48 protein-coding genes and 1 pseudogene (2 of these 49 running past the window's edge) are annotated in these 56,774 nt (G+C 71.6%); 26 read left to right on the top strand and 23 right to left on the bottom strand.

Going from position 1 to position 56,774, the window contains the following annotated elements:
* Positions 1-290, bottom strand: the start of a protein-coding gene (locus ACIBK5_RS06280; protein ID WP_399016768.1) for an oxidoreductase. It extends 733 nt beyond the left edge of the window; only the first 290 of its 1,023 coding nucleotides appear in the window; it begins with the start codon at positions 288-290; the stop codon falls past the left edge of the window.
* A gap of 66 nt (positions 291-356) precedes the next feature.
* On the opposite strand from ACIBK5_RS06280, the gene ACIBK5_RS06275 reads away from it, so the two are divergent.
* Positions 357-1,307 (top strand): FAD-dependent oxidoreductase, encoded by a 951-nt coding sequence (locus ACIBK5_RS06275; protein ID WP_399016766.1) that lies wholly within the window; start codon positions 357-359, stop codon positions 1,305-1,307.
* 89 nt (positions 1,308-1,396) lie between these two features.
* Here the strand turns inward: ACIBK5_RS06275 and ACIBK5_RS06270 are convergent, their stop codons facing one another.
* The 3 genes from ACIBK5_RS06270 to ACIBK5_RS06260 form a co-directional block, all read right to left on the bottom strand.
* Positions 1,397-3,121, bottom strand: a complete 1,725-nt coding sequence (locus tag ACIBK5_RS06270) for a BCCT family transporter (RefSeq protein ID WP_399016764.1) — start codon at positions 3,119-3,121, stop codon at positions 1,397-1,399.
* 82 nt (positions 3,122-3,203) lie between these two features.
* On the bottom strand, positions 3,204-4,481 hold the full coding sequence (locus ACIBK5_RS06265) for a M14 family metallocarboxypeptidase (protein WP_399016762.1): 1,278 nt from the start codon (positions 4,479-4,481) through the stop codon (positions 3,204-3,206).
* A complete protein-coding gene (locus ACIBK5_RS06260; protein WP_399016761.1) occupies positions 4,478-6,433 on the bottom strand; it encodes a Xaa-Pro dipeptidyl-peptidase in 1,956 nt (651 codons plus the stop codon). The genes ACIBK5_RS06265 and ACIBK5_RS06260 overlap by 4 nt, the downstream gene beginning before the upstream one ends.
* Positions 6,434-6,633: 200 nt before the next feature.
* Here ACIBK5_RS06260 and ACIBK5_RS06255 point away from each other — a divergent pair, with 200 nt between their 5' ends.
* Together ACIBK5_RS06255 and ACIBK5_RS06250 are read left to right on the top strand one after the other, a co-directional pair.
* Positions 6,634-8,157, top strand: a complete 1,524-nt coding sequence (locus ACIBK5_RS06255; protein WP_399016760.1) for a M1 family metallopeptidase — start codon at positions 6,634-6,636, stop codon at positions 8,155-8,157.
* 96 nt (positions 8,158-8,253) lie between these two features.
* Entirely contained in the window at positions 8,254-9,141 is an 888-nt protein-coding gene (locus ACIBK5_RS06250) for an arginase family protein (RefSeq protein WP_399016758.1), read from the top strand.
* A gap of 93 nt (positions 9,142-9,234) precedes the next feature.
* On the opposite strand, the gene ACIBK5_RS06245 is transcribed toward ACIBK5_RS06250, so the two are convergent.
* Positions 9,235-10,701, bottom strand: a complete 1,467-nt coding sequence (locus ACIBK5_RS06245; RefSeq protein WP_399016756.1) for an amino acid permease — start codon at positions 10,699-10,701, stop codon at positions 9,235-9,237.
* Positions 10,702-10,921: 220 nt separating this feature from the next.
* Between ACIBK5_RS06245 and ACIBK5_RS06240 the strand changes: the two genes are divergently transcribed.
* On the top strand, positions 10,922-11,656 hold the full coding sequence (locus ACIBK5_RS06240; RefSeq protein WP_399016754.1) for a MerR family transcriptional regulator: 735 nt from the start codon (positions 10,922-10,924) through the stop codon (positions 11,654-11,656).
* Here ACIBK5_RS06240 and ACIBK5_RS06235 read toward each other — a convergent pair.
* The 4 genes from ACIBK5_RS06235 to ACIBK5_RS06220 form a co-directional block, all read right to left on the bottom strand.
* On the bottom strand, positions 11,642-13,828 hold the full coding sequence (locus tag ACIBK5_RS06235; protein WP_399016752.1) for a 3-hydroxyacyl-CoA dehydrogenase NAD-binding domain-containing protein: 2,187 nt from the start codon (positions 13,826-13,828) through the stop codon (positions 11,642-11,644). The genes ACIBK5_RS06240 and ACIBK5_RS06235 overlap by 15 nt on opposite strands.
* Before the next feature lie 34 nt (positions 13,829-13,862).
* Entirely contained in the window at positions 13,863-15,077 is a 1,215-nt protein-coding gene (locus ACIBK5_RS06230; RefSeq protein WP_399016751.1) for an acetyl-CoA C-acetyltransferase, read from the bottom strand.
* A gap of 11 nt (positions 15,078-15,088) precedes the next feature.
* Entirely contained in the window at positions 15,089-16,234 is a 1,146-nt protein-coding gene (locus ACIBK5_RS06225) for a CaiB/BaiF CoA transferase family protein (protein WP_399016749.1), read from the bottom strand.
* 111 nt (positions 16,235-16,345) lie between these two features.
* A complete protein-coding gene (locus ACIBK5_RS06220) occupies positions 16,346-16,726 on the bottom strand; it encodes an MmcQ/YjbR family DNA-binding protein (RefSeq protein WP_399016747.1) in 381 nt (126 codons plus the stop codon).
* Between the two features lie 92 nt (positions 16,727-16,818).
* Between ACIBK5_RS06220 and ACIBK5_RS06215 the strand changes: the two genes are divergently transcribed.
* Positions 16,819-17,997 carry a saccharopine dehydrogenase family protein gene (locus ACIBK5_RS06215; RefSeq protein WP_399016745.1) on the top strand — a complete coding sequence of 393 codons (1,179 nt, stop codon included), beginning with the start codon at positions 16,819-16,821 and terminating at the stop codon, positions 17,995-17,997.
* Between the two features lie 13 nt (positions 17,998-18,010).
* Here the strand turns inward: ACIBK5_RS06215 and mmpA are convergent, their stop codons facing one another.
* Positions 18,011-18,157 (bottom strand): morphogenic membrane protein MmpA, encoded by a 147-nt coding sequence (gene mmpA, locus ACIBK5_RS06210; protein WP_399016743.1) that lies wholly within the window; start codon positions 18,155-18,157, stop codon positions 18,011-18,013.
* 191 nt (positions 18,158-18,348) lie between these two features.
* Between mmpA and ACIBK5_RS06205 the strand changes: the two genes are divergently transcribed.
* A complete protein-coding gene (locus ACIBK5_RS06205; RefSeq protein WP_399016741.1) occupies positions 18,349-18,543 on the top strand; it encodes a hypothetical protein in 195 nt (64 codons plus the stop codon).
* Here ACIBK5_RS06205 and ACIBK5_RS06200 read toward each other — a convergent pair.
* From ACIBK5_RS06200 to ACIBK5_RS06190, 3 genes are all read right to left on the bottom strand, one after another.
* Complete coding sequence (locus ACIBK5_RS06200; protein ID WP_399016739.1) at positions 18,531-19,223, bottom strand: endonuclease V; 693 nt, start codon at positions 19,221-19,223, stop codon at positions 18,531-18,533. The genes ACIBK5_RS06205 and ACIBK5_RS06200 overlap by 13 nt on opposite strands.
* A 75-nt stretch (positions 19,224-19,298) precedes the next feature.
* Positions 19,299-19,622, bottom strand: a complete 324-nt coding sequence (locus ACIBK5_RS06195) for a plasmid stabilization protein (protein WP_399016737.1) — start codon at positions 19,620-19,622, stop codon at positions 19,299-19,301.
* A gap of 70 nt (positions 19,623-19,692) precedes the next feature.
* A complete protein-coding gene (locus ACIBK5_RS06190; protein ID WP_399016735.1) occupies positions 19,693-20,796 on the bottom strand; it encodes a WD40/YVTN/BNR-like repeat-containing protein in 1,104 nt (367 codons plus the stop codon).
* A 246-nt stretch (positions 20,797-21,042) separates the two neighbouring features.
* Here ACIBK5_RS06190 and ACIBK5_RS06185 point away from each other — a divergent pair, with 246 nt between their 5' ends.
* Complete coding sequence (locus ACIBK5_RS06185; RefSeq protein WP_184588159.1) at positions 21,043-21,459, top strand: SsgA family sporulation/cell division regulator; 417 nt, start codon at positions 21,043-21,045, stop codon at positions 21,457-21,459.
* A 4-nt stretch (positions 21,460-21,463) separates the two neighbouring features.
* On the opposite strand, the pseudogene ACIBK5_RS06180 reads toward ACIBK5_RS06185, so the two are convergent.
* Both ACIBK5_RS06180 and ACIBK5_RS06175 read right to left on the bottom strand, forming a co-directional pair.
* Positions 21,464-22,011, bottom strand: a pseudogene (locus ACIBK5_RS06180) (isocitrate lyase/phosphoenolpyruvate mutase family protein); the annotation flags it as partial.
* 59 nt (positions 22,012-22,070) lie between these two features.
* Entirely contained in the window at positions 22,071-22,724 is a 654-nt protein-coding gene (locus tag ACIBK5_RS06175; RefSeq protein ID WP_399016733.1) for a GPP34 family phosphoprotein, read from the bottom strand.
* A 293-nt stretch (positions 22,725-23,017) separates the two neighbouring features.
* Between ACIBK5_RS06175 and ACIBK5_RS06170 the strand changes: the two genes are divergently transcribed.
* The 4 genes from ACIBK5_RS06170 to ACIBK5_RS06155 all read left to right on the top strand — a co-directional run bounded on the left by ACIBK5_RS06170 (position 23,018) and on the right by ACIBK5_RS06155 (position 29,036).
* Positions 23,018-24,643 carry an ABC-F family ATP-binding cassette domain-containing protein gene (locus ACIBK5_RS06170; protein WP_399016731.1) on the top strand — a complete coding sequence of 542 codons (1,626 nt, stop codon included), beginning with the start codon at positions 23,018-23,020 and terminating at the stop codon, positions 24,641-24,643.
* 10 nt (positions 24,644-24,653) lie between these two features.
* On the top strand, positions 24,654-26,930 hold the full coding sequence (locus ACIBK5_RS06165; RefSeq protein WP_399016729.1) for an ATP-binding cassette domain-containing protein: 2,277 nt from the start codon (positions 24,654-24,656) through the stop codon (positions 26,928-26,930).
* Positions 26,931-27,089: 159 nt separating this feature from the next.
* Positions 27,090-27,866, top strand: a complete 777-nt coding sequence (gene ddaH, locus ACIBK5_RS06160) for a dimethylargininase (protein ID WP_399016727.1) — start codon at positions 27,090-27,092, stop codon at positions 27,864-27,866.
* A gap of 189 nt (positions 27,867-28,055) precedes the next feature.
* Complete coding sequence (locus ACIBK5_RS06155; protein WP_382826248.1) at positions 28,056-29,036, top strand: acyl-ACP desaturase; 981 nt, start codon at positions 28,056-28,058, stop codon at positions 29,034-29,036.
* Between the two features lie 79 nt (positions 29,037-29,115).
* Here ACIBK5_RS06155 and ACIBK5_RS06150 read toward each other — a convergent pair whose 3' ends face one another.
* Positions 29,116-29,361 (bottom strand): WhiB family transcriptional regulator, encoded by a 246-nt coding sequence (locus tag ACIBK5_RS06150; protein WP_399016725.1) that lies wholly within the window; start codon positions 29,359-29,361, stop codon positions 29,116-29,118.
* A gap of 222 nt (positions 29,362-29,583) precedes the next feature.
* Here ACIBK5_RS06150 and ACIBK5_RS06145 point away from each other — a divergent pair, with 222 nt between their 5' ends.
* On the top strand, positions 29,584-30,369 hold the full coding sequence (locus ACIBK5_RS06145) for a VOC family protein (protein ID WP_399016723.1): 786 nt from the start codon (positions 29,584-29,586) through the stop codon (positions 30,367-30,369).
* 180 nt (positions 30,370-30,549) lie between these two features.
* Here the strand turns inward: ACIBK5_RS06145 and ACIBK5_RS06140 are convergent, their stop codons facing one another.
* Entirely contained in the window at positions 30,550-31,599 is a 1,050-nt protein-coding gene (locus ACIBK5_RS06140; protein ID WP_399016721.1) for a LacI family DNA-binding transcriptional regulator, read from the bottom strand.
* Positions 31,600-31,680: 81 nt separating this feature from the next.
* A complete protein-coding gene (locus tag ACIBK5_RS06135; protein ID WP_399016719.1) occupies positions 31,681-32,661 on the bottom strand; it encodes a multicopper oxidase domain-containing protein in 981 nt (326 codons plus the stop codon).
* 189 nt (positions 32,662-32,850) lie between these two features.
* On the opposite strand from ACIBK5_RS06135, the gene ACIBK5_RS06130 reads away from it, so the two are divergent.
* Complete coding sequence (locus ACIBK5_RS06130; RefSeq protein WP_399016717.1) at positions 32,851-35,328, top strand: ThuA domain-containing protein; 2,478 nt, start codon at positions 32,851-32,853, stop codon at positions 35,326-35,328.
* Entirely contained in the window at positions 35,325-37,517 is a 2,193-nt protein-coding gene (locus ACIBK5_RS06125; protein ID WP_399016715.1) for an OmpL47-type beta-barrel domain-containing protein, read from the top strand. Before ACIBK5_RS06130 ends, ACIBK5_RS06125 begins: the two co-directional genes overlap by 4 nt.
* Here the strand turns inward: ACIBK5_RS06125 and ligD are convergent.
* Together ligD and ACIBK5_RS06115 are read right to left on the bottom strand one after the other, a co-directional pair.
* Entirely contained in the window at positions 37,504-38,535 is a 1,032-nt protein-coding gene (ligD, locus tag ACIBK5_RS06120; protein WP_399016713.1) for a non-homologous end-joining DNA ligase, read from the bottom strand. The genes ACIBK5_RS06125 and ligD overlap by 14 nt on opposite strands.
* A 52-nt stretch (positions 38,536-38,587) precedes the next feature.
* The gene (locus tag ACIBK5_RS06115) at positions 38,588-40,348 is read right to left on the bottom strand and encodes a SpoIIE family protein phosphatase (protein ID WP_399016711.1); all 1,761 of its coding nucleotides are present in this window, start codon (positions 40,346-40,348) and stop codon (positions 38,588-38,590) included.
* A gap of 144 nt (positions 40,349-40,492) precedes the next feature.
* On the opposite strand from ACIBK5_RS06115, the gene ACIBK5_RS06110 reads away from it, so the two are divergent.
* On the top strand, positions 40,493-41,557 hold the full coding sequence (locus ACIBK5_RS06110) for an ATP-dependent DNA ligase (RefSeq protein WP_399016710.1): 1,065 nt from the start codon (positions 40,493-40,495) through the stop codon (positions 41,555-41,557).
* Between the two features lie 7 nt (positions 41,558-41,564).
* On the opposite strand, the gene ACIBK5_RS06105 is transcribed toward ACIBK5_RS06110, so the two are convergent.
* Entirely contained in the window at positions 41,565-42,755 is a 1,191-nt protein-coding gene (locus ACIBK5_RS06105) for a zinc-dependent alcohol dehydrogenase (protein WP_399016708.1), read from the bottom strand.
* Positions 42,756-42,961: 206 nt separating this feature from the next.
* Here ACIBK5_RS06105 and ACIBK5_RS06100 point away from each other — a divergent pair, with 206 nt between their 5' ends.
* A complete protein-coding gene (locus ACIBK5_RS06100; RefSeq protein WP_399016706.1) occupies positions 42,962-43,942 on the top strand; it encodes a DUF3048 domain-containing protein in 981 nt (326 codons plus the stop codon).
* A gap of 23 nt (positions 43,943-43,965) precedes the next feature.
* Here the strand turns inward: ACIBK5_RS06100 and ACIBK5_RS06095 are convergent, their stop codons facing one another.
* Positions 43,966-44,430, bottom strand: coding sequence for a MarR family winged helix-turn-helix transcriptional regulator (locus ACIBK5_RS06095; RefSeq protein ID WP_399016704.1), 465 nt, complete (start codon positions 44,428-44,430; stop codon positions 43,966-43,968).
* A gap of 207 nt (positions 44,431-44,637) precedes the next feature.
* On the opposite strand from ACIBK5_RS06095, the gene ACIBK5_RS06090 reads away from it, so the two are divergent.
* From ACIBK5_RS06090 to pcaD, 7 genes are all read left to right on the top strand, one after another.
* The gene (locus ACIBK5_RS06090; protein WP_382486434.1) at positions 44,638-45,393 is read left to right on the top strand and encodes a CoA transferase subunit A; all 756 of its coding nucleotides are present in this window, start codon (positions 44,638-44,640) and stop codon (positions 45,391-45,393) included.
* On the top strand, positions 45,393-46,037 hold the full coding sequence (locus tag ACIBK5_RS06085) for a CoA transferase subunit B (RefSeq protein ID WP_399016702.1): 645 nt from the start codon (positions 45,393-45,395) through the stop codon (positions 46,035-46,037). The genes ACIBK5_RS06090 and ACIBK5_RS06085 overlap by 1 nt, the downstream gene beginning before the upstream one ends.
* Positions 46,034-47,236: a thiolase family protein gene (locus tag ACIBK5_RS06080; protein ID WP_399016700.1), complete on the top strand. Its 1,203-nt coding sequence runs from the start codon at positions 46,034-46,036 to the stop codon at positions 47,234-47,236. Before ACIBK5_RS06085 ends, ACIBK5_RS06080 begins: the two co-directional genes overlap by 4 nt.
* 92 nt (positions 47,237-47,328) lie before the next feature.
* Positions 47,329-48,102 carry a protocatechuate 3,4-dioxygenase subunit beta gene (gene pcaH / locus ACIBK5_RS06075; RefSeq protein ID WP_399016698.1) on the top strand — a complete coding sequence of 258 codons (774 nt, stop codon included), beginning with the start codon at positions 47,329-47,331 and terminating at the stop codon, positions 48,100-48,102.
* Between the two features lie 6 nt (positions 48,103-48,108).
* The gene (gene pcaG, locus ACIBK5_RS06070; protein ID WP_399016696.1) at positions 48,109-48,714 is read left to right on the top strand and encodes a protocatechuate 3,4-dioxygenase subunit alpha; all 606 of its coding nucleotides are present in this window, start codon (positions 48,109-48,111) and stop codon (positions 48,712-48,714) included.
* The gene (pcaB, locus tag ACIBK5_RS06065; protein WP_399016694.1) at positions 48,711-50,003 is read left to right on the top strand and encodes a 3-carboxy-cis,cis-muconate cycloisomerase; all 1,293 of its coding nucleotides are present in this window, start codon (positions 48,711-48,713) and stop codon (positions 50,001-50,003) included. Before pcaG ends, pcaB begins: the two co-directional genes overlap by 4 nt.
* The gene (gene pcaD / locus ACIBK5_RS06060) at positions 50,000-51,121 is read left to right on the top strand and encodes a 3-oxoadipate enol-lactonase (protein ID WP_399016692.1); all 1,122 of its coding nucleotides are present in this window, start codon (positions 50,000-50,002) and stop codon (positions 51,119-51,121) included. The genes pcaB and pcaD overlap by 4 nt, the downstream gene beginning before the upstream one ends.
* A gap of 21 nt (positions 51,122-51,142) precedes the next feature.
* Here the strand turns inward: pcaD and ACIBK5_RS06055 are convergent, their stop codons facing one another.
* Positions 51,143-53,827 carry an ATP-binding protein gene (locus tag ACIBK5_RS06055; protein WP_399016690.1) on the bottom strand — a complete coding sequence of 895 codons (2,685 nt, stop codon included), beginning with the start codon at positions 53,825-53,827 and terminating at the stop codon, positions 51,143-51,145.
* Between the two features lie 180 nt (positions 53,828-54,007).
* Here ACIBK5_RS06055 and ACIBK5_RS06050 point away from each other — a divergent pair, with 180 nt between their 5' ends.
* The 3 genes in view from ACIBK5_RS06050 to ACIBK5_RS06040 are tightly spaced (at most 57 nt apart) and all read left to right on the top strand, a layout consistent with a single transcriptional unit that may run on beyond the window.
* The gene (locus ACIBK5_RS06050) at positions 54,008-55,309 is read left to right on the top strand and encodes an MFS transporter (RefSeq protein WP_399016689.1); all 1,302 of its coding nucleotides are present in this window, start codon (positions 54,008-54,010) and stop codon (positions 55,307-55,309) included.
* Positions 55,310-55,313: 4 nt separating this feature from the next.
* Positions 55,314-56,468, top strand: a complete 1,155-nt coding sequence (locus ACIBK5_RS06045; RefSeq protein WP_399016687.1) for an anhydro-N-acetylmuramic acid kinase — start codon at positions 55,314-55,316, stop codon at positions 56,466-56,468.
* A gap of 57 nt (positions 56,469-56,525) precedes the next feature.
* A protein-coding gene (locus ACIBK5_RS06040; RefSeq protein WP_399016685.1) for a DUF2510 domain-containing protein crosses the window boundary here: on the top strand, positions 56,526-56,774 show its 5' portion. 1,047 nt of this gene lie beyond the right edge of the window; only the first 249 of its 1,296 coding nucleotides appear in the window; its start codon is at positions 56,526-56,528; its stop codon lies beyond the right edge, outside the window.

Raw genomic sequence — 56,774 nt, 5'->3', positions numbered from 1 at the left:
CCGCAGGCCAGGTCCTCGCACTCGGGGCAGCCGTAGACGACGTAACGGCCGCCGGGCAGGGGTGGCGGGCTCTCCAGGAGCAGGCTGCGGACCTGTGCGGTGAAGATGGCGGGCGGGACGTCGGAGGCGAGCGGGGAGACGGCGTCGAGGTCGGAGAGCCGGAACAGCAGCGGCCGTCCGTCGACGATGAAGTCCACGAAGTCCCGGTGGACCTGGTAACCGCCGTCGTGGAGAACCCCGCCGGCCCGCATCGCGGGTGCCAGGCCGAAGGTCGCGTATTCGGCACACATGCTGTGAGTATCCCCATACTGCGCGTGATGTGAGCACGGCATGACATATTCCGCTACGGTCCCGGCATGGCGGGCGGGCGAAGTGACGAGATCGTGGTGGTCGGTGGCGGGGTCGTCGGGTTGACGACGGCGGTGCTGCTGGCCGAACGCGGGCGGCGGGTGCGGGTGTGGACGCGGGATGCCGTGGAGGCGACCACCTCAGCGGTCGCGGGGGCGCTGTGGTGGCCGTACCGGATCGAGCCGGTCGCGCTCGCGCGCGAGTGGGCGCTGCGGTCGCTGGAGCTGTACGAGGAGCTGGCGGCGCGGCCCGAACGGACCGGCGTACGCATGGTCGAAGGAGTACTGGGCGAGACCCGTCTCGACGAGGTCGACGGGTGGCTGGCGGGGCGGGTGCCGGGGCTGCGGCCGGCCACGGCCGTGGAGTACGCGGGGACGGGCGTCCGGGCACGGCTTCCCCTGATCGACATGCCTGCTCATCTGCCGTGGCTGCGGGAGCGGTTCGTGGCCGCGGGCGGAGTGGTCGAGGCCCGTACGGTGTCCTCGTTCGCGGAGGCCGACGCGCCGGTCGTGGTCAACTGCACGGGGCTGGGGGCGCGTGAGCTGGTGCCGGATCCGTCCGTGCGGCCCGTGCGCGGGCAGTTGGTGGTCGTGGAGAACCCCGGGATCGACACCTTCCTCGTCACCACCGACGCGGCCGGGGACTACGCGTACCTGTTTCCGCAGCCGGGCGGGCTCGTCCTCGGCGGTACGGCGGAGGAGGACGCGTGGTCGCCGGAGCCCGACCCGGCGACGGCCGAGGCGATCGTCCGCCGCTGCGCGGCGCTGCGGCCGGAGATCGCCGGGGCACGGGTCCTGGAACACCGGGTGGGACTGCGCCCCACCCGCCCCGCGGTCCGCCTGGACCGCGACACCCTGCCGGACGGCCGGCTCCTGGTGCACAACTACGGCCACGGGGGCGCGGGGGTCACGGTGGCGTGGGGGTGCGCGGAGGAGGCGGTGCGGCTGGTGTGCGACTGAGCCAAAGCCGGATGCCCCCGGCCCGGGGCATCGGAGCCGTCGGGCTCCGACGCCCCGGTCGGGGGCATCCGACAGGGCGGTCGATCGGGTCAGTGCTTGCCGATGGGGTCGCCCTCGACGTCCGGGCCGACGCCCGGGCCGACGCGGAACTCGAAGTCGCCGTCGTACTTCTCGTGGCCCGCCATGACGGCCATCTCGACGGCCTCGGAACCCATCTGCTCACGCACGATCACCGGGTCACGGCGCAGGTCGCGCATGAGGGCGACGCACATGAAGGTCATCACGACGACGAACGGCGCCGCCGCGAGGATCGTGAGGTTCTGCAGGCCTGTCAGCGCGTCGCCCGAGCCGCTGCCGACGAGCAGCATGATCGCGGCCACCGCACCGGTGACGACGCCCCAGAACACCACCACGAGGCGGCCGGGTTCGAGCGCGCCCTTCTGCGAGAGCGTTCCCATGACGATCGACGCCGCGTCGGCACCCGAGACGAAGAAGATCCCGACGAGGATCATCACCAGCAGGCTGGTGGCGGTGGCGATGGGGAACTGCTGCAGCACGTCGAAGAGCTGGCCCTCGGGGGTCGCCTCCTTGCCGAGCTTCCCCTCCTGCTGCATCTTCATCGCCGAGCCGCCGAAGATCGCGAACCAGATCAGGCTGACCGTGCTGGGCACGAGGATGACGCCGCCGATGAACTGCCGGATGGTCCGGCCCCGGCTGATCCGGGCGATGAACATGCCGACGAACGGCGTCCAGGAGATCCACCACGCCCAGTAGAAGACGGTCCAGCTGCCCAGCCAGTCAGCGACGCCCTCCCCGCCGCTCGCCTCCGTGCGGCCGGCCAGCTGGGGCAGGTCGCCGAGGTAGGCGAAGACCGACGTCGGCAGCAGGTCGAGGACGATGATGGTCGGGCCCGCCACGAACACGAACAGGGCGAGCACCAGCGCCAGCACCATGTTGGTGTTGGACAGCCACTGGATGCCCTTCTCCACACCGGAGATCGCGGACGCGACGAAGGCCAGGGTCAGCACCGCGATGATCGCGACGAGCAGCCCGGTGCTCACCTTGTCCATCCAGCCCAGCTCCTGTACACCGGAGCCGATCTGGAGCGCGCCGAGCCCCAGTGAGGCGGCGGAGCCGAAGATGGTCGCGACGATCGCGAGGATGTCGATGACCCGTCCGGCGGTGCCGTTGGCGTGCTTCTTGCCGATCAGCGGGGTGAAGACGGCGCTGATGGTCTGGCGGCGCCGCCTGCGGAAGGTGCTGTAGGCGATGGCGAGGCCCACCACGGCGTAGATCGCCCAGGGGTGGAGCGTCCAGTGGAACAGCGTGGTGGCCATGGCCGTCTCCATGCGTTCACCGGAGTCGGCCGGAGTCGTGCCCGGCGGGGCCGTCGAGTAGTGCGACAGCGGTTCGCTCACGCCGTAGAACATCAGGCCGATGCCCATGCCGGCGCTGAACATCATCGCGACCCAGGACACCGTGCGGAACTCGGGCTCCTCACCCTCCGCACCGAGGTGGATACGGCCGTAACGGCTGATCGCGAGCCACAGGGCGAACACGACGAAGCCGGAGGCGGCGAGCATGAACGCCCAGCCGCCGTTGTGCATCAGCCCGCTGAGCATGCTGCTGGAGACGGATTCGAGCGAGTCGGTCGCCGTGGCGCCCCAGATCACGAAGGCGAGGGTGAGCGCCGCCGTGACACCGAAGACGATCCGGTCGGTCTGAGGCCTCTCCTGACCGGGGAGGCCCGCTTCCGAACCCGGCAGCGCGCCTCCCCCGTGGGGATGCTTCTCGCTTGGTCGGTCATGTGTCACAGGCGGCACCTTTCATTGGAACGTAGGAAGAACGTAAGTCCTCCGTAACGCCCCTACCACGTGTGGCGCAAATTCAACTTCTTCAACATTGCGGTTCGGACTCGGCTGCGGTGAGGTGGTACGCGGCCCGTTCGTCGAGCAGCAGCGGGACGAGTGCCCGCAGGGGCTGGCGCAGGGGGACGAGCACGCCCTCGGCGTCTTTGCGTACGCGCACACCGTGCAGCGCGAGTTCGTCGCCGACCTCGGCGTACTGCGCGGCGGTGAGCCGGTAGCCGCAGGGCGGGTTCTGGATCACCTCGGCGGGTTCGGGCGTGTCGTTGTCGGCGCCGCCGACATAGACCGGGCCGGTGGCCGCGTAGCCGGCGAGCCTGGCCTTGGCCGTCGTGGCCTCGATGCGGCCCCGGCGTTGCTCGGTGTAGCCGAACAGGCCCTTGAGCGCCTCCAGTTGGGAGGTGACCCGGCGCCGGTTGTTCAGCGCGTCGTCCGCCTTCTCCGCTTCGGTGAGGGGGTCCACGCGGCTCTCGATGAGCAGTCCGACCGAATGCTTTACACCGGACATATTGCGCAAAATGCGCTCCTGCCCATCTCCGGCTACCTGTTTGACCGGTTCGCCGGTTTCGGGATCGGTCCAGATGCCGTAGGTGCCGGTCGAGTGGCCGGCCCGCTGCGCCGCGGGGCGGACGTAGGCCTCGGAGAGGGTCTTCGCCTCATCGTGGACCGCGTCATGGGTGTTGAGGTTGCGCGGCCACAGATCGAAGAGCGCTTTGTCGTAGTACTGGGGTGTTGCTCCGTATTCGTGCAGGTCGTAGACGATGTCGGGGCGCTGGTCGCGGATGAGCGCGGCCAGGGCTCGGCCCTCGGCGGTCTTGAGGGCGAGGTGGTCGCGGTTGATGTCGACGCCGTCGCTGTTGCCGCGCGTGTTCGCGGCCCGGCCGTCGGGGTTGGCGGTGGGCACGACGAGGACGGTGGTGCGGTCCAGGAAGCGCCGGGTGCGGCTGTCGCGGGCGTGCGCGAGGTCACGGACGGTGCTGAGGCAGGCTTCCCGGCCGGAGGGTTCGTCGCCGTGCTGGCTGCACACGAGGAGCACCTTGTTCGGGCTGGGGCTCGTGCCGATCCGGACGAGCTGGAGCGGGCGGTCCTGCTTCGTCGTGCCGAAGCGGGTCAGGGAGACCCGGCTGCTCGACCGGTCGACGGCCCTGAGGAAGTCCTGCTCCTCGGGCTGGGTGGTCCAGCGGGCGCCGTCGGTCCGCTCGAAGCCGGTGCGCGGCGGGGAGCCGGTGGCCGTGGCCGCCTGGGCGGGGACGGCGACCAGGGACGCGGCGAGGGCGGCGGTCAGGGTCAGGGCGCGGACGCGGTTCACTGGGTTCCCTCCGGGACGCGGTGGGTGGTGCTCGGTTCCCGTACGCCGTCCAGGAGCGCGGCGACGGGCAGGGTGAGCGCGGAACCCGCGGTGGCGCGGGCGAAGGCGGCGGGTCCGCCGACGAACGGCACGTCGGCCGAGGTGCGGGAGAGGTCGAGCGCCAGCTTCGGCGTGTCGGCGGGAGGGTCGATGAGGCCCTTGTCGGTGCCCGCGACGATCAGCGCCAGACGGTGGCCCTTCGGGACGACGTGGTCGGTGGCCGCCAGGTCGAGGGTGATCCTGTACCGCTTGCCCGGGGTGAGCGGGGAGCCCTTGCCGTCCGAGGCGTGGTTGCCGAGGTCGGCCCAGCCGCGGCTGACGACCGTGTAGTCGACGTCGGCGGTCTTGGCCTTCGCCTCCTTGAAGCAGGAGCTGTCGCCGGCGGTGCTCGCGCCCCAGCAGGTGCGGTTCGTGAGGGTGGTGATGCCTTCGCCGGCGTCGGCGTAGTCGCGGATGGTGTCGGGGCCGACGTCCACGAGGACGGCGGAGAGATGGGCCGTCGGGGTGGAGGGCGTCGCGGTGACGGTGACCTCCGAGGAGCCGGACAGCCGCAGGTCGCGGGTGAGCGGCCCGGTGACGAACCCGGCCTTCTCCGGTGTCGGCTTGTCGATCCGGGCGGCCCAGTCGGTCTCGCTCAGCTTCGGGTCGTCGGTGAAGGTCTCGGTGCCGTGGCCGCGGTGCAGGCCGAGGGTACCGACGCCGGCCTGGGCTCCCCGGTCGGGGCGCAGGGTGGTGGCCCGGGTGCCGGTCGGCGGCCAGACCTTGGAGGTGCTCCACTGGTCGGGACGGCGTTCGATGTCCGCCATGGGCTCGCGGTCGATGCCGTTGTCGTAGCCCATGAGTTCGTGGTCGAACCAGCGGTGCAGGGTGTCGACCCAGGTGGCACGGCGGAAGTCGAAGGGGTCGACGTGGCCGGTCTGGGAGAGCCAGATCTTGCGCTCGACGCCGTGCTTCGCGAGGGCGTCCCACCACTGGCCGACGTGCTTCATGCGCACGTTGAGGTCCTGCATGCCATGGATCAGGAAGACGCTGGCCTTGACCTTGCGCGCGGCCTTCACGTAGTCGCGCTCGTTCCACAGCGGCGTCCAGTCGCCGGTGCGCGGGGCGCCGTCGACGAGCTTCTGCTGGACGGCGGCGCACTTCTCGCGGGCGTCGGGGCTGTTGACGTAGTCGGACAGCCACTCGGGGCCGGAGTCGTAGAGCGGGGCGCCCTGCTGGAAGTAGTAGTCGTACCAGGAGGAGATGGCGCTGATCGGGACGATGGTCTTCAGGCCCTTGACACCGGTGGCGGCGACGCCGTTGGCGATGGTGCCGTCCCAGCTCTTGCCGATCATGCCGGTGCGGCCGTTGGTCCAGGCGGCCTTGGCGCGGGTGGCGCCGGTGCGGGTCGTGTAGGCCTTGGCGCGGCCGTTCAGCCAGTCGACGACGGCCTTCGCGGACTGGATGTCGGAGCGGCCGCCGACGTCGTCGCAGCCGTCGGAGCGGTTGGTTCCGGCCAGGTCGACGCCGACGAAGGCGTAGCCGCGGGGCACGAAGTAGTTGTCGTAGTACAGCGGCATCTGGACGACGTCGCCGTTCGCGTCGTACGTCTTCTTCTGGCTCTCGTTGCCGCGCCCGCAGCAGGAGTAGTACGGGCTGGCGTCCATGATGACGGGGATCTTGCGGCCCTGCCGGGCGGGCTCACGGGGGCGGACGATGTCGACGGCGACCCGGTCGGCCTTTCCGTCGCCGTCGCCGTCGAGTCCGGTGTCCACCCAGACGGCCTCACGGATGGCCTTCTCGTACGAGTAGACGGGTTCGCTCCCGCGCGGCGCGGCCTGCGCCGCGGCCGGGGTGAGCAGTGTGGCCAAGAGGGCGGCCGTGGCCGCCGTCGCGAGCGGTCTCCAGGTCGTGAAGCGCGTGCGTTTCGGCATGCGCCGGACGCTACATCGGTGAACTCCTGTTCAGAAGAGGGCAGCTGACGGACCGGCGTGTCCGGGAGAGGTCCAGGGGTCGGGTGTCTCATGTCGGCCGAATGGCGATCGTGTGACAGCAGGGACCATGGACATGACTGGTGGCACAGGGAGTCAATAGGCTCCGGACAGCTTTCGGGACCTACGACTTGGAGCCTTGCGTGCACCGCAGAATCATCGCGCCGGGAGCCCTGGCAGCGGCCGTTCTCCTGCTGGCGATCCCGGCATCGGCCGCGCCCCACTCCCCCGGCGCGCCGGGCATCGGTGACCCCTACTACCCGGCCTACGGGAACGGCGGCTACGACGTCTCCCACTACGACCTCCGGCTGAAGTACCAGCCGGCCACGGACGAACTGGAGGGCACCGCGACCCTCGTGGCCCGCACCACACAGGAGCTGTCGAGCTTCAACCTGGACTTCCTGCTGGACGTCGGCGAGGTGCGCGTCAACGGCGCGAAGGCCGCGTTCAGGACGTCGGGCGAGCACGAGCTGGAGATCACGCCGAAGACGCCGCTGGCCAAGGGCGCAGCCGTGACGGTCGTCGTGCGCTACCGCGGGGTGCCGTCGTCGAAGCAGGCCTACGGTTTCACCAGCTGGCACCGCACTCCGGACGGCGGTGTCGCGGCGAACGAGCCCGAGGCGGCGGCGTGGTGGTTCCCCGGTAACGACCACCCGCTCGACAAGGCCACCTACGACGTGTCCGTACTGGTTCCGGACGGCACGCAGGCCATCTCCAACGGCACGCTCCAGTCGACGAGTTCACGGCTCGGCTGGACCCGTTGGAACTGGCGCTCGAACAAGCCGCAGGCCACGTACCTCGCCACGCTCGCGGTCGGGAAGTTCGACATCACGACGGGCACGACCGAGAGCGGCATTCCGGTCCTCAACGCCTACAGCAAGGACCTGGGCGACCACGCCGGCGCGGCCCGGGCGAGCATCGAACGGACCGGGGAGATCGCGGACTGGCTCGCCGGGTACTTCGGGCCGTATCCCTACAACGCGCTCGGCGGCTACGTTCCGAACACCACCACGGGCTATGCGCTGGAGACGCAGACCCGGCCGTACTACAGCCCGCGGCAGTTCGCGAACGGGTCGAACGTGTCCCTCGTCGTCCATGAGATCGCCCATCAGTGGTACGGGGACGACGTGTCCCTCAAGCGCTGGAAGGACATCTGGATCAACGAGGGGTTCGCTCGGTACGCGCAGTGGCTCTGGTCGGAGCACGAGGGCGAGGGCACGGCGCAGGAACTCGCCGACCACGTGTACGCCTCGCATCCGGCGGACGACCCGTTCTGGACGGTGAAGCCCGGCGACCCGGGCCCGGAGAACCAGTTCGACGCGGCGGTCTACGACCGGGGCGCGCTGGCCGTCCAGGCGCTGCGCAACGAGATCGGTGACGAGGCGTTCTTCGCGATCCTCAAGGGCTGGCCCCAGAAGTACGCCCATGGCAACGCGTCGGTCGCCGACTTCCGGCGCTATGCCGAGGAGGTGTCAGGGAAGCCCCTGGCCGCGCTCTTCGGCACATGGCTGTTCCAGGCGTCCAAGCCGACGTCGGCGGCGGCGCGGGCCGCGTCCGTCGCGAAGGCCGGCGGGGCGGTGCCGCAGCCGAAGTCATGGAAGAAGATCGCCGCGACGAACGGAGCGCACGAGCACGCGCGGCACGGGAGCGGCGAGCACGAGCACTGACGCGCCTGTTCCCGCACGGCGGTCTACGGTGGGCCCATGCGCGTCCGGCGTATGGGCCCGGGCGGCGCGTAGGCCGGCGGGCGAAGGGAGCCGGGCGTGCGGGATGTGGCGATCATCGAGGCACCGTCCGTGCTGGGGCTGCGGCCGACCGGGGTCGAGGGACTGCCTGAGGCGCTGCTCGGGGCCGGGCTGGCCGAGGGGCTGGGAGCGGTGCGGGCGGGCCGGGTGGAGCCGCCCGGCTACGACCCGGAGCGGGATCCGGAGACCGGGGTGCTCAATCCGGAGGGCATCGCCGGGTACTCCGTCGCGTTGGCCGATGCCGTCGGCGGTGTCCTCGACGACGGCCGGTTCCCGGTGGTGCTGGGCGGCGACTGCAGCGTGCTCCTCGGCAACCTGCTCGCGCTGCGCCGCCGGGACCGGCACGGGCTGCTCTTCCTCGACGGGCACACCGACTTCTACCAGCCGTCGGCGGAACCCACCGGTGAGGCGGCCTCGATGGAACTCGCCCTGGCCACGGGGCGCGGCCCGCGCGTCCTGGCCGACCTGGAGGGCCTGGGCCCCCTGGTGCGGGACGAGGACGTCGTCGCCCTGGGGTTCCGGGACACGGAGGAGTCCGCGTCCTACGGCATGCAGCCGCTGCCGCCCGCGCTGCACGCGCTGGACCTGGACACGGTGCGTGCCCTGGGGGCGCCCGAGGCGGCCCGGCGCGCCGTCGGCCTGCTGACCGGCGACGGCACGGGCGCCGGGTACTGGGTCCATCTCGACGTCGATGTGCTCGACGACGCGGTCATGCCCTCCGTCGACTACCGGCTGCCGGGCGGACTGACCTGGCAGGACCTGGAGACCGTCCTGCGCACGGCACTGACGGGCGGCGGAGCGGTGGGCCTCGACGTCGCGATCTTCAACCCCCGGCTGGACCCGGACGGGTCGATCGCGGAGCGTCTGACCGAGTGTCTGCTGCGGGGCTTCGACCGGCGGGTCTGAGCACCTCGCGGCCGCTGGCCAGGCTCCTGAGAGGGCCCGGGCCAGGCTCCTGAAGAGGGCCCGGGCCAGGGCCCTGAGAAGGGCCCTGGTTCGCTACTTCGTCAGCTGCGACAGCTCCTGGTCGGCCGTCGCGGAGACCCGGCGGCGGACGCCGAACCAGCCCGCGACCAGCATCGCCGCGATCAGCGGCACGAGCAGGAGTGTCCTGCGGCCGACCTCGGGGTCGTTCCACATCATGCCGAGGCAGGCCAGCAGGAAGACGATCGTGGTGATCTCCGTGACCGGGCTGCCGGGGAGGCGGAAGGAGGGGCGGTCGACCAGGCCCTCCTTGGCGCGGCGGACGAAGACCAGGTGGCAGACCATGATGATCACCCAGGTGCTGATGATGCCGAGGGAGGCGACGTTCAGCACGATCTCGAAGGCCTGGGCCGGCACCAGGTAGTTCAGGCCGACGCCGAGCACACACACCGCGCAGGTCAGCAGGATGCCGCCGTAGGGGACCTGGCTGCGGTTCATCCGCGCCGTGAACTTCGGGGCCGAGCCCGCCATCGCCATCGAGCGGAGGATGCGGCCCGTGGAGTAGAGGCCCGAGTTGAGGGAGGACATCGCCGCGGTGAGGACCACCAGGTTCATCACGTCGCCCGCCGCCGGGACGCCGATCTTCGACAGCACCGTGACGAAGGGGCTCTGGTCGGCCGAGTAGACCGAGCCGGGCAGGAGCAGGGCCAGCAGGACGACCGAGCCGACGTAGAAGAGCCCGACCCGCCACATGATCGAGTTCACCGCGCGCGGGACGACCTTCTCCGGCTCGGCGGTCTCACCCGCGGCGACACCGACCAGCTCCAGCGCGGCGTACGCGAAGATCACGCCCTGCATCACCAGGACGACGGGCATCATGCCGTGCGGGAAGACGCCGCCGTTCTCCGTGATCACGCTCAGGCCCGGTGTCTGGCCGCCCACCTTGTGCTGCGTGGCGAGCAGGAAGATGCCGATGAACATGAAGCCGACGAGCGTGGCGACCTTGATGATCGAGAACCAGAACTCCATCTCGCCGAAGATCTTCACCGAGATCAGGTTCACGGCCAGCACGACCGCGAGGGCGGCCAGCGCGAGCACCCACTGCGGGATGTCGGTGAACAGGCTCCAGTAGTGCGTGTAGAGCGCGATCGCGGTGATGTCGGCGATACCGGTGGTCGACCAGTTCAGGAAGTACATCCAGCCGGCGACATAGGCGCCCTTCTCGCCGAGGAACTCGCGCGCGTACGACACGAAGGAGCCCGAGGAGGGGCGGTAGAGCACGAGTTCGCCGAGGGCCTTCACGACGAAGAAGGCGAAGACGCCGCACACCAGGTAGGCGATCGCCAGCGCCGGCCCCGCGTTGTGCAGCCGCCCGCCGGCACCCAGGAAGAGTCCGGTGCCGATCGCGCCCCCGATGGCGATCATGTTGACGTGGCGGGCCTTGAGGTCCTTGCTGTAGCCGGCGTCACCCGCGTCCGCGGGCACCTGGGCCGCGTCGCTACGGGATGCGGCTGCTGCCGTGTTCACGGCGTCCTTGCTCACGGTGGATCCACTTCTCTGGTGCGCCCGAGCGGGTCACGCTCGGCTTTCCGGACGTACATAAGGTCTGCGCCCCCTGTAAAGGCACAGACCAAGGGGCCACCTTCCCTCACCGAGCGCGACTCACGCGGTGGCATACGTCACAGAGCGCTACTTCTCACAGCACCTTCACCTCGGTCGCCGGAGGTTTCACAGCACTGGTGAGACAGCGATACTGCTGCACATGACGACCGACACCGAGGAGCCGACCCTCACGATCGACGAACTGGCCGCCCGGGCCGGTGTCACGGTGCGCACGGTCCGCTTCTACGGCACCAAGGGGCTGCTGCCGCCCCCGGTGCTCGGCCCCCGGCGCGTGGGGCACTACGGGCGGGAGCACCTGGCCCGGCTGGCGCTGATCGAGGAGTTGCGGCAGCAGGGCATGACACTGGCGGGCATCGAGCGCTATCTGCGGCAGCTGCCGCCGGATCTGAGCGCGCACGACCTCGCCGTCCACCGGGCCGTGGTGGCCTCCTGGGCTCCGGACACCGTCGAGACGGTCACGGGCAAGGAGCTGGAGCGCCGGGCCGGGCGGCCGCTCGGCGCCGAGGACGTCGAGCGGCTGGTCGCGATGGGCGTGGTCAGGCCCGGGGACGACGGGTACGGGTACGAGGCCGACCTCGGTCTGCTCCGGCTGGGCGTCGGGCTGCTGGACGTGCCGCTCTCCCAGGAGGCGATCTTCGCGGCGCGCACGGTGCTCATCGAACACGCGCGCGCCGCGGCCCGTGAACTCTCCCAGCTCTTCCGGGGCGAGGTGGCGGAGCGTGACGCCCGGGACGTGCGGTCCCTGTCGGCGCACATGCACCCCCTGGTGGTGCAGGCGCTCCTCACGGCCTTTCAGCGGTCGCTGAAGGAAGAGCTGGGCGAGTGGCTCACGGAGCCGTCGACGGAGCCTTCGGGGGAGTCAGCTCCGGGCTGAGTCGCTGAACCGCTCCCCCTTCTCCGCCTTGTCCACCAGCAGCGCGGGCGGGGTGAACCGGTCGCCGTAGCGCTCGGCGAGTTCACGCGCGCGTGCCACGAATCCGGGCAGGCCCCCCTCGTAGCCGTTGATGTACTGGAGCACGCCGCCGGTCCAGCCCGGGAAGCCGATGCCGAAGATGGAGCCGATGTTGGCGTCGGCGACCGAGGTCAGCACGCCCTCCTCCAGCAGCCGGACGGTGTCCAGCGCCTCGGAGAAGAGCATGCGCTCCTTCATGTCCTCGAACGGGATCTGATACCCCGGCTTGGTGTAGTGCTCGCGCAGTCCGGGCCACAGCCCGGCGCGCTTGCCGTCGTCGCCGTAGTCGTAGAAGCCGGCGCCGCCGCTGCGTCCCGTGCGGCCGAACTCGTCGACCATGCGGTCGATGACGGCCTCGGCGGGGTGGGCCGTCCAGGTGCCGCCCGCCTCCTCCACGGCGTGCTTCGTCTCGGCCCGGATCTTGCGGGGCAGCGTCAGCGTCAGCTCGTCCATCAGGGACAGCACCTTGGCCGGGTAGCCGGCCTGGGCGGCGGCCTGCTCGACCGACGCGGGCTCGACGCCCTCGCCGACCATGGCGACGCCCTCGTTGATGAAGTGCCCGATGACGCGGGAGGTGAAGAAGCCGCGCGAGTCGTTGACGACGATCGGGGTCTTGTTGATCTGCCGGACCAGGTCGAAGGCGCGGGCCAGGGCCTCCTCGCCGGTGCGCTCGCCCTTGATGATCTCGACGAGCGGCATCTTGTCGACGGGCGAGAAGAAGTGCAGCCCGATGAAGTCGGTCTGGCGCTCGACGCCCTCGGCGAGTGCGGTGATGGGGAGGGTGGAGGTGTTGGAGCAGAGCAGCGCGTCGGGCGCCACGACGTTCTCGATCTCCTGGAACACCTTGTGCTTGAGGGAGGTGTCCTCGAAGACGGCCTCGATGACCGCGTCACAACCGGCCAGGTCCTGCGCCTCGGCGGTGGGCGTGATCCGGGCGAGCAGCGCGTCCGCCTTCTCCTGGGTCGTACGGCCCTTGGAGACGGCCTTGGCGCACAGCTTCTCGGAGTAGCCCTTGCCCTTGAGGGCCGCCTCCAGGGAGACGTCCTTGAGGACGACGTCGATGCCGGCGCGGGCGCAGGAGTAGGCGATGCCCGCGCCCATCATGCCGGCGCCGAGGACGGCGACCTTGCGGACCTTCGTGGGCTCGACGCCCTTGGGGCGGTTGGCGCCGGAGTTGACGGCCTGGAGGTCGAAGAAGAAGGCCTGGATCATGTTCTTCGAGGTCTGCCCGGCCGCGAGGTCCACGAAGTAGCGGGCCTCGATGACCTGGGCGGTCTCGAAGTCGACCTGGGAGCCCTCGACGGCGGCGGCCAGGATGTTGCGCGGGGCCGGGTAGGGGGCGCCGTTCGTCTGCTTGCGCAGGTTCGCCGGGAAGGCGGGCAGGTTCGCGGCGAACTTGGGGTTGGCGGGCGTACCGCCCAGGATCCGGTAGCCCGGCTTGTCCCAGGGCTGCTGCGACTCGGGGTTGGCGTCGATGAAGGCGCGGGCCTTGGCGAGCATGTCCTCCTGGGTCGCGGCGACCTCGTCGACGAGGCCGTTCTCCAGGGCGCGGCGCGGGTTGTACTGGGTGCCCTGGAGGAGGACCTTCAGCAGGGCGTCGGCGATGCCGAGCAGCCGGACGGTGCGGACGACGCCGCCGCCTCCCGGGAGCAGGCCGAGGGTGACCTCGGGGCAGCCGATCTTGGAGCCGGGCGCGTCGAGCGCGACCCGGTGGTGGCAGGCCAGGGCGATCTCGTAACCGCCGCCCAGGGCAGCTCCGTTGAGCGCGGCGACGACGGGCTTGCCCAGGGTCTCGATGCGGCGCAGGTTCCGCTTGATCGCCATGCCGCCGTCGAACAGCTCCTGGGCCGTCTCGGGGGTGACGCGGATCAGGTCGCGCAGGTCGCCGCCGGCGAAGAAGGTCTTCTTGGCGGAGGTGATGATGACGCCCCGGATGGAGTCCTTCTCGGCCTCCAGGCGGTCGGTGACGGCGGCGAGAGAGTCGCGGAACGCCTGGTTCATGGTGTTCGCGGACTGGTTCGGGTCGTCGATGACGAGGGTGACGAGGCCGGTGCGGTCCTGTTCCCAGCGGATGGTGGTGGATTCAGTGCTCATGTGGAGGTGCTCCGTGTGATCCGTCGGGAGGGGGTCAGATGCGCTCGACGATGGTGGCGACGCCCATGCCGCCGCCGACGCACAGCGTGGCGAGGCCGTAGCGCTTGTCCTGGCGCTCGAGTTCGTCGACGAGCGTGCCGAGGATCATCGCGCCGGTCGCGCCGAGGGGGTGGCCGAGGGCGATCGCGCCGCCGTTGACGTTGACCTTGTCCAGGGACAGGCCCATGTCCTTCACGAAGCGCAGCACGACCGCCGCGAACGCCTCGTTGATCTCGACGAGGTCGATGTCGTCGATGGTCAGTCCGGCCTTGGCGAGGGCCTTGCGGGTGGCGGGGGCGGGACCGGTGAGCATGATGGTCGGCTCGGAGCCGGAGACGGCGGCGGAGACGATCCGCGCGCGGGGGGTGAGGCCGTAGCGCTCGCCGACCTCCTTGGAGCCGATCGCGACGAGCGAGGCGCCGTCCACGATGCCGGAGGAGTTGCCCGCGTGGTGGACGTGGTCGATCTTCTCCACCCAGTGGTACTGCTGAAGCGCCACCGCGTCGAAGCCACCCAGTTCGCCGATGTCGGCGAAGGACGGCTTGAGCTTGGCCAGGGAGTCGGCGGTGGTGCCGGGGCGCGGGAACTCGTCGTGGTCGAGGACGACGAGGCCGCTGCGGTCCTTCACCGGGACGACGGACCTCTCGAAGCGGCCGTCCTTCATGGCGTTGGCCGCCCGCTCCTGGGAGAGGGCCGCGTACTCGTCGACGTCCCGCCGGGAGAAGCCCTCGATGGTGGCGATGAGGTCGGCACCGATGCCCTGCGGCACGAAGTTCACATCGAGGTTGGTCATCGGGTCGTTGAACCAGGCGCCGCCGTCGGAGGCCATCGGCACCCGGGACATCGACTCGACGCCGCCCGCGAGGACGAGGTCCTCCCAGCCGGAACGCACCTTGGCGGCGGCCAGGTTGACGGCCTCCAGGCCCGAGGCACAGAAGCGGTTCTCCTGCACACCGGCCACCGTGTCGGGCAGGCCCGCCGCGATGGCGGCGATCCGGGCGATGTCCGAGCCCTGGTCGCCGACCGGGCCGACGACGCCGAGCACGATGTCGTCGACGGCGGCCGGGTCGAGGTCCGGGAAGCGGGCGCGGATCTCGTGGATGAGTCCGACGACCAGGTCGATGGGCTTGGTGCCGTGCAGGGAGCCGTTGGCCTTGCCGCGCCCGCGCGGGGTGCGGATCGCGTCGTACACATACGCTTCGGTGCTCACGAGGGGGCCTTTCACTGAGGGTTGCTGGACGCGGGGAGGAGCCCGGGGACGTCCCAGTCCCGGGCGACGTCCGCCGTGTCGGCGCCCGGCCGCGCCGGGCCGGTGCGGACGGAGGTCGGGGTCGCGGAGAAACGGGGGGCCGGGGCGGGCTGGGTGATGCCGCCGTGGTCGGTGAAGGTGCCGCGGGCGGCGAGATGCGGGTGGTGCGGGGCCTCGCGCAGGGACAGGACGGGCGCCACGCACGCGTCGGAGCCCTCGAAGACGGCCGTCCACTCGTCCCTCGTCCGGGTCTTGAAGCGGACCGCGATCTGTTCGCGCAGTTCGCCCCACCGGGTGACGTCCTTGCGGGCCGTGTCCTGGTCCTCGATGCCGAGGAGGGTCAGGAACTCCTCGTAGAACTGCGGTTCCAGCGCGCCGACGGCCATGTGGCGGCCGTCGGCCGTCTCGTACGTCCCGTAGTAGGGGCAGCCGCCGTCCAGGAGGTTGGCGCCGCGGCGGTCCTGCCAGCCGCCGGCGGCGAGCATTCCGTGGATCATCGTGGCGAGGTGGGCGGTGCCGTCGACGATCGCGGCGTCGACGATCTGGCCGGTGCCGGTCGCGCGCGCGTGGTTCAGGGCGGCGAGGACGCCGACGACGAGGTACAGGGAGCCGCCCGCGTAGTCGCCGAGCAGGTTCGCCGGGACGGCCGGCGGCTCGTCCGGCCTGCCGATCATGCCGAGGGCGCCGGTGGGGGCGATGTACGCGATGTCGTGCCCGGCGCGCTCGGCGAGCGGGCCGTCCTGCCCCCAGCCGGTCATCCGCCCGTAGACGAGACGCGGATTGCGGGCGTGGCAGGCCTCGGGGCCGACTCCCAGGCGCTCGGCGACACCGGGGCGGTAGCCCTCGACCAGGATGTCGGCGCGCGCGGCGAGGTCGAGGACGTGGCCGGGGCCGTCCGGGGACTTCAGGTCGACGACCACCGAGCGCTTGTTGCGGTTGGTGACGTCGTACGCCGGGTCGATCGCGAGTCCGGGGCCGCCGGGGCGGTCCACGCGCACGACATCGGCCCCGAGGTCGGCCAGGAGCATGGCGGCGAACGGGCCGGGCCCGATGCCGGCCAGCTCGACGACGCGCACGCCGGTGAGCGGGCCGTGTCCTGGCGTCCTTGCCGTGGTCATCCAGCCCCCAGTGCTGTGACACAACTGATGTAACACCAGTGATGCTAAGAACGCGTTTCGATCGGCACAAGACCTGAAGAGAGCAAGCGCTTAGTAATCTGCCCGACGGAGTCAGTCCGCGTCCAGTTCCGCTATCAGCCGTTTCGGCGCGATCACCCGATAGCTCTCCTCCACCCAGTCGCAGAGCATCTCCGCGGCAGGGGCTCCCTGCTGCTCCAGGGGGATGCTCACCCAGCCGGCCTTGCCCAGGCCGTAACCGGCGGGCTCGGCACCGGGGCTGGACAGGGCGTGGGCGTGGGCCGTCTCGTCCTTGAGCTTCACCGTCACACCCAGGGGGTAACTGCCGTCCTGGACGCCGAGGAAGACGAACACCTTCTTGTTGACCTTCGCGACGGACTCGCCCCAGGGGAACTCCTCGACCGCACCCGGCAGCCCCAGCGCGAACTCGCGCACTTTCTCCCACTTCTTCAGGGCATTCCTGGGCACGGCCATCGTCGTTCCTCCGGGCTCGTCGTCGGGCTCCGCACCCCTCACGCTAGCCTCGGCCACCGACAGCGGCACGGGCTGCACGACCGAGGGGTGTCATGAGCAGGCTGAACAGGACGGACCGTCCCTACGACATCGTGCTCTTCGGAGCCACCAGTTTCGCCGGAGCGCTCACCGCGGAGTATCTGGCCGCGCAGGCGCCGGACGGGCTGCGCTGGGCGATCGCGGGCCGCAGCGCGCAGAAGCTGGAGCGGCTGCGCGAGCGGCTGCCGGTCGACGCCGAGGTGGGCGTGGTGCGGGCGGACGTCACCGACCCGGCCTCGCTGCGCTCCCTCGCCGAGCAGGCGCGGGTGGTGGCCACGACGGTCGGCCCGTACGTGACCTACGGCGAGGAGCTGGTCGCCGCCTGCGCGGACACCGGGACGGACTACCTCGACCTGTGCGGCGAGCCCGAGTTCGTGGACCTGATGTACGTCCGGCACGACGCACGCGCGCGGGAGACCGGGGCACGGCTGGTGCACGCCGCCGGCTTCGACTCGATCCCGCACGACCTGGGCGTGTACTTCACCGTGCGGCAGCTGCCCGAGGACGTGCCGCTGACCGTGGAGGGCTTCGTCACCGCCGACGCGGCCTTCTCGGGCGGGACCTTCAACTCGGCCCTGAACCAGTTCGCGCGGCAGCGGGAGATGGCGGCGGCCGTGCGGGACCGGCGGCGGCACGAGCCGCGACTGGTGGGACGGCGGGTCTCCGCGCCGATGGGTACGCCGCGGTTCGCCAAGGAGGTCGGTGCCTGGGCGCTGCCGATGCCGACCATCGACCCGCAGATCGTGCGGCGGTCCGCGGCGGCCCTCGACCGGTACGGCCCCGACTTCCGCTACCGCCAGTACGCGGCCGTCCGGCACCTGCCCATGGCGGTGGGCGGGGTCGCGGCCGTCGGCGCCCTGGTCGCGGCGGCCCAGGTGCCGCCCGCACGCCGCTGGCTGTCGGACCGGCTCAAGCCCGGGGACGGGCCGAGCCCCGAGAAGCGGGCGAAGAGCTGGTTCTCCCTGCGCTTCGTGGGCGAGGGCGGCGGCCGGCGGGTGTACACGGAGGTCTCGGGCGGCGACCCGGGGTACGACGAGACGGCGAAGATGCTCGCCGAGTCGGCGCTGTGCCTGGCCTTCGACGAGCTGCCGAAGACGGCGGGCCAGGTCACCACGGCGGCGGCGATGGGCGACGCGCTGATCGACCGGCTGCGCGCGGCGGGTATCCGCTTCCGCGTCGCGTCGGCCCGCTGAGCCGGGTTCGGGTCTACAGCGGCCACTCGGCGATGGTGTAGATCATCCCGCCGATCCAGGCGAGCCCCGCCAGTACGGCGAGGACCAGCCCTATGGTGACGGCCCGCTCGACGGTCTGGGTCGGTCCGGCAACAGGCTTGGGAGCGCGGTGCGTTGTCATGCGCCCCAGCCTGCCGACGGGGGCCGCTGCCGGGCATCCGTACAGGTACTCAGAGCCGGTACTCAGATCACACCGCCCGAATCGCCTCCACCTCCTCTTCGGTTTGAGACTTTCCGACACCGCGGGTCCGCTTCATCTGGGGCGGCGGCCGCGGAAGTGCCAAGAAGGAGTTCAATGAAACCATTGAAGACATGAAATTCCTTCTCGAAGTCACCATGGACGACGCGGCGTTGGCGAAGGATCCGGCGGGCGAGCTGGGCCGGATCCTCAGGTACTGGGGCGGCAATCTGCGCCACTACGCGCTCCGCCCCGGGGACGGGTCGGTCGTCTACGACTCGGAGTACCGCGAGGTGGGCCGCTGGCGGGTGGCCGATCAGGCCGAGTAGGTCGCGCGCAGCGCCTGCCGGCAGAGGGCGTCCGCTCTGCGGGTGGTTTCCGGGAGGCGGTACTCGGGGGTCAGGGCGAGGGTGTGGGCGCAGGCGCCCGCGAGCGTCACGCGGTGGCCGACCGAGACGAAGACCGGCTTGACGGCCTCCCGGGTCCGCAGGGCGCGGCCGACCTCCTCGGAGCCGGCGAGCAGCGGGGAGCCGCTGCCGCGCGGGGTGTCCGGGTCGTCGTAGGCGAAGGTGAAGGGGTTCTTGGCGACGCCGATCGTGGGGAGGCCGGTGAGGACGCCGAGGTGGCTGGCGAGGCCGAAGCGGCGGGGGTGGGCGAGGCCGTAGCCGTCGCAGACCACCAGGCCCGGCGCGAGCGGCAGGGCGTCGAGGGCGGCCAGGACCGTGGGGATCTCGCGGAAGGCGAGCAGTCCGGGCACATAGGGGAAGGAGACGCGGCCCACCGCCGTGGCCTCCGCGACGACCTCGAGACTCGACGCGTCCAGGACGACCGCTGCCGCCGCGACGACATCGCGTTCGTCGTCGTAGGCCACGTCGACCCCCGTCACACGGCCGGTGCCGGGCGGCGGTCCGGGTTCGTCGAGGATCACGCGCTCGCGCAGTTCGTCCTGGACGGCGCGGGCCTCTTCCTCGGTCGTGGGCCAGTCTTCGGGGATGCGTACGGTCGTCATGGTGGGCCCGAGCCTACGGGCAGCGCGGAGGCCGGCCGGACCAGTGAGTCCCGCCGGCCTGGGGAGGCACGCGCCTCACTTGTTCAGTGCGCGCTGCAGCTGGCTCTTGTTCATGCTGGAGCGTCCGTCGACGCCGCGGCGCCTGGCCTCCTGGTACAGCTGGTCGTAGGTGGGGCCCTGGGAGCCCTTCCCGGACCGCTGCCCGCCGCGCTTGCCGGAGGACATGTCCTTCATGGAGGTGCGGCCGGCGGTCTTCGACTCGCCGGAGCGGGCGCGTTCCTTGTTCACCGTCCGCGCGGCGATCTCCTTGGCACGGCCGGTGCTCTCGCCCCGGTCCTTCGCGCTGTCCTTGATGTGCTCGTACTGACGCTCCCGCTTGGAGCTCGAACCGCGTGGCATCACCGCTCACTTCCTTTCACGACCAGTGAACGAGTACCCACGTTGCCAACGATCAGGGCGGTCCGCATGCTCAGTGCTCCAGGCGGGCAACCCGGCCCTTCTCACCGGCGGCCCAGCACCCTCGGTCCGGGGTGCAGTCGACGGTGTCGTAGGAACCGGTGTCGACCGTCCGCCAGGTGCGGCCGCCGTCCGCGGTGAGGTCGGTGCCGGTGGGGCCCACGGCCAGGGCGGCGGTGCGGCTGTGCGGGAGCCAGGCGACGCCGGAGCGGTAGGCGGGCGGCGGTGCGGCGGCGGGGCGCCAGCTGCGGCCGCCGTCGGCAGTGCGCGCGGCGGCCCGCGGGGAGGGCTGGTCGGGGCGGAAGTCACCGCCGACCGCGAGGCCGTGGGTCCGATCGCGGAAGGCCAGCGCGAAGACACCGCGGGCCGGGTCGCCCGCCGGGAGGGCGGTGTCGGTGACCGTCCAGGTGTGCCCCCGGTCGGCGGAGTGCAGCACGCGCGCGTGTGCTGCGCCGCCGGTGGCGAGCCAGGCGTCCTTCGGCCCGGAGGTGACCAGGCACTGGCCGCTCGCCGCGAATCCGGCCTCGCCCTCCTGCGCGGCCGGCATGCCCGCGTTCGGCAGCACCTTCCAGGTCCGGCCGCCGTCGCCGGTCGAAAGGATGCGGAACTTCCCGTCCACCGGGTCGCTCATCGCGAGGCCGTGGCGACGGTCGAAGAAGGCGAGGCAGTCGTAGAAGGCCTTCGGGTCGGTGTTGCGGAAGGACTCCGTCCAGGTCGCCCCGCCGTCGTCGGTGCGGTACACCCGGGACGCCTCGCCCTCGCCGATGGCCAGGACCACGGCCCGGTGCGCGTCGAACGCCTCGACGTCCCGGAACTGCAACTCCGCCGCGCCCGGGGGCGAGACGTTCCGCCAGGTCGTCCCGCCGTCGGTGGTGCGCAGGACGGTGCCGCCGGTCCCGGCGGCCCAGGCGGTGTTCCGGCTGACGGCGGCCAGGCCGCGGAAGCGCACGTCAGGGGTGCCGGTGTCCTTCAGCTCCCAGTGCGGCGGCCGGTCTTCCGGCCCGGAGGCCTGCGCCGGTACGGCGGTCAGGGCGGCCAGTGCCGCCGCGCACGCCGCCGCTGCGGTCACCCTGCGCCGTGTTCGTCCCGTCCGTCGCGTGTTCCCCAAGCGCCTCATGGCCGGGGAAGCTAGCCCACCGTCCGGGCGCCGTCCAGACGGCCTCACGGGCGTCCGGGGTGTTCTGTCGGTCGCCACAAGTGCCCGCCGTGGCACATGAGGAGAGTCACGTCACTCTGGTGCATGAACGCGGTGACGGAGGTCACTCGCATTTCGTGTGCACGGATTGGCTGAATCCGGCGTCTCTTCCAATGCCCGGCCTCTTCCGGCCGGAAGTCCGTCCAGCCGTCACAAGGGAGCAAGGCGTTGTCCATCGTCATCGAGCAGCCCGTGGAGGCCCGTCTCGTCGCCGCCGCGCCGCGAATGCCGAGCATTCCCGCGACGCTCCACTACGACCGACGTGATCCGTTCGCCGTCCGCATGACCTTCCCCGCTCCGGCCACGCTGGAGGGCGTCGAGGTCTGCTGGACCTTCTCCCGTGAGCTGCTCGCCGCGGGTCTGAAGGAGGCCGAGGGACACGGCGACGTGCGGGTGCGGCCCTACGGGTACGACCGCACGGTGCTGGAGTTCCACGCCCCCGAGGGCACCGCCGTCGTGCATGTCCGCTCCAGTGAGGTGCGCCGGTTCCTGGAGGCCACGAGCGAGCTCGTGCCCGTCGGTCTCGAGCACCTCCAGCTGGATCTGGACCACGGTCTGGCGGAGCTGATGCGGGACGCGTGCTGAGCTGACGTCCCCGCGTCAGCAGGGCGTTGACCTCGCCGTAGTCCAGAGCGTCCGCGAGCGACCCGTATGTCCCCGTGTCCAGCAGCTCCCCGAGCGGCTCGGCGGACCAGGTCGTGGGCGGCCTGGGCGACGCCCGGGCCCACACTGACACGAGCCACTCCCAGGGCCGCGATCTCGGCGACCGGCGGTGCGCCCGGGCCTGCCATGACGTTCAGCGGCCCGTCGACGCCGTCCACGAGTTCCTTCACGATCCCCGGGTCGACGGCCCCGGGGACGAAGATCCCGTCGGCCCCGGCGGCGCGGTACGCGGCGGCCCGCTCCGGCGCCGGCGACGCGGGCGACGGCTTCGAGGGCCGCGTCGCGCTCCACCCGTTCGCCGTCCGGCGCCCCGAGCGCCCAGACGAGCCCGGCACTGGTCGTCGCCACGGCGGCGGCCCCGGCCTCCTCGACCAGCCGGGCGCTCACGGCGTCCCAGGCGTTGGGCAGGACCAGCGGGGTCCCGGGGACGTGCAGGACGCGGAAGGCCGAGGCCCGGTCGTTCTGTTTCGTCATGGGGACGACGCGAGCAGCGGGCCGGGGCCATCGCCGGCAGGAATCCGATCTGCACGCGGTCAGGGCAGAGCGGACGCCGTCAGCGTGGCGGCCACCGCCGTACGCACTTCGCGCACGATCTTCCGCAACCCGGGCGCCGTCGCCCCGGCACGCTCGGTCAGCTCCTCGACGCGCCGCTCGTTCGCGCGGACGTCCTTCTCGGGGAGCAGGTCCGCCGCCACGGCGAGGGCGAGCAGCGCCGCGTCACGCTCGGAGAGTTCGGCGACGAGCGGCGGCCCCTGGAGGAGCTGGAGCGTCTCCTCCCGCAGCGCGTCCGCGGCGGCGGCGCGTTCCAACGCGTACTCGACGGACGGGAACACACCGAGGACCCGCTTCTTCTCCGCCCGCAGATACCCCCCGGCCACGAGCTGCTCCCGCACGGCGTCGAGGGTCACCCGGGCCCGCAGCGTCACCCAGGTGCGCCAGGAGTGCGGGCACGACTCGTGGACCAGCTCCAGCAGCCCGTCGAGGACCGCGTCACCGGCGCGCGCGTCGAGGTCGACCGGTGTGGCGATGCCGTCCTCGTCGGTGAGCAGGCCGCGCTGGGCCAGTTCGGTGAGGGCACCGGCCCGCACCAGGCCGGCCAGGTGGCCGGCGTCTGTGGCCGGCGGCAGCGCGGAGTCCCAGGCCAGCAGGCAGAGCCGGGCCGGCAGCGAGAGCGGGCCGTCGGTCACTGGGCCTCCTCGGGGCGCTCGGGCCGCTCGTTAATTCGTTGACAGGCCTGACGCCCCCTCGTACGTTGGGAAGCGTCCTGTTGCCGCCGATTGGAGAAGGACGTTGCTCGTCTGAGGTCCTGAGACACCGCGTCACACACATCAGGTGTGTGCGCTGCGTGCGACCTCGGCGACTGAGCCGTCCTTTGGTGCAGGGCTTTTCTCATGCCCGTGGACTCCCTCCTCCCTGGTCGCAGGTGTCTCGATACGCGTTTGCCCCTGACCGCATCAAGCAACCGCGAAAGAGGCCCCGCATGCCTACTTCCATCACTGCCGCCTCCCTCTCCTTCACCTGGCCCGACGGTTCCTCCGTCTTCGAGGGCCTCGACGTCGCGTTCGGCCCGGGCCGCACCGGCCTGGTCGGCGTCAACGGGTCGGGAAAGTCGACCCTGTTGAAGCTGATCGCCGGTGAGCTCGCACCGGCCGACGGCACCGTCCGCGTCGCCGGTGAGGTCGGGTACCTCCCGCAGAACGTCACGCTCGACACCACCCTGCGCGTCGACCAGGCGCTCGGCATCGCCGCACAGCGGGCCGCGCTGCACGCCATCGAGGCGGGTGACGTGGCCGAGGCGCACTTCGAGACCGTCGGCGACGACTGGGACGTCGAGGAGCGCGCCCTGGCCACCCTGGGCGAACTCGGGCTCGGGCACGTCGAGTTGGACCGCACCATCGGCGAGGTCTCGGGCGGCGAGTCGGTCCTGCTGCGACTGGCCGCGCTGCTGCTGCGCCGGCCCGACGTGCTGCTGCTGGACGAGCCGACCAACAACCTCGACCTGTACGCGCGCAGGCGGCTGTACACGGCCGTCCAGTCCTGGCCGGGCGTGATGGTCGTCGTCAGCCACGACCGTGAACTCCTGGACCTCGTAGACCAGATCGCGGATCTGCGCACCGGCGAGATCACCTGGTACGGGGGCAACTTCTCCGACTACGAGGAGGCCCTGTCGGTCGAACAGGAGGCGGCCGAGCGCATGGTGCGCGTCGCCGAGTCCGACTTCCGCAAACAGAAGCGCGAACTGGCCGACGCCCAGGTCAAGCTGGCCCGCCGCAAGCGGTACGGACAGAAGATGTTCGAACAGAAGCGCGAGCCGAAAATCGTCATGGGGGCGCGCAAGCGCGCGGCGCAGGAGTCAGCGGGCAAGCACCGCATCATGCACGAGGAGAGGCTCGCCGAGGCCAGGGAGCGGCTCGACGAGGCGGTGGAGGCCGTGAGGGACGACGACGAGATCCGTGTCGACCTGCCCTACACGGCCGTCCCGCCGGGGCGTACCGTCCTCACCCTCCAGGATCTCGGGCTCCGCTACGGCGCCCGTGTGGAGGGCGGCTTCGAGCTGCGCGGCCCCGAGCGGGTCGCGCTGATCGGGCGCAACGGCTCGGGCAAGACCACGCTGCTGCGCACGATCACCGGCGAGCTGGATCCGGAGTCGGGCGACGTGCGGACGCATGTGCCGCTGCGGTTCCTGCCGCAGCGGCTCGACGTTCTCGACGGGGAGCTGACCGTCGCCGAGAACGTGGCCCGGTTCGCGCCGGACGCCACCAACAACCGGATCCGGGCACGGCTGGCCCGCTTCCTGTTCCGGGGCGCCCGGGCCGACCAGAAGGCGGCGACGCTGTCTGGCGGCGAACGCTTCCGGGCCGCGCTGGCCGCGCTGATGCTGGCGGAGCCCGCGCCGCAGCTGCTCATGCTCGACGAGCCGACCAACAACCTCGACATGGCGAGCGTGCGGCAGCTGACGACGGCCCTGGAGTCCTACGAGGGAGCACTGATCGTGGCCAGTCACGACCTGCCGTTCCTGGAGTCGATCGGCATCACACGCTGGCTGCGGCTGGAGGACGGAGAACTGAGGGAAATCACGCCAGAGGCTGTCGGGTATTCCGCCTAGCTTCGGTGGCATGACCGACTTCACGCACGATGTCATCACCCTGACCGGAGCACGCGAGAACAACCTCAAGGACGTCACCCTCCGCATCCCGAAAGGCCGGCTGACCGTGTTCACCGGCGTTTCGGGGTCGGGGAAGTCGTCCGTCGTCTTCGACACGATCGCGGTGGAGTCGCAGCGTCAGCTGAACGAGACGTATCCCTGGTTCGTCCGCAACCGCCTGCCCAAGTACGAGCGGCCGCACGCGGACGGTCTGGGGGGCCTCTCCCCCGCGATCGTCGTCGACCAGCGGCCGGTCGGCGGCCACTCCCGGTCGACCGTAGGCACCATGACGGACGTCTACTCGGTGATCCGGGTGTTGTTCTCCCGGCACGGCACCCCGAGCGCCGGGCCGGCCACGGCCTACTCGTTCAACGACCCGTCGGGCATGTGCCCCGACTGCGACGGCCTCGGCCGTACGGTCCGGCCCGACTGGGACCGCATCGTGGACCCGGACCGCTCCCTCGCCGACGGGGCGGTCCGCTTCCCGCCGTTCGCCGCCGGGACCTGGCAGGGGCAGGCGTACACGAACAGCGCCGACCTCGACCCCGACAAGCCGGTGGGCCGGTTCACGGCGGCCGAGCGGGAGTTCCTGATGCGCGGGCGGCCCGGCAGCAAGGTCACCGTCAACGGCACCGGCGGCACCTGGACCACCGAGTACGAGGGGCTGGCCGACCGCTTCGAGCGGCTGTATCTGAAGCGGGATCTGTCGGCGATGAGCCAGAAGACCCGCGACCTGGTCCGGGAGTTCCTGGTGGAGGGCGCCTGCCCGGCCTGCCGGGGAGCCCGTCTCAACGCGGCGGCGCTCGCGACCCGGATCGACGGCCGGTCCATCGCCGACTGCGCACGGATGCAGGTCACCGACCTCATCGTCGTGCTGAAGGAGATCGACGACCCGGTGGCCGGGGTGGTCGCGGGGGCGGCGGTGGCGGCGCTGGAGCGGATCGAGACCATCGGGCTCGGCTACCTCAGCCTCGACCGGGAGACGTCCACGCTCAGCGGCGGGGAGGGGCAGCGGCTGAAGACGGTGCGGCACCTCGGCTCCAGCCTGACCGGGATGACGTACATCTTCGACGAGCCGAGCGTCGGCCTGCACCCGCGCGATGTGGGCCGCCTCGGCGATCTGCTGCTGCGGCTGCGCGACAAGGGCAACACCGTGCTGGTCGTCGAGCACGACCCGGACGTGATCGCGCTGGCCGACCATGTGGTGGACATGGGGCCGGGGGCGGGCACCGGGGGCGGCCATGTGGTGTTCGAGGGCACCCCGGAGGAGCTGGCCGCGTCCGGCACGCTCACCGGCCGCTGCCTGCGCACCCGTACGGCGGTCAAGGAAGAGGTGCGCGGGCCCGTCGGCGACCTGTGGGTCAAGGGAGCCGACCGGCACAATCTGCGGGACGTCACCGTGCGGTTCCCGGCGGGTGTGCTCACGGCGGTGACCGGGGTCGCCGGGTCGGGAAAGAGCACCCTGGTCGCGGAGTTCACCGCCGCCCACGACGAGGCCGTGGTCGTCGACCAGTCGTCGATCGGGATCTCGGGCCGGTCCACTCCGGCGACCTATCTGGGGATCATGGACACGGTACGGAAGATCTTCGCCCGGGAGACGGGGGCGGAGGCGGGCTTCTTCAGCTTCAACTCGAGCGGCGCCTGCGGCACCTGCGAGGGCCGGGGGATCATCTACACCGACCTCGCCTTCATGGACCCGGTGACGACGACCTGCCACGACTGCGAGGGGCGGCGCTTCAGGGACGAGGTGCTGCGGCTCACCGTGCGGGGCGCCTCCATCGCCGACGTCCTGGAGATGACGGCCGAGCAGGCACTCGGCTTCTTCGACGACACCGGCGTACGGCGCCGGCTGCGCGCCCTGCGGGACGTCGGACTGACGTATCTGACGCTCGGCCGGCCCCTCTCCACCCTCTCCGGCGGTGAGCGGCAGCGCATCAAGCTGGCCACGCGGCTGCACCGGACGGGCGCGGTCTACGTCCTCGACGAACCGACGACCGGCCTGCACATGGCGGACGTGGAGGGGCTCGTCGCCCTGCTGGACCGGCTGGTCGACACGGGCAACACGGTCGTCGTCGAGCACAACCTGGACGTGGTCGCCCGCGCCGACTGGGTGATCGACCTCGGCCCGGACGGCGGACGGGACGGCGGCGAGATCATCTTCGAGGGCACGCCGCGGCAGCTCCTGGCGGCGCGGGGTTCGTCCACCGGGGAGCACCTGCGGCGGGCGGCGCGGGCCCCGGCGGGCTGAGCGCGACCCCCGGCGGTGCGACGGCCCCTCGCGCCCAGGGGTGTCGTCCCGCGGGATCGCCCTGCATCATGGTCGGCTGACGCCCGATGCGTTCCGGCCGATCCCGGAGGTCCTGTCGGTGCGGTCCAGACACGTCCCATCCGATACGGAGTCACGCTCGTGCCCAGCAAGAAGGCCCTCGTCCGCCGCCCCAGCCCGCGCCTCGCCGAGGGGCTGGTGACGCACATCGAACGGGAGAGGGTCGACGCCGACCTCGCGGTCGAGCAGTGGGAGGCGTACGTGACGGCCCTGCGCGCGCACGGCTGGGACACCATCGAGGTGGATCCGGCCGACGACTGCCCGGACTCGGCGTTCGTCGAGGACACGGTCGTGATGTACCGGAACGTCGCGCTGATCGCCCGCCCGGGCGCCGAGTCCCGGCGCGCGGAGACCGCCGGGGTGGAGGAGGCCGTGGCCGGTCTGGGCTGCTCGGTGAACTGGATCTGGGAGCCGGGCACCCTGGAGGGCGGCGACGTCCTGAAGATCGGCGACACGGTGTACGTGGGCCGGGGCGGGCGCACCAACGCCGCCGGCGTGCAGCAGCTGCGCGCCGCGTTCGAGCCGTTGGGCGCGCGGGTCGTCTCCGTACCGGTGAGCAAGGTGCTGCACCTGAAGTCGGCGGTGACGGCGCTGCCGGACGGCACGGTCGTCGGGCACATCCCGAAGATGGACACGCCGTCGCTGTTCGCGCGCTTCCTGCCGGTGCCCGAGGAGGCCGGCGCGCACGTGGTCCTGCTCGGCGGTGACAAACTGCTGATGGCGGCGAGCGCGCCGAAGACCGCGGAGCTGTTCGCGGACCTCGGGTACGAACCGGTCGTCGTGGACATCAGCGAGTTCGAGAAGCTCGAGGGATGTGTGACGTGCCTCTCGGTGCGGCTCCGGGAGCTGTACGCCTGACCGGGCCGCCGCGTCCCCCTTTCGGCCCTCGACCTGCGGGTCCCGGGGACGGCGCCGAGCGGGCGGGCGACCCGCTGATCAGCGGCCTTTACAGCACCCTTAACCTACGGCATCGTAACCTACGGAAACGTAGCCTACGATTCCGTAAGTTACCGCTCACCGCTCGTACGCATGTCCCCTGGAGAGTCCATGACGATCGCCACTCCCCACCTCGGCAGCCCCGCCGGCGCCTGGACCGACGCTCAGCTGCTGTACGCACTGGAGGAAGTGGTCGAGAAGGAGCTCAACCGGCATCTGCAGGTCGCCAAGGACTGGATGCCGCACGAGTACGTGCCGTGGAGCGACGGGCGCAACTTCCCCGGACTCTTCGAGGACGGCGAGGCCTGGGAGAAGGAGCAGTCCCAGGTCACCGAGATCGGCCGCATCGCGCTCATCGTCAATCTGCTGACCGAGGACAACCTCCCCAGCTACCACCACGAGATCGCCTCGCTCTTCGGCCGTGACGGCGCCTGGGGCACCTGGGTGCACCGCTGGACGGCGGAGGAGGGCCGGCACGGCATCGTGATGCGGGACTACCTGCTCACCTCGCGCGCCGTGGACCCGGACAAGCTGGAGCAGTTCCGGATGTCCCACATGAGCGAGGGCTTCGAGTCGGACAACCGCCACTCGATGCTGCACTCGGTCGCCTATGTCGCCTTCCAGGAGCTGGCCACCCGCATCTCGCACCGCAACACCGGCCATCAGTCCGGTGACCCCGTCTGCGACCGGATGCTGGCCCGCATCGCGACCGACGAGAACCTGCACATGGTCTTCTACCGCAACCTGCTCAAGTCGGCGTTCCAGCTCGCGCCCGACCTGACGATGCAGGCGGTGCGGGACGTCGTCGTGAACTTCCGGATGCCCGGTCACGGCATCCCCGGCTTCGAGCGGGCCGCCGCGCAGATGGCGATCGGCGAGGTCTACAACATGCGCATCCACCACGACGACGTGCTCCAGCCCGTGCTGCGCTTCCTGAAGATCATGGAGATCGACGGCCTGGGCCCCGAGGGCCGCAAGGCGCAGGAGGAACTCGGCCTGTTCATGGGCGGCCTGGACTCCGAGGCGTCGAAGTTCGACGAGAAGCTGGCCGCGCGCAAGGCCCGCATGGCGGCCCGGGCGGCCGGCGCCTGACCTCCAGACCGGCGACACGCCGCGCCCCCTGGCAGGACGTCCTGCCAGGGGGCTCTTGCGTGCGACACGTCCTGGCCTGCTAGCTCGACCTGCGCCGCAGCTCCAGCCGTTCCTTCTCCGACATGCCGCCCCAGACCCCAAAACGCTCGTCGTTGTCCAGCGCGTACTCGAGGCACTCCGTACGGATCGGGCACAGGCCGCAGATCCGCTTCGCCTCCCGCACCGAACTGCCCGGTTCGGGGAAGAAGAAGTCCGCCCCGGTCTGCGCACACAACGCTTCCTGCTGCCAGGCGAGTTCGGGCGAGGTGATGGTGTCGATGTGCATGGCCAGAAGCGTCGCGGGCGGCGAAAAACGTTCGATCAACGCGGGATCAACACCGCGTTCATGGCACCGGCCACTCCGATCATCACCCCTTCGACCAGCCGGCGCACGGCGGCGCGCGGAAACGTCGCGCACCACGCCCCGGCGGGCCCTCCGGCGGCGCTTGTCAGTGGGCGGTGCCAGACTCGGCAGAGAGACGACGGGACCCTGTGAAGGAGGGCGGCCATGCTCACCACCCGTTATGTCACCGGCGCTCCGAACTGGATCGATCTCGGCACACCCGACATCGACGGCGCCGCCGCCTTCTACGGGGACCTGTTCGGCTGGAGCTTCCAGCCGGGCGCCCCCGACGTCGGGGGGTACGGCCTCTTCCAGCTCGGCGGCAGAACCGCCGCCGGCGGAATGCAGACCACGCCGGAGCAGGGCCCGCCCTCCTGGTCGGTGTACTTCCAGGCTCCGGACGCGGACGCCACGGCGCAGGCGGCCGGGCAGGCGCGCGGCTCGGTGCTGATGCAGCCGATGGACGTGCGGGACCTGGGCCGCATGGCGGTCCTGGCCGACCAGGCGGGGGTGCTGTTCGGGCTGTGGCAGCCGGGGCGCAACAAGGGCCTGGACGTCGTCCAGGAGCACGGCTCGCTGTGCTGGGTGGAGCTGTACACGGCGGACGTCCCCGCCGCGGCCGCCTTCTACCACTCCGTGCTCGGCCTGGAGACCGTCGGCGTCGAGTTCCCCGGCGGCGCCTACACCACCTTCGTCCCCGCAGGAGAGCCCGAGGACGCCATGTTCGGCGGTGTCGTGGCGCTGGCCGACGACCCGGTCGAGGAGGAGGCGTACTGGCTGCCGTACTTCGAGGTCGACGACCCGGACGCCATCGCCGACAGGGCCCAGGGACTGGGCGGCGCGATCCGTGTGCCCGCCACGGACCTGCCGGGCGCCGGCCGCCTCGCCAAGCTCGCCGACCCGTACGGGGCACGCTTCGCGGTGATCCGCAGCGAACCGCAGGCGGCCTGAGGCCGACTCCTGGCGCAATGCCCGCGTGTGCTGGGGCCGACAATGCCCGCGTGCGCTGAGGCCGACCGGCCTGGACCGCATCGCCTCCCAGCGTGGTGAGAGTCCCCTCAACCCACCCCGCCTCCGGGCGCGGCCGCCGCACACGGACGGGGCGGCCTCCCCCCGAACCGCGCCGACCGGCTAGGCGGACGCCCGCCGGACCAGCGTCGTCGGCAGAACCACGCTGGAGGGCGTGTCTCCGACGCCCTCGTCCGGGGCCGCGTGCGAGGTGCCGCGGTCGAGGTCGCGCAGCAGCAGGCGGGCCATCAGGCGGCCCATCTCCTCGATGTCCTGACGGACCGTCGTGAGGGGCGGGTCGGTCTGTTCCGCGACGGGCAGCATGTCGTCGAAGCCGATCACGGCGACGTCGTCGGGGACGCGCCGCCCGGACTCGCGCAGGACGCGCAGGGCACCGGAGGCCGTGAGGTCGTTGGCGGCGAACACCGCGTCCAGGTCCGGGCAGCGGTCGAGGAGTTCGCGCATCGCGCGCTCGCCGCCGGCCGGGGTGAAGTCGGCCTCGGCGATCAGCGCCGGGTCGGCGTCCGCCATGACGTCCCGGTAGCCGTCGAGCCGGTCCGCCGCGGAGGTCTGGTCGAGTGCGCCGGTGATGTGCGCGATCCGGGTGCGGCCGAGGCCGGCCAGGTGGCGGACGGCGTCGCGGGCCCCGCCCCGGTTGTCGCTGTCGACGTACAGAACAGCGCGCCGGTCGCCGCTCCAGCCCGGCCGCCCGCCGAAGACGGTGGGGACACCGGCCCGCTGGATCAGCTCCGGCAGCGGGTCGTCGAGGTGCAGGGAGAAGACGAGGGCCCCGTCGACATGCCCGCCGGCGAGGTACCGGCCGACCCGGGCGTGATCGTCCTGGCCCTCCGTGAGCAGCAGGACGAGCTGGTTGTCGTGGGCCGTGAGCTCCTTGCTGATGCCGCGCAGCTGGAGCGCGAAGAACGGGTCGGCGAAGACCCGGGTCTCCGGTTCGGCGACGACGACCGCGATCGCGTCGTGCCGCCGGGTCACCAGGGAGCGGGCGGCCTGGTTGGGCACATACCCGAGTTCGTCCACGGCCTTGCGGACCCGCTCCACGAGAACGTCCCGCACCCCGTCCCCGCCGTTGACCACACGCGAGACGGTGGCCCGCGAGACACCGGCCCGGGCGGCCACGGCCTCCAGAGTGGGACGCGGCGCGGTGTCGGTCACTTCGGGGCTCCTCATCTGCGGCTGCGGATCAGGATAGCCCCGGGGACGCGCCCTGGTGAGAGCGCTCTCGCCCCGCGTTCCTCAGTGCTCGTGCGCCTGCTGCTCCCCTCCGTGCCGCCCGTGCTCGTGCGGCTCGTACCCGGGGATCGTCCCGTCCGGCTTCTTCACGAGGAACAGCCCCACCATCCCCATGTCGGAGTGGCTCTGCACATGGCAGTGGTACATCCAGGCGCCGGCGCCGACCCCCTCCCCCGCGATCACCTGGAAGCCGAAGGAGTCGGCCGGGCCCGTGATCTTGTTGTCGATGACCTGGCTGGGGTCGTCGGGGCCGGTCAGCATGCCGGTGCGGTTGTCCGCCCAGCGGTGACCGTGCATATGGAACGTGTGGTAGAACTCGCCGTGCGTGATCACGACGAACTCGACGCGGTCCCCCACCGTGGCCTCGAAGTTCGGCCCGGAGTGCGGCGGTTTGTTGTTGATGCGCATGTCGTTGAAGACGACCGTGTGCGTCCGGTCGGGCAGGACGTCTCCCTTGCGGCGGACGATGACGGGGCCGAACAGGCCTTTCTGCAGTCCCACCGTGCCGTGTTCGGTGCCGACGACATGGTCGTGGTAGTGCCAGTAGCCCGCGCTGCCCGCCCGCCAGGTGCCGTCCTTGCGGCGGCCGGGGGCGTGGGTGCGCCAGGTGTAGGTGCGGGTGCCGCCCGGTTCGACATGACTGCGGTTCATCTTCGTGCCGTCGCTGGTGATCTCGTAGTCCAGGCCGTGGACGTGCAGACTCACCGCCACGTCCATGGCGTTCTCGAACTCGACGTGCAGGGTGTCGCCCTCGTTGAGCTCGATCAGCGGGCCGGGGACGGTCGCCTTGCCCTTCTCCAGTCCGTAGCCCATCTGGCCGTCGGCGAGCTTCTCGGCGTACAGCTTGATGCGCTTCACCTCGCCTCCGGCGGGCGCCGTCTTCGCCGGTCCGTCTGCGCTGATGGCCTCCGGTGCCACGGACAACGATGTCGCGACGGCAGCGGTGCCCAGCAGGACCCGCCGGTTGAAGCTGCGTCTGTCCATGCGGAACTCCCCACCCTGGTAAGGCTTTTACGGAGGCGTACCTGTGATGAACCTGTGCGACGGTACCGGCCACGCCCCCGTTTATCCACACTCAAGACAAAGTTGGAGCCATCCCGGTCATAGGTATTGGCGAAAGATGCAAAGGGGTTTAGCTTCCTTGGCGGTGTTGCTGTGACCGAGGAGGTGCCCATGCACTTACGAGGGTTGAGCAAGGGAAGACGTGTCTGGGCGGCCTCCGTGGCCGCCGGAGTCGTGACCGCCGGGCTGTTGTCGGGGCCGGCCGCGAACGCGCGGCCGTATCCGGAACCCCCGCTGACAACGATGTCGATCAAGTCGCCGCCGGGCGGCGCGAATGTACGGGTGCTGATCTTCCACGGTTCCGCGGCGGCCGGGGAGGAGTCCCCGGTCGTGAACGCCGGCATCGAGGCGATCGAGAAGATCGGGCTCTCGGGCCCGGCGAACCGCCGTTTCAAGGTCCAAGCCACCGGCGACGCCTCGGTGTTCACCGACGAGACGAGACTCGGCCGCTTCAACGCGATCGTGTTCCTGACCGGCGGGGGCGATGTCCTCGACGCGGAGCAGGAGGCGGGCCTGGAGGCGTACATGGAGGCCGGCGGCGGGTTCGTCGGGCTCCATGACGCGGCGCGCGCGGAGCCGTACTCGGACTGGTTCACCGGACTGGTGGGAGCCCGCCCGGCCGCGTCGAGCCCCTCGGCCGCGCAGCGTGCGACCGTCGAGGTCGGCGACCGCAGGCACCCGGCCACCAAGGACCTGCCGGTGCAGTGGAAGCATCCGGACAAGTGGCTGAACTGGGTGAAGAACCCGTCGGGTGATGTCCATACGGTGGCCCGGGTACGGGAGTCGAGCTATCAGCCGGGCACGGGCGCCAACGGCTGGGACCACCCGGTCAGCTGGTGCCGCGACTACGACGGCGGCCGCTCCTTCTACACCGGCATGGGGGGCACGGTGTCGTCGTACGACGAGACCGACTTCCGTGCCCATCTGCGCGGCGCGCTGCTGTGGACGACCAGGCTGGAGCAGGCCGACTGCAAGGCGACCATCAACGCCAACTACCAGGCGGAGCGGCTGACCAAGCCCAACCAGCCGGGGCAGAACGACCAGATCGGCGAACCGCACGGGCTGGTCACCGCGCCCGACGGCCGGGTGTTCTACATCGGCCGGGGCGGTGCCGACTCCTCGCAGCCCGTGGTCACCGACTGGAACAACCCCGACATCGGCAAGGGCAAGGGCGAGATCCACGTCTACGACCCGAAGACCAAGCAGGTCACGCTGGCGGGTGCGCTCACCGTCTTCGGCAACAAGGGCGGCGGCGACGAGCTGATCAAGGTCGAGGAGGGGCTGCTCGGCATCGAGCTGGACCCGGGGTTCGCGACCAACGGCTGGGTGTATCTGCACTACACGCCCCACTCGGGGATCAACCGCGACACACGGATGGCCGAGCGTCGCGTCTCCCGCTTCACGCTCGACCAGGCCACGAACAAGCTGGACCTGGCCAGTGAGAAGGTGCTGCTGAAGTGGCCGGTGCAGATCCACAGTTGCTGTCACTCGGGCGGCGGGATGGCCTGGGACTCCAAGGGCAATCTCTACATCGCCACCGGTGACAACAACTCCAGCGGGTTCAGCTCCGGTTACTCGGGCAACAACCCGCAGCCGAACTACAAGGGCGTCTCCTTCGCGGACGCGCGCCGCACGGCGGGCAACACCAACAACCTCAACGGCAAGATCCTGCGCATCCACCCGGAGCCGGACGGGACGATCACGCTCCCCGAGGGCAATCTCTTCACCGGGAAGGAGACCGACGAGGGCGGCGGCAAGACCCGGGGCGAGATCTATGTGATGGGGGTCAGGAACCCCGCGCGTATCTTCGTCGACAAGTCGACCGACGTGCTCTACGCGGGCTGGGTCGGTCCGGACGCGGGCTCGCCCTCGACGACCTGGGGTCCGGCCAAGTACGACACGTTCGCGGCCATCACCAGGGCGAGCAACCGCGGCTGGCCGTACTGCATGGGCAACAAGCAGCCCTACCGGGACCGCAATCTGCCGGACCCGTCCAAGCCGCTGGGCTGGTACGACTGCGACCGCCCCAAGAACGAGTCGCCGAACAACGACGGTCTGGTCAATCTGCCGCCGGTCACCGGCAACAACATCTGGTACTCGCCGCAGGGCGGTGCGCCGGACTACCCGCGGGACGCAAGCGGCGTCCCCTCGTACAAGCCGGAGGAGGCGACGTACCGGCTGCCCTGGCTGAAGGGCGGCGGCCAGGCCGCGATGAACGGCCCGGTCTACCGGTACGACACCGGCAGCACGAGCGCGGCCAAGTGGCCCGCCTACTGGGACGGCAAGTGGTTCGTCGGTGACTTCTACGACGCCGACCAGCCGCGCAACGCGGTGCTCATGGACCCGAAGACACAGGGCGACGGCGGTCTGCCGGTGCACTCGGAGTCGCTGAAGAAGATCGTGCCGATCGGCAACGACGGCATCAAGAACCTCATGGACTGGAAGTTCGGTCCGGACGGTGCGCTGTACGTCCTCGACTACGGGCGCGGCTTCTTCACCTCGGACTCCAGGTCGGCCCTGTGGCGGGTCTCCTACAAGGGCGGCGGGCCGACCCCGGCCGCCGGTCAGCTGGCGAGGGGGACCGAGTGACCCGGCAACGAAGAATCTGGGCCGCCCTGCTGGCCGCCCTGCTCGTGGTGCTCGGGGTGCAGGCGATGCCGGCGTCCGGGCAGCCTAAGGCGAAGGCCGCCGAACAGGTCCTCACCTGGACGGCCGGCAACGACATCGACAAGTACCTCTCGGCGCCGAAGACGGCGGTCGCAGGCACGGCCACGATCGTGTTCGAGAACAGTGTGGCCACCGGCAACACCACCGGGATGCCGCACACGCTGACGTTCGTGACGAGCGATCCCGAGTTCAACGACGACGTGCAGCTCAACATCATGGCCAACCCGAACGACGCCCAGGGCGGCAAGTACACCGCCCAGGTCACGCTCACACCCGGCCGGTACTTCTACCACTGCACGATCCCCGGCCACGGCCAGATGCAGGGCATTCTCACCGTGACCGAGGGCACCGGCGAGGACACCACGGCGCCCGAGGCGTCGGCGCATGTGAGCGGGACGCAGAACACCCAGGGCGAGTACGTCGGTTCGGCGAGTGTGGCGCTGCACGCGACCGACGAGGGCGGCTCGGGCGTCGAGAGGATCGAGTACGCGATCGGTGACACGGGTGCCTGGCAGCCGTACACCGCGCCGGTCGTCGTCGACCAGGTCGGCGCCCACAAGGTCCGCTACCGCGCCTTCGACAAGGCGGGCAACGTCTCCGCCGAGAAGAGCGCGGCGTTCACGGTCGTGGCGCCGCAGTCGGACGACACGACCGCGCCGGAGACCTCGGCGACGGTGAGCGGTGAGCGCGACCCCGACGGGGCGTACATCGACATGGCCACGGTCACCGTCTCCGCCTCGGACACGGGCTCGGGGGTCAACACGATCGAGTACGCGGTCGGCTCCGGCGCCTGGCAGCCGTACACCGCACCGGTGATGGTGCACCAGGTCGGCACCCACACCGTCCGCTACCGCGCCACCGACAAGGCGGGCAACGTCGCGGCCGAGAAGAGCGTGCAGTTCAAGGTCGTCGCGGCACCGCCGCAGGACACCACGCCGCCGGTGACGGGCGTGACCGTGGACGGTACGAAGAACTCCGCCGGGGCGTACGTCAACAGCGCGCGGGTGACCGTCACGGCGACCGACGCGCACGGCTCGGGCGTCGAGAAGATCGAGTACTCGCTCGACGGCGGGCCGTATCTCCTCTACTCGGCCCCTGTGGTGGTCGACCGGGCGGGCGGGCACACGGTCGCGTACCGGGCGACGGACAAGGCAGGCAATACCGCGGCGGCCCGCACCGTGGCCTTCACGGTCGTCTCCGGCCAGGTTCCGGCGCCCGACTGCCCGGAGTACGACGAGCGGTTGACGGTGATCGTCGGCTCGGTCGACTCGGGAGTGCGCAACCGGGTGACCGACAACCGGTGCCGGATCGGCGAGCTGATCGAGGACGAGAAGGAGTGGACGTCCCACGCGCTGTTCCTCAAGCACGTGACGTCCGTCCTCGACGCGCTGCTCAAGGAGGGCGTGCTCGACCAGCGCGAGTACAACGCCGTCCGGAAGGCCGCCCGCCAGTCCGGCATCGGCAAGCCGGGGCAGACCGAGGGCTATCGTTCGCTCTTCGACGGCAGCGCGGAGTCGCTGGCCAAGTGGCGCCAGGTGGGCGGCGGTTCGTTCGGGCTGAACGCCGACGGGACGATCACCTCCAGCACCACCACGCCCGGCATGGGCATGCTGTGGTTCCCGGAGCGCAAGTACGGCGACTTCTCGCTGAAGCTCCAGTGGCGTGACGACGCGCCGGGCACGGGCAACGCCAACTCCGGTGTGTTCGTGCGCTTCCCCTGGGTCCACGACCACCCGGAGGAGTCACGCCCGGAGTGGGTCGCCATCAAGTACGGGCACGAGGTGCAGGTGCTCGACCGGCCCGACGGAGACATGTACAAGACCGGGTCGGTCTACGGCTTCGACCGCGTGGGGCTGGCCGGTGCCGGCGTGACCCAGAAGGGCACCTGGAACGACTACGAGATCCGCGTGGTCGACCAGCACTACTCCGTGTACCGCAACGGTGTGCTGATCAACGAGTTCGACAACACCGGAGGCCAGGCGTTCACCCCGCCTCGCTCGGACGACCCGGGCACGGACGGGCGGCGGTTCGCCTCCGGCTACCTCGGGCTCCAGGTGCACGGCACGACGGATGTGGTGTCCTACCGAGACATCCGCATCAAGGAGTTGTAGGCCCCTCGGGCGCCTTCCTGGCCCTGCTCGGCTGTACCCGCCTCGGTTCTCCCGGCATCTTCGGATACTCGGGCGGGTACGGCAGGTCCCCCAGCCCGTGGTCGTGCTCGTCGCGGCGGGCGAGGTCGAGCAGGGACTCCAGGGAGTAGCGGTGGTCGTCCATGTCCGCGTGCACGTCGCCGAGTTCGGCGAAGCGCGCGGGCATGGTCGCCAGGTCGAAGTCCTGGGGGTGCGCGACCCCCACCTCGTCCCAGCTCAGTGGCGCGGAGACGGGAGCGTGCGGGCGGGGCCGTACCGAGTAGGCGGAGGCGATCGTGCGGTCGCGTGCCGTCTGGTTGTAGTCCACGAAGATGCGCCTGCCCCGCTCCTCCTTCCACCACTTGATGGTCACCTGGTCCGGCATGCGCCGCTCCAGCTCCCGGCCGACGGCGATGGCGGCGCGCCGCACCTGGGTGAAGGTCCAGCGCGGTTCGATGGGCACGAAGACATGCAGACCCCGGCCGCCCGAGGTCTTGGGGAAGCCGCGCAGCCCGCCGAACTCGTCGAGCACCGCCCGGAGTTCGTGCGCGGCGCGGGCGGCGTCGTCGTAGTCGGTGCCGGGCTGCGGGTCGAGGTCGATACGGAGCTCGTCCGGGCTGTCGACGTCGTCGCGGCGGACCGGCCAGGGGTGGAAGGTGAGGGTGCCGAACTGGGCGGCCCACACCACCGCTCCGACCTCGGTCGGGCACATCTCGTCGGCGCTGCGCCCGCTGGGGAAGGTGATGTGCGCGGTCGGGATCCAGTCGGGCATGTTCTTGGGCGCCCGCTTCTGGAAGAAGTTCTCGCCGTTCATGCCCTCGGGGTAGCGCTCCAGCGTGGTGGGCCGGTCGCGCAGGGCGCGCAGGATGCCGGGGCCGACGGCGATGTAGTAGCGGGCGAGGTCCAGCTTGGTGAAGCCGCGCTCCGGGAAGAACATCTTGTCCGGGCTGGACAGCCTTACGGTCCGGCCGCCCGCCTCCAGTTCCACCGCGTCACCCATGCGAGCCACGGTAGGCCGAGGGCGCGGGCCTCGCACGCGGAGCGCTGCCGCGTCAGACGGGGCGCAGACGGGTGGCGAGCAGGGTGACGTCGTCCTCGGTGGTGCCGTGCACTAGGCGTGCGAGGAGCGCGTCGACGACGCTCTCCAGGGAGCCGTCGAGGTCGAGGCGCAGATGCGTCAGGCGGCGCAGTGAGGCGTCGATGTCCCTGCGGCGGTCCTCGATCAGGCCGTCGGTGTACATGAGCAGCACCGTTCCGGGGCGCAGGGGCAGGGTCAGGGCCTCGTATCCGCCGAGGTCGGTGCCCAAGGGCGGGCCGGTCGAGACGTGCACGAGTTCGGCGGGGGCGTCGGGGTGCAGCAGGACGGGTGGTGGATGTCCCGCGCCGGCGAAGGTGCAGGTGCCCTCGTGGGGGTCGACGAGGGCGAGCAGACAGGTGGCCACCCGGTCCAGGCCGATGCTCGCCAGCCGGTGGTCGGCCTCCTGGAGGATCCGTTCGACGGGGGCGCCGGTGGCGGCGATGCTGCGCAGCAGGGAGCGGTACTGGCTCATGGCGACGGCGGCGGTGAAGCCGTGGCCCATGACGTCGCCCATCACCTGGAGGGTGCGGCCGCAGGGCAGGGCCATCGAGTCGAACCAGTCCCCGCCGACGAGGGCGCGCTGCCCGGCGGGGAGGTAGCGGGAGGCCGTCTCGATGTCGGGGTGCGGGCCGCCCGGCTCGGACAGCAGGGCACGTTGCAGTTCCAGCGCCATCGAGTGTTCGAGGCTGTACTGGCGGGCGTTGTCGATGGCGACGGCGGTCCGCGCGGCCAGTTCCTGGGCCACCACCACGTCCTCGTCGGTGAAGGGCGCGGAATCCCCGGCCCGGCACAGGTACACGAATCCGACCGGGTGCTCCCGCGTCGGCAGGGGAAGTGCGACCACCGAGTGGATCCCGACTTCGCGGAACACCTCGACGTTGAGCGGCGTGCGCAGCATCTTCAGCAGTACGTCGTCCGAGGCGAGGTTCCCGACCCACGGCCGGCCCGTGTCCAGGCAGCTCCGGGTCGGCGAGTCGCGGGGGACGTCGAAGTAGTATCCGGCCTTCGCGGTCAGCCCGACGCGGCCGACGACGTCCGCTCCGCCGGCCGAGGCGATGACCCTCAGACGGAGAACGCCCGGGGCCGGAGGCGGCAGGTCGGCGACCTCCTCCGTGTCCAGGACCCACACCGAGGCCCGGTCGGCCAGGCTCGGCACGACGAATTCGGCCAGCTCGGCACAGGTCTTCTCGACGTGGAGGGTCGTACCCACCCGGGTGGCGGCGGTGTCCAGCAGGGCAAGGCGCTGGTGGGCCCGCTCCAGGTCGTCCATGTACTGGCGCAGACCGCTGACCTCCACCGCGACCCCGCACAGGCCGAGCACCCGGCCATGGTCCTCCAGCCGGTGGTAGACAGCGCTCCACTGGCGGTGCCGGAACGGCGAACTCACGCGTGTCGTGCCGGTGACGGTCAGCGCCCGGGGCCGGCCGTCGCCGAGGATCATGCGCAGGACGTCCTCCGAGCGGTGAATGCCCGGCAGGACCTCGGCCATGGTTCTGCCGTGGAACTCGTCCGGCGGTACGCCGCTCATCCGGGCCATGGCGTCGTTGACGAACCGGAAGCGCAGCCGTTCGTCCAGGATGGCCACCGCGGCCGGCGTACCGTCCAGGACGTTGCGGAGGATCTTGTACTCGTGCGCCCGCTCGACGGCCTCGGCCGGCGCGTCGGACAGCAGCGCCAGCAGCGCGTCGTCAGCACCGGAGAAGAGCGAGTTCAGCGGAAGCTGGTCGTAGCCCACACGGATCCTCCTGATCAGAGCACGCCACGTTCCAGTGTGTCGCCGTCGGCAGAGCGCCGCATCCCGGGCGATCTCGCCCTGACCTGCGGCTTTCGGCCGGTCACTCAACAGGCGGACCTCCGGTGCCGCTCGTAGAGTCAAGGCATGGATCTCCCGGTGATGCCCCCCGTGCTGCCGATGCTCGCCAAGTCCGTGGCGGCGATTCCGGCCGGTATGCAGTACGAGGCGAAGTGGGACGGGTTCCGGGCGATCGTGTTCCGCGACGGGGACGAGGTCGAGCTCGGCAGTCGTACGGGCAAGCCGCTGACCAGGTACTTTCCCGAGCTGGTGACGGCTGTGCGGGAGCGGTTGCCCGAGCGGTGCGTGGTGGACGGGGAGATCGTGATCGCGCGGGAGGGGCATCTGGACTTCGACGCGCTGACGGAGCGGATCCACCCGGCCGACTCTCGGGTGCGGACGCTGGCGGAGCGGACGCCGGCCTCGCTCGTGGCCTTCGATCTGCTGGCGCTGGGGGACGAGTCGCTGATGGACGTCCCGATGACCGACCGGCGGGAGCTGCTGGCCGGGGAGCTGGCGCGGGTGACGGCACCGGTGCACCTGGCGCCCGCGACCACCGACATCGAGGTGGCGCGGCAGTGGTTCGAGCAGTACGAGGGGGCGGGTCTGGACGGTGTCATCGCCAAACCGCTGACGGTGCGCTACCGGCCGGACGAGCGCGCCATGTTCAAGATCAAGCACGAACGGACGGCGGACGTGGTCGTCGCCGGGTACCGCCTGCACAAGAGCGGCCCTGTCGTGGGCTCGCTGCTGCTCGGCCTGTACGACGACCGGGGCACCCTCCAGCACGTGGGCGTCTCCGCGGCCTTCCCGATGAAGCGGCGTGCCGAGCTGGTGGAGGAGCTGGAACCGCTGCGGCTGGACGACGCGACGGGCCATCCGTGGGCGGCGTGGGCCGAGGAGGCGGCGCACGAGAAGGCCCGGCTGCCCGGGGCGCCGAGCCGCTGGTCGGGCCGGAAGGACCTGTCGTGGGTGCCGCTCAGGCCCGAGCGGGTGGCCGAGGTGGCGTACGACCACATGGAGAACGGGCAGCGTTTCCGGCACACCGCCCGCTTCCGCCGCTGGCGCCCGGACCGGACCCCCGAGAGCTGCACCTACGCGCAGCTCCAGGAGCCGGTCCGCTACGACCTGGCGGAGATCCTCGGGGTCTGAGCGGGGCTCAGGGCTGCATCAGCACCTTGACCGCGCCGTCCTGCTTGCGCTGGAACATCTCGTACGCGTGCGGGGCCTCCGACAGCGGCACCCGGTGGGTGGCGAAGTCCTCGACGCCGAGCGGGTCCTCGTCGGTCAGGTACGGGATGATGTCGTCGCTCCAGCGGCGGACGTTGGCCTGGCCCATCCGGATCTGGACCTGCTTGTCGAACAGGGTGAGCAGCGGCAGCGGGTCCGCCTGGCCGCCGTAGACACCGGACAGCGAGATGGTGCCGCCGCGGCGCACCAGGTCGATGGCGGTGTTCAGCGCGGCGAGCCGGTCGACGCTGAAGCGTTCGGCGAGCGGACCGCTCAGTTTGCTGGGCAGGATCGACGAGGCGTACTGCACCATGCGCGCGGCCGCGCTGCCGTGGGCCTCGGTGCCGACCGCGTCGATCACGGCGTCGGGCCCGCGCCCGTCGGTCTCGTCGCGGATCGCGGCGACGAGCTCCTTCTCGTCGTCGAAGGACCTGAGGTCGTACGTCTCCACGCCCCGCGCCTTCGCACGCCGCAGCCGCTCCGGGACCAGGTCCACGCCGAACACCCGCCCGGCGCCCCGGAGCCGGGCGACGCGGCAGGCCATGTCGCCGATGGGTCCGAGGCCGAGCACGGCGACGCTGCCGCCCTGCGGGACGTCGGCGTAGGCGACCGCCTGCCAGGCGGTGGGCAGGACGTCGGAGAGGTAGACGAACCGGTCGTCGGGCGGGCCTTCCGGGACCTTGATCGGGCCGAACTGCGCCTGCGGGACCCGCAGGTACTCGGCCTGTGCGCCCGGCACGGCGCCGTACAGGCGGGTGTAGCCGAACAGGGCGGCACCCATGCCCTCGCCGCTGACCTGGGTGGTCTCGCACTGGGTGGGCAGGCCGGTGAGGCACATCCAGCAGTTGCCGCAGGCGATCTGGAACGGCACCACGACCCGGTCCCCGGCCTGGAGGTCCGGTACACCGGCGCCGACCTCCTCGACGATGCCCATGGGTTCATGGCCGAGGATGTCCCCCGGTGTCATGAACGGCGTGAGCACCTCGTACAGATGCAGGTCGGACCCGCACAACCCGGTGGAGGTGATGCGGATGACCGCGTCCGTCGGTTCCTGGATCGTCGGATCGGGCACGTTCTCCACGCGCACGTCACGCTTGCCCTGCCAGGTCACTGCCCTCATCGCCTCGCGCTCCCTTCGTCGGCGTGCGCGTCGGTCGTTTCGGCGGGTCCCCGAGTACCCGGGTGCCCCGCACTGAACCTTGAGCCGATCGGCGGACGCGACAGGGACACCGTCCGGCCAGAAACGATCGAGTGTGGCCATCGATGCTCAGATAAGCGCACAATCAGGATAAATAGCTGACACGAGGCGCGGTGGCGACGGTGGGCATGGGACGAGAGGCGCGCGGACGGCGGGCGGCGACGACAGCGGCGCTGCTGGCCGCGACGGTGACGGCGGCCCTTGCGGCGGGCTGCACGACCGGGAGCGGCCCGCCGGACGACGGTCGGGGATCGGCCAGTGCGTCGGAGCGCGACGCCTCACCCACGGCGACCGACGGCTCCGTGCTCGCCGTGAAGATCGACAACGCCGGTACGGCCCGGCCGCCCACGGGTGTCGATGCCGCGGACGTGGTGTACGTGGAGCAGGTCGAGGGCGGGCTGAGCCGCCTGATGGCGGTGTACGCGACGAAGCTGCCGCAGGCGGTAGGCCCGGTGCGCAGTGCCCGTGAGTCGGATCTGGAGTTGCTGCGCCAGTTCGACCGGCCCACACTCGCCTTCTCCGGCGCCCAGACGAAGCTTCTGCCGCTGATCGACAAGGCGCCGCTGCGGGCGGCGACGCCGGGCAGCGCCTCCGACGCCTTCTTCCGCGACCCCGACAGGTCGGCCCCGCACAACCTCTATGTGCGGCCCGAGCGGATCATGCCGGAAGCCCCGGGCCGGGCCGCCCTGACCACCGGCTTCCGCTACGGCTCCGCCCCCGCGGGCGGCACCGGGACGACCTCGCAGACGGTGCGCTATCCGGCGGCCCGTTTCACGTTCACCTGGTCGGACTCCCGGGACCGCTGGCTGGTCGGCATGGACGGCACTCCGGCCACGACGGCGGACGGCAAGCGGCTGGCGGCCGCGACGGTCGTCGTGCAGTACGTGAAGGTGCGCGAGTCCGCCTTCCGGGACTTCCTCGGCAACAACACGCCGTACACCGAGACGGTGGGCTCGGGGAAGGCGAAGGTGCTGCGCGACGGGCGGGCCCATGACGTGAACTGGGAGCGCGAGGACGCCACGGACGGCACGGCGTTCACCACCCGCGACGGCACACCAGTGAACTTCGCGAAGGGCCAGGTGTGGGTGGTGTACGCCGAGGCGCCCTGACCGGCCCGCACGGGCCGCGCCGGTCAGCGGGGCGCCACCAGGGACTCCCCCGGATTGCGCAGGCCTTCGGCCGCGTCCGACACCCGCCGGATGAGGTCGAAGAACACCGTCTGCTCCTCGGCGGTCAGCGGCGCGAGGAAGATCTGGTTCATCCGGGCGGTGCGCACGGTCAGCTTGCGGTGGGTACGCACCCCCTCTTCGGTGAGGCGCAGCAGGAAACGGCGGCCGTCCTGCGGGTCACGGACCTTGTCGAGCAGTCCGCGCCGGATGAGCCGGCTGATCACCTCGGCGATGGTGGACCGGTCGAGTCCCACCCGCTCCCCCACCGTGCGCTGGTCCAGCCCGGGTTCGGCGACGAGTGTGTTGAGGACCGCGTACTGGGGCGAGGTGATCTCCTCGGAGACCATCGTGTTCCACAGCAGGTAGTGCGCCTGCTGGAGCCGCCGGGCCAGGTGCCCGGGGTGGGTGGTGAGGTCGGCCGCCGCCATGTGCACCCCTCGATCGTTTTCGTTGGTGCACTGAACAATACCGGTCCGCTCCCGGGCTGTCTGCTGGCTGCACAAGGGATCAGAGGCACATACACCAAGCTCTTGACGCCCTGCTGCGGCGATGGCAGCGTGAGAGGAGCTTCACGGAAATACTCAGTGCGCTGACTAATCAAGGTCGGGGCGCTCGGAAGAGATGGGGCTTCTCGGATGGACAAGGTGGTCGCCACAGCCCTGGAGGCGGTGGCCGATGTGCCCGACGGCGCGTCGCTCGCGGTGGGCGGTTTCGGGCTGAGCGGTGTGCCGAACGTGCTGATCCAGGCGCTGTACGAGCGCGGGGTGGCCGGGGTGTCGGTGGTCTCCAACAACTGCGGGGCGATGGAGTCGGGCCTGGCGGTCCTGCTCGCCGCGGGCCGGATCGCCCGGGTGACGGGCTCCTACATCGGCGCGAACAAGGAGTTCGCCCGGCAGTACCTGGCCGGGGAGCTGGAGGTCGAGCTGATCCCGCAGGGCACGCTGGCCGAGCGGCTGCGGGCCGGCGGCGCGGGGATCCCCGCCTTCTACACCCCGGCCGGGGTCGGCACCCAGGTCGCCGAGGGCGGTCTGCCGTGGCGCTACGACGGTGAGGGCGGGGTCGCGCTGGCCTCACCGCCGAAGGAGGTCCGGGAGTTCGACGGCGAGGAGTTCGTGCTGGAGCGGGGTATCCGCACCGACTTCGCCCTGGTCCGGGCGGCGAAGGGCGACCGGCACGGGAACCTGGTCTTCAACAAGTCCTCCCGGAACTTCAACCCGCTGGCCGCGATGGCCGGGCGGGTGACGATCGCCGAGGTGGAGGAGCTGGTGGAACCCGGCGAGATCGATCCGGACGCGGTGCACCTGCCCGGCATCTTCGTGCAGCGGGTGCTCGCGCTCACCCCTGAGCAGGCGGCGGACAAAAAGATCGAGCAGCGGACGGTGAGGTCCTGATGGCCTGGACGCGTGAACAGATGGCCGCGCGGGCGGCGCGGGAGCTGAGGGACGGCCAGTACGTCAACCTCGGCATCGGCCTGCCCACCCTCATCCCCAACTACCTGCCCGAGGACGTCGAGGTCGTCCTCGAATCGGAGAACGGCATCCTGGGCACCGGCCCCTACCCCACCGAGGACACCGTCGACCCGGACCTGATCAACGCCGGCAAGGAGACCGTGACGGTCCTGCCGGGCGCGTCCTTCTTCGACTCGGCGCTGTCCTTCTCCATGATCCGGGGCGGGCACATCGATGTCGCCGTGCTCGGCGCCATGCAGGTCTCCGCCGCCGGTGATCTGGCGAACTGGGCGATCCCCGGCAAGCTGATCACCGGCATCGGCGGGGCGATGGACCTGGTGCACGGCGCCCGTACGGTCGTCGTCGTCATGACCCACACCGCCAAGGACGGCTCCCCCAAGATCCTCACCGAGTGCGCCCTGCCGCTGACCGGCAAGGGCTGTGTGAACCGGATCATCACCGACCTCGGTGTCCTCGACGTCACCGAGGACGGGCTCGTCCTGGTCGAGACCGCGCCGGGCGTGAGCGCCCAGGAGATCGCCGACAGGACCGACGCCGAACTGACCGTGCCGGAGGGCCTGAAGTGAAGGACGTCTACCTCGTCGACGCGGTCCGCACGCCGATCGGCCGCTACAACGGCGGCCTGGCCTCCGTCCGCCCGGACGACCTGGGCGCGCACGCGATCCGCGAACTGCTCGCCCGTACCCCGGACCTGGATCCGGCGCGGATCGAGGACGTGTACTTCGGCAACGCCAACGGCGCCGGTGAGGAGAACCGCAACGTCGGCCGCATGGCCGCCCTGCTCGCGGGTCTGCCCACCTCGGTGCCGGGCGTGACCGTCAACCGGCTGTGCGCGTCCGGTCTGGAGGCCGTGATCCAGGCGGCCCGCGCCATCGCCCTCGGGGACGCCTCGATCGCCGTGGCCGGCGGTGTGGAGTCGATGACCCGGGCTCCCTATGTACTGCCCAAGTCCGACAAGCCCTTCCCGGCCGGGCACACCGAGCTGTACTCCACCACCCTCGGCTGGCGCATGGTCAACCCGCGCATGGAGCCGCAGTGGACGATTCCGCTGGGCGAGTCGGCCGAACTCATCGCCGACAAGCACAAGATCAGCCGCGAGCAGCAGGACGAGTTCGCGCTGCGCAGCCATGAGAAGGCGGCCGAGGCTCAGCGGGCCGGTCTGTTCGAGACCGAGCTGGCGGCCGTGGCGGTTCCGCAGCGCAAGGGCGAGCCGGTCTCCTTCGCCGCCGACGAGTGTGTCCGTCCGGATGCGTCCCTGGCGACGATGGCCAAGCTGAAGCCGTCGTTCCGGACGGAGGGCGGCACGGTGACGGCGGGCAATGCCTCACCGCTCAACGACGGGGCCGCCGCGTTGCTCCTCGTCGACGAGGAGGGGCTGAAGGCCACGGGGCGCGAGCCGCTGGCCCGGGTGTCCGCCACCGGTGTCTCCGCGACCGACCCGCACTACTTCGGGCTGGCGCCCGTCGAAGCGGTCAACCGGGCGCTGGCCAAGGCTGGCAGGACCTTCGCCGACCTGTCCGTGCTGGAGCTGAACGAGGCGTTCGCCGCCCAAGTGCTGGGGTGTGTGGCCGAGTGGCCCGAGTTCGATACCGCGATTCTCAATCCGCAGGGTGGGGCGATCGCCCTCGGGCATCCGCTCGGTGCGTCCGGGGCCCGGCTTGCCGGCACGGTGGCTCACCAGCTCTCCCGGCGCGGGGGCGGTGTGGGTGTGGCCACCCTTTGCATTGGGGTGGGCCAGGGGCTCGCCCTCGTTCTCGAACGGTAGCCCTCTTTTCGGCTGCGGGCCGTCCGTGGCTGGTCGCGCAGTTCCCCGCGCCCCTATTGGGGCGAGATCCTCAAGAGCCCTCAGGGATTTCCATGACTCTCACTCAGCACGACATCGATCAGGAGATCGCGGCCGAGCATGCCGCGTACGAGAAGCGGCTCGCCGACGGCGGGCCCGTGGAGCATCAGCCGCGGCGGGACTATGCGCCGTATCGCTCCTCGGTGCTCCGGCACCCCAAGCAGCCGCCGGTCACCATCGACGTCAGCAAGGACCCGGAGCTGGTGGAACTGTCCTCACCGGCCTTCGGGGAGCGGGACATCACCGAGATCGACAACGACCTCACCCGGCAGCACGACGGCGAGCCGGTCGGCGAGCGCATCACCGTCTCCGGCCGGCTGCTGGACCGCGAGGGCCGCCCGGTGCGCGGCCAGCTCGTGGAGATCTGGCAGGCCAACTCGGCGGGCCGCTACGCCCATCAGCGCGAGCAGCACGACGCCCCGCTGGACCCGAACTTCACCGGTGTGGGCCGCACGCTCACCGACGCCGAGGGCCACTACCGCTTCACCACCGTCCAGCCGGGCCCGTACCCCTGGCGCCAGCACGTCAACGCCTGGCGGCCGGCCCACATCCACTTCTCGCTCTTCGGCTCGGCGTTCACCCAGCGGCTCGTGACACAGATGTACTTCCCGAGCGACCCGCTCTTCCCCTACGACCCGATCATCCAGTCGGTGACGGACGACGCGGCCCGGCAGCGACTGGTCGCCACCTACGACCACAGCCTGTCGGTGCCGGAGTTCTCGATGGGCTACCACTGGGACATCGTGCTCGACGGACCGCAGGCCACCTGGATCGAAGAAGGACGCTGACCTGCCATGACGAAGATCGACACCAGCAGGCCCGAGAGCGTGCTGCCCACCCCCTCGCACACCGTCGGCCCGTTCTACGGCCACGCCCTGCCGTTCCGCGGCGGTGAGGACATCGCGCCCGCCGGGCACCCGGACACGGTCACCGTGCACGGGTACGTCACCGACGGCGAGGGCAACGCGCTGCCCGACGCCCTGATCGAACTGTGGGGCCCGGACCCGGAGGGCAACCTGGCGACGGCCGACGGTTCGATGCGCCGTGATCCGGCTTCGGGCGGCTTCCTGGGGCGCAACGGCGTGGAGTTCACGGGCTGGGGACGCATCCAGACCGACGCGAACGGCCACTGGTACGCGCGCACGCTGCGGCCCGGTGCGCGCGGGCGGAACGCCCCGTACCTCAGTGTCTGCGTCTTCGCGCGCGGGCTCCTGCTGCATCTGTACACCCGGATCTACCTGCCCGGCGACGCGGCGGCGCTCGCCGCCGACCCGCTGCTGTCCCGGCTGGAGGACGGGCGCCGCGACACGCTGATCGCCGTGGAGGAGGCGCGCGGCACGTACCGTTTCGACATCCGCCTTCAGGGCGAAGGCGAGACGGTCTTCCTGGAGTTCCAGTGACAGCTGCGCACGGCGACACCGGCCTGCTCGCCCCCGGGTGGGCCGACTCGGCGGCCGCGTCCGCCACGAGCGACCCCGCGTATCTGCGGGCGCTGCTCGACGCGGAGGCGGCACTGACCCGGGCGCAGGCGGCGCTGGGGCTCGCCCCCGCCGAGGCCGCGGCAGCGGTGACCGAGGCGGCGGCAGGCGCCTTCGACGTACGGCTCCTCGCCGAGCGGGCCCGCGCGGGCGGCAACCCCGTCATTCCGCTGGTCGCGGAGCTGACGAAGGCCGTCGGCGAGGAGTACGGCCCCTACGTCCACCGGGGCGCTACCAGCCAGGACATCATGGACACGGCGACGATGCTGGTCGCCGCGCGGACCCTGGACCTGGTGCTCGCCGACCTCGGACGCACCGAGCAGGCCCTCGCCCGGCTGGCCGCCGAGCACCGGGACACCGCGATGCCGGGGCGGACCCTCACCCAGCACGCCGTACCGACGACGTTCGGGCTGAAGGCGGCCGGATGGCGGGCGCTGGTCCTCGACGCGCGGGACCGCACAACGGCCGTACGGGACTCGCTGCCCGCCCAACTCGGCGGCGCGGCGGGCACATTGGCGGCGTTCGGGGCGTACGGCGCGAGCGATCCGACCGGGTTGCCGGCGGCGTACGCCCGTGAACTCGGCCTCAGGACACCCGATCTGCCCTGGCACACCCTGCGGACACCCGTCGCCGACCTCGCCGGATGCCTCGCCTTCACGGCGGGCGCGCTCGGCAAGCTCGCCGGGGACGTCCTCACCCTGTCGCGCACCGAGATCGCCGAGGTCGCGGAGGGCAGCGGCGGGGGCTCGTCCGCCATGCCGCACAAGTCCAACCCCGTACGGTCCACCCTCATCGCCTCCGCCGCGCGGCGGGCCCCGCAGCTCGCGGCCACGCTGTACGGCTCGCTGGCGGCGGAGGACGAGCGGCCGGCCGGGTCCTGGCACGCCGAGTGGGAGCCGCTGCGGGACCTGCTGCGGCTGGCCGGCGGGGCCGCCCGGGACGCGGTGGAGCTGGCGGAGGGACTGCGGGTCAGGTCCGAGGTCATGCGTGAACACCTGGACCTGACCGGCGGGTTGATCGTCTCCGAGCGGCTGTCCGCCGAACTGGCCCCGGTGCTGGGCCGGGCCCGCGCCAAGGAGCTCCTCACCCGGCTGGCCGCCGGGGGGCGCCCGCTCGCCGAGGCACCGGAGCTGGCGGACGTCGACCTCGACCCCACCCACTACACCGGCTCCGCCGGAGCCCTCACCGACCGTGCTCTGGAGCGACGTTGACACTCCTGAACCACCGCATCGAAGGCCCCGCCTCCGCTCCCCCGCTGCTGCTCGGCCCCTCACTCGGCACGTCGTACGCCCTGTGGGACAAGGTGGCGCCCGAGCTGTCGGTCACCCACCGGGTCGTCCGCTGGGATCTGCCGGGGCACGGCGGATCGCCGGCCGGGCTCATCGAGGCCGGCGCGACGGTCGGTGACCTCGCCGGCCTGGTGCTGGCACTCGCCGACTCGCTGGGCGTCGAACGGTTCGCGTACGCGGGTGTGTCGCTGGGCGGGGCCGTGGGCCTGCATCTCGCGGTGCACCGTCCGGAGCGGCTGTCCTCGCTCGCCGTGATCTGCTCGTCGGCGCACTTCAACGGCCGCGGGCCGTGGGAGGAACGGGCCGCGCTGGTTCGGCGGGAGGGGCTGGCCGGGCTGGCGGACGGCGCGGACGCGCGCTGGTTCACATCCGGGTTCACCGTGCCGGAGCTGGTGCGGGACCACCGGGACGCCGACCCGGACGCGTACGCCGCCTGCTGTGACGCGCTCGCCGCGTTCGATCTGCGGGACCGGCTGCCCGAGATCGCGGTGCCGACGCTGCTGGTCGCCGGCCGCGACGATCCGGCGACGCCGCCCGCGCATCTGCGGGAGATCGCCGACGCGGTGCCGGGCTCGACGCTCGTAGAGCTCCCGGGCGCCTCGCACCTGGCCCCCGCACAGTGCCCGGAGGCCGTGCTGACCGCGCTGCGGGCCCACTTCGGCGGGCCCGCGGGCCGCGGGATGGAGGTGCGGCGCGAGGTGCTCGGCGACCAGCACGTCGACCGGGCGCAGGCCCGGCAGACCCCCTTCACCGCGCGCTTCCAGGACTTCATCTCGCGCTACGCCTGGGGCGAGATCTGGACCGACCCGACGCTGTCGCGCCGCGAGCGCAGCATGATCACCCTCACCGCGCTGGTCGCCCACGGCCACTACGACGAACTGGCCATGCATGTCCGGGCGGCCCGCCGCAACGGGCTCACGCCCGAGGAGATCGGCGCGGTGCTGCTGCAGACGGCCGTGTACTGCGGGGTGCCGGCGGCGAACTCGGCGTTCGCGACGGCCCAGCGGGTGCTCGCGGAGGAGGACGGCACGGCAGGGTGACCCTGCCGGTCGTGGTCTGAGCTACGCCGGTCCGACGCCGGCCGCGAGCACGGTTCGCGCCCGCTCCGCCAGTCCGTCGGCGCCGCACGAGACCGCCAGGTCCAGGCCGCGTTCGAGGTCGCTCACCGAGCGGGCCACGATGCCGTACTCGATGCGGGCCGCCGCGTGCTCGTACTGGCAGGGCGACGCCTCCAGGTAGGTGACGGCCTGGGCGGCGAGCCGGACCGCGCGCTGCCCGGTCTCCAGGACGGCGGCGCAGCGCAGGGCCTCGCCTATGGCGGTGTCCGTGCCGAAGCGCTCGGCCTGCCGGCGGACGTCGACGGCGAGCCGGGCGGCACGGGCCGGGTCCTCGGTGCTGAGCGCCCGGGCGAGGTCGGCCGCCCAGGGGACGAGCACGGGGTTGTGGTGGCCGCGTGCCGCCGCCGCCTTCTCGGCGGCCTCCAGTTCGTTGATGCCGTCCTTGGTACGGCCGACGGCCAGCAGCAGCCTGCCGCGCACCGAGCGCGGGTCCGGCAGGACGATGGTGGAGGGGTAGGGCGGGGCGAAGCCGTACCGTTCGGCGACCTCCCAGGCCTCCTGGACGTGGCCGCGGGCGAGCAGCGTGTCGACGAGGTTGCAGGTCGCGGACCAGTACAGCGGCAGGCCGCGGCCGACGCGCTCGGCGAGGCGCAGCGACTCGCGCAGGGACGACTCCGCTTCCTTCAGACGGCCCCGCCTGCGGTGGCCGAGGCCGACGTAGGCGTGGGCGAGGGCGAGGTGGCCGCCGCTCCAGCCGGCCGTCTCGTAGGCGCGCAGGGCCTCGTTGTAGAGGGTCTCGGCGCGGTCGAGGCGGTCGGTGAAGGCGTACGCGTTGGCCAGCATCAGCAGCAGTTCGATGCCCCACTCGGTGTCGGTCCAGCCGAGCCCGGGGGCCAGGCGGCCGTTGACGAGGGCGCGGTCGCAGAGTTCGGCGACCTCCTCCGCGTTCTCGCCGTGCATCAGGGCGTCGAAGCCGCGCAGCATGAGCAGCGCGCGTTCGGAGTTGTCCCGGCCGGTGCAGGTGGCGGCGAGGTCGGCGAGCCGCCGGGAGCGGTCGGGTGAGGTGGCCTCGCCGGCGTGGATGCCCTCCCACATGAAGTGCACGGCCTGGAGCCGCATCCGGGCGGGGCCGGGCCGGAGCCGGGCGGCCTCCGCCTCCACCGTGCGGACCGCCTCCTCCAGCTGGTCGTTGTGGAGCAGCGCCTGGGAGAGGCGGAAGACGGCGTCCACGCGCTTGTCCCCACCGAGGCCGGGCATGCCGAGCGCGGTCCGCAGATGGCCGATGGTGCGGGCGGGCGCGGTCAGGAAGGTGGCCTCGGCGAGTTCGTAGAGCACATGCGGCTGCGACTCGGGCCGGGGCGGTTCCCTCAGGGCGCGCTCAAGGCAGCGGCGGGCGGCGTCGGGTGCGCCGACGGCGAGGTGCTCGCGGGCGGCCTCGCGCAGCTGCCCGACGAGTTCCTCGTCGTCGTCCGGGTGGACTTCGAGGAGGTGGCGGGCGGCCGCGGCGGCGCCGCGCCCCTCGTCGGTGACGATCCGGGCGGCTATGCCGTGCATGGCGGTGCACAGGGCGTCGGGTATGGAGTTGTAGACGGCGGTGGCGATCAGCGGGTGGACGAACTCCAGGTCGCCGTCGGCGCCGCGGCCGGTCGCGGGGTCGGGTGTGGTGAGGATGCGGGCGGTGCGCAGCAGTTCGGCGCAGCGGCGGGCGTCGTCGGGCCCCAGGGTGGCGAGTTTGGCGACCAGGCCGGTGGTGATGCCGGTGCCGAGGATGGCGGCGGCCCAGGCGAACCGCGTGGCGTCGATGCCGAGTTCCTCCAGGCGGGCGACGAGGCCGCCGCCGCGTGCCGAGCGGTTCAGCTCGCGCAGCTCCCCGGCCCGGGCCTCGACGGGTTCGACCTCGCTGTCCTGGACCTTGGCGAGGAGTTCGACGGTCTCGTAGGGGTTGCCCGCGGTGACGGCCCAGACCTCGCGGCAGAACGCGGCGTCGGCGTGCGGGCCGAGGGTGGCGCGGGTGAGTCCGGCCGTCGCGTCCGGGGTGAGGGCGCTCAGCGTCGCGACGGGGCCGTCCGCGGCGGCGGCGACGGTGTCGAGATGGCGGGCGCTGGTGCCGGAGACCTCGCCGGGGCGGCGGGTGACCACGACCAGCACGGACATCTCGTCGAGGCGCCCGGCGAGCCCGGCGAGCCAGTGCAGGGTCTCCTGGTCGGCCCAGTGGGCGTCGTCGATCAGCAGCACCAGCGGCCAGTCCCGGCGGGCGAGCCGGCGCACGGCGGCGACCAGTCCGTCGCACACGCCCTGCGGGTCGGCCTGCCGGTCGCCGGGTTCCGCGATGCCGAGGGCGGGGCCGGCGATGTCGTACCAGTCGCCGAGGTACTCGCGGGCCTCCTCCGGGAGCATCGACACCAGTGCCGGCTGAAGCAACTGCCGTACCACGTTGAAGGGGACCGACCGAAGGGTCTCGCCGCCGCGGGCCGACCAGACCGTGCAGCCGCGGGCCTCGGCGATGCGGCGGGTTTCGGCCAGCAGCGTGGTCTTGCCGAGTCCGGCCTCGCCGCGGAAGACCAGCAGTCCGCCGGACGAGGAGCGGTCCGCGCACAGGCCGTCGACCGCCCGCGCGACGGCGGCGACCTCCTCGTCACGCTCCCAAAGGGAAGCCGAGGCGCCGGCCGTGGGCCGTACCTCCGTCATCCCGCTACCTCCCCAAGTCGCCCGAACGACGTACAGACGTCGAGCGTAGCCGTCCGATTGCCTGAGCGGAGGGCGGTCCGGGCACCTGTTGCCGCGACGGGTGACACCGACGGCGACCGGACGGCGCATCCGGCCCGTCACCAGCCGCCTTCGGGTCAACAAGGCACAACGGTACGGGAGGTGACGGCCATTCACCAGGGACAGGACACACGGCGCGGCCGGCGGGCGCTGGTCGCGGGGTCGGTGGGCAATCTCATCGAGTGGTACGAGTTCGGCGTCTACGGCTACTTCGCGACGATCATCGCGGCGCGGTTCTTCACTCCGGAGGGCGGCAGTGAGATCGAGGCTCTGGTGAAGACGTACGCGTCGTTCGCGCTCGCGTTCTTCTTCCGACCGGTCGGGGCGGCGCTTTTCGGCCGTCTCGGGGACCGGGTCGGCCGTCGGCCGGTGCTGGTCCTGGTGATCACGCTGATGACGGTGGCGACGACGCTGATCGGCGTGCTGCCGACGTACGCGCAGGCGGGTGCGCTGGCGCCCTGGCTGCTCACCTTCCTGCGGGTACTCCAAGGGCTGTCGGCCGGTGGGGAGTTCGGCGGGGCGGTGTCGGTGATGACGGAGTTCGCTCCGCCGGGCCGGCGGGGGCTGTACGGGTCGTGGCAGTCGTTCACGGTCGCACTCGGGCTGCTGGGCGGTGCGGGCGCGGCTGCGCTGCTCGCCACCGTGCTGAGCGAGGAGCAGCTCGGCGCGTGGGGCTGGCGGCTGCCGTTCCTGCTGACGCTGCCGCTGGGCCTCGGCGCGTTGTGGCTGAGGCTGCGGCTGGACGAGACACCGGAGTTCGTGGCGGAGCGGTCGCGGCAGACGCCTCCGCCGCGCGAGGTCGCGAGGGCGATCGCGCTGGGCGCGGGGCGGATCATGGGCTGGGCCGCGGCCGGATACACGTTCCTCGTCGTGCTGCCGTCGTATCTGCAGAGTTCGCTGGGTGCGACCTTCCAGCAGGCGCTGGTCGCCACCGTGCTGGCCAATCTGGGCTTCGCGGTGACGATCGTGCCGGCGGGGCTGCTCAGTGACCTGCTCGGCCGGAGGGCGGTGATGCTGACGGGCGCGACGCTGGTCGTGGTCCTCTCGGTTCCGCTCCTCGACCTTCTGCAGGAGCCCGGCGTTTCGAACACCGTGAAGGGTGTGGCGGTGTGCGGCGCGGGTGCCGTGGTGGGGCTGATGGCGGGGCCGGGCCCGGCGATGCTGTCGGAGATGTTCCCGACGCGGGTGCGGTACACGGGCCTGGGACTCGCCTACGCGCTGTCCAATGCGGTGTTCTCGGGGTGCGCCGGGCTCATCATCACGGAGACGATCGAACGGACGGGGAGCGTGGACATCCCCGCGTACTACGCGGCGGCGGCGTGCGCGGTGAGCGTACCGGCCCTGCTCACGCTGCCCTCGCGGAGAGCGCTCGGGCCGAAGGCGGTGGAGGAGAGGACCGGTTGAGGCGATGCGGGTGATCGGTCTGATGTCCGGCACGTCGTACGACGCGATCGACGCGGCGGCGGCCGAGCTGCGCCTCGTCGGCGACAGCCTGGTACTGAAGCCGCTCGGCATGGTGAGCGAGGCGTACGACGGCGCACTGCGCGAGACCCTGTCGGCCGCCCTGCCGCCGGGGACCACCACGCTGGCCGAGGTGTGCCGGCTGGACACCCGGATCGGGCAGGCCTTCGCGGCGGCCGGGCTCCGGGCCGACCGGGAACTGTGCGAGGGGCGGGCCGAGTCGGTGGCCTCGCACGGGCAGACCGTGTACCACTGGGTCGCCGAGGGGGAGGTCCACGGCACGCTCCAGCTGGGGCAGCCGGCCTGGATCGCCGAGGCGACCGGGCTGCCGGTCGTCGCCGACTTCCGGCCGCGTGACATCGCCGCCGGCGGGCAGGGCGCGCCGCTGGTCGGCCTGGTCGACCAGCTGTGGCTGCGCGGCCGGCCGGGCCGGCCCGTCGCACTCAACGTCGGCGGAATCGCCAACCTCACCGCACCCGACGGGACCGCCTTCGACACCGGGCCGGGCTGCGCGCTGATCGACGCGGCGGCGCGGGGGTTCAGCGGCGGAGCGCTGTCCTGCGACACGGACGGGGCTCTGGCCGCCCGGGGCCGGGTGCACGGGCCGCTGCTGGACCGGCTGCTCCAGGAGCCGTACTACGCGCTGCCCGCGCCCAAGACAACGGGAAAGGAGCTCTTCCATCTCGGTCATCTGCGGGACGCGCTCGCCGGGTTCGGGACGCTGCCCGCCGAGGACGTCGTCGCCACGCTGACGAGGCTCACGGCCCGGACCGTGGCGGACGCGGTGCGAGCGGTCGACGCGACGGAGGTGATCGCCTCCGGCGGCGGGACGCGCAACCCCGTGCTGATGAGGATGCTCGGGGAGCTGCTGCCCGGGGTGACGGTGCGCGCGTCGGACGAACTGGGGCTGCCGGCCGGGGCGAAGGAGGCCTACGCCTTCGCCGTCCTGGGGTTCCTGACCCTGCACGGCCTGCCCGGCAGCTCACCCGCGAGCACCGGTGCCCGGCATCCGAGCGTGCTGGGATCGGTGACCCCGGGCCGGGACGGGCTGCGGCTGCCACCGCCCATCCGCCTGCGGCCGACCCGGTTGATCCTGGAATGACCGATCCTGATCGACTCCTCTCATGCCTCTTTCACCGACGCCTCATACGGTGGGGGCATGACGCAGGAGACTCCTTCCGGGTGGTACCCGGACCCCGGACAGAAGAGTGACGGGCCCGCCACCGAACGCTGGTGGGACGGCAAGGCCTGGACGGCCCGCATCCGTCCGGCCCAGCCACCGACGCCTCCGGCGGCCGAGGAGGGTTCGGCTTCTGCGGGAGACCCGCGCGAGAACGCCGGTTCGGCCGCCACGAGCGAACCCACCGCGCCGGAGCCTGCGGCTACGACGTACCCGGGCGCCGCGGGC

This window comes from Streptomyces sp. NPDC050546 (assembly GCF_044457425.1).
GTDB lineage: Bacteria > Actinomycetota > Actinomycetes > Streptomycetales > Streptomycetaceae > Streptomyces.
The sequence above is the reverse complement of the archived record's forward strand: the minus strand, read 5'-3'. Positions and strand labels throughout refer to the sequence as shown.

What these genes read in the sequence shown, in the direction of transcription:
- ACIBK5_RS06090 (WP_382486434.1), top strand. Translation starts at nt 44,638, where the DNA reads ATGGACAAGGTGGTCGCCACAGCCCTGGAGGCGGTGGCCGATGTGCCC.
- ACIBK5_RS06155 (WP_382826248.1), top strand. Translation starts at nt 28,056, where the DNA reads ATGACGATCGCCACTCCCCACCTCGGCAGCCCCGCCGGCGCCTGGACC.
- ACIBK5_RS06235 (WP_399016752.1), bottom strand. Translation starts at nt 13,828, where the DNA reads ATGAGCACTGAATCCACCACCATCCGCTGGGAACAGGACCGCACCGGC.
- ACIBK5_RS06200 (WP_399016739.1), bottom strand. Translation starts at nt 19,223, where the DNA reads ATGACGACCGTACGCATCCCCGAAGACTGGCCCACGACCGAGGAAGAG.
- ACIBK5_RS06150 (WP_399016725.1), bottom strand. Translation starts at nt 29,361, where the DNA reads ATGCACATCGACACCATCACCTCGCCCGAACTCGCCTGGCAGCAGGAA.
- ACIBK5_RS06170 (WP_399016731.1), top strand. Translation starts at nt 23,018, where the DNA reads ATGCCTACTTCCATCACTGCCGCCTCCCTCTCCTTCACCTGGCCCGAC.
- ACIBK5_RS06135 (WP_399016719.1), bottom strand. Translation starts at nt 32,661, where the DNA reads ATGGACAGACGCAGCTTCAACCGGCGGGTCCTGCTGGGCACCGCTGCC.
- ACIBK5_RS06145 (WP_399016723.1), top strand. Translation starts at nt 29,584, where the DNA reads ATGCTCACCACCCGTTATGTCACCGGCGCTCCGAACTGGATCGATCTC.
- ACIBK5_RS06225 (WP_399016749.1), bottom strand. Translation starts at nt 16,234, where the DNA reads ATGACCACGGCAAGGACGCCAGGACACGGCCCGCTCACCGGCGTGCGC.
- ACIBK5_RS06195 (WP_399016737.1), bottom strand. Translation starts at nt 19,622, where the DNA reads ATGCCACGCGGTTCGAGCTCCAAGCGGGAGCGTCAGTACGAGCACATC.
- ACIBK5_RS06165 (WP_399016729.1), top strand. Translation starts at nt 24,654, where the DNA reads ATGACCGACTTCACGCACGATGTCATCACCCTGACCGGAGCACGCGAG.
- pcaH (WP_399016698.1), top strand. Translation starts at nt 47,329, where the DNA reads ATGACTCTCACTCAGCACGACATCGATCAGGAGATCGCGGCCGAGCAT.
- ACIBK5_RS06095 (WP_399016704.1), bottom strand. Translation starts at nt 44,430, where the DNA reads ATGGCGGCGGCCGACCTCACCACCCACCCCGGGCACCTGGCCCGGCGG.
- pcaG (WP_399016696.1), top strand. Translation starts at nt 48,109, where the DNA reads ATGACGAAGATCGACACCAGCAGGCCCGAGAGCGTGCTGCCCACCCCC.
- ACIBK5_RS06205 (WP_399016741.1), top strand. Translation starts at nt 18,349, where the DNA reads ATGAAATTCCTTCTCGAAGTCACCATGGACGACGCGGCGTTGGCGAAG.
- mmpA (WP_399016743.1), bottom strand. Translation starts at nt 18,157, where the DNA reads ATGACAACGCACCGCGCTCCCAAGCCTGTTGCCGGACCGACCCAGACC.
- ACIBK5_RS06055 (WP_399016690.1), bottom strand. Translation starts at nt 53,827, where the DNA reads ATGACGGAGGTACGGCCCACGGCCGGCGCCTCGGCTTCCCTTTGGGAG.
- ACIBK5_RS06215 (WP_399016745.1), top strand. Translation starts at nt 16,819, where the DNA reads ATGAGCAGGCTGAACAGGACGGACCGTCCCTACGACATCGTGCTCTTC.
- ACIBK5_RS06045 (WP_399016687.1), top strand. Translation starts at nt 55,314, where the DNA reads ATGCGGGTGATCGGTCTGATGTCCGGCACGTCGTACGACGCGATCGAC.
- ACIBK5_RS06105 (WP_399016708.1), bottom strand. Translation starts at nt 42,755, where the DNA reads ATGAGGGCAGTGACCTGGCAGGGCAAGCGTGACGTGCGCGTGGAGAAC.
- ACIBK5_RS06100 (WP_399016706.1), top strand. Translation starts at nt 42,962, where the DNA reads ATGGGACGAGAGGCGCGCGGACGGCGGGCGGCGACGACAGCGGCGCTG.
- ACIBK5_RS06130 (WP_399016717.1), top strand. Translation starts at nt 32,851, where the DNA reads ATGCACTTACGAGGGTTGAGCAAGGGAAGACGTGTCTGGGCGGCCTCC.
- ACIBK5_RS06220 (WP_399016747.1), bottom strand. Translation starts at nt 16,726, where the DNA reads ATGGCCGTGCCCAGGAATGCCCTGAAGAAGTGGGAGAAAGTGCGCGAG.
- ACIBK5_RS06240 (WP_399016754.1), top strand. Translation starts at nt 10,922, where the DNA reads ATGACGACCGACACCGAGGAGCCGACCCTCACGATCGACGAACTGGCC.
- ACIBK5_RS06260 (WP_399016761.1), bottom strand. Translation starts at nt 6,433, where the DNA reads ATGCCGAAACGCACGCGCTTCACGACCTGGAGACCGCTCGCGACGGCG.
- ACIBK5_RS06110 (WP_399016710.1), top strand. Translation starts at nt 40,493, where the DNA reads ATGGATCTCCCGGTGATGCCCCCCGTGCTGCCGATGCTCGCCAAGTCC.
- ligD (WP_399016713.1), bottom strand. Translation starts at nt 38,535, where the DNA reads ATGGGTGACGCGGTGGAACTGGAGGCGGGCGGCCGGACCGTAAGGCTG.
- ACIBK5_RS06275 (WP_399016766.1), top strand. Translation starts at nt 357, where the DNA reads ATGGCGGGCGGGCGAAGTGACGAGATCGTGGTGGTCGGTGGCGGGGTC.
- ACIBK5_RS06085 (WP_399016702.1), top strand. Translation starts at nt 45,393, where the DNA reads ATGGCCTGGACGCGTGAACAGATGGCCGCGCGGGCGGCGCGGGAGCTG.
- ACIBK5_RS06190 (WP_399016735.1), bottom strand. Translation starts at nt 20,796, where the DNA reads ATGAGGCGCTTGGGGAACACGCGACGGACGGGACGAACACGGCGCAGG.